The 55,010-nt window shown below is 46.6% G+C and carries 38 protein-coding genes and 1 pseudogene; 16 read left to right on the top strand and 23 right to left on the bottom strand.

Annotated elements, in window-relative coordinates; all coding sequences use genetic code 11:
- A partial coding sequence (locus QUB04_RS25055; RefSeq protein WP_333288539.1) for a dihydrofolate reductase family protein occupies positions 1-603 on the bottom strand: 603 nt, incomplete at its 3' end.
- Between the two features lie 137 nt (positions 604-740).
- Between QUB04_RS25055 and QUB04_RS25050 the strand changes: the two genes are divergently transcribed.
- A complete protein-coding gene (locus tag QUB04_RS25050; RefSeq protein WP_333288537.1) occupies positions 741-869 on the top strand; it encodes a hypothetical protein in 129 nt (42 codons plus the stop codon).
- A 10-nt stretch (positions 870-879) separates the two neighbouring features.
- On the opposite strand, the gene QUB04_RS25045 is transcribed toward QUB04_RS25050, so the two are convergent.
- From QUB04_RS25045 to QUB04_RS25030, 4 genes and pseudogenes are all read right to left on the bottom strand, one after another.
- Complete coding sequence (locus QUB04_RS25045) at positions 880-1,209, bottom strand: XisI protein (RefSeq protein WP_333142984.1); 330 nt, start codon at positions 1,207-1,209, stop codon at positions 880-882.
- Positions 1,197-1,619 (bottom strand): annotated as a pseudogene (locus QUB04_RS25040) (element excision factor XisH family protein). The gene QUB04_RS25045 and the pseudogene QUB04_RS25040 overlap by 13 nt, the downstream one beginning before the upstream one ends.
- 61 nt (positions 1,620-1,680) lie before the next feature.
- The gene (locus tag QUB04_RS25035) at positions 1,681-3,255 is read right to left on the bottom strand and encodes a WD40 repeat domain-containing protein (RefSeq protein WP_333288536.1); all 1,575 of its coding nucleotides are present in this window, start codon (positions 3,253-3,255) and stop codon (positions 1,681-1,683) included.
- Positions 3,252-5,300: an ATP-binding protein gene (locus QUB04_RS25030; protein WP_333142986.1), complete on the bottom strand. Its 2,049-nt coding sequence runs from the start codon at positions 5,298-5,300 to the stop codon at positions 3,252-3,254. Before QUB04_RS25030 ends, QUB04_RS25035 begins: the two co-directional genes overlap by 4 nt.
- A gap of 660 nt (positions 5,301-5,960) precedes the next feature.
- Here QUB04_RS25030 and QUB04_RS25025 point away from each other — a divergent pair.
- The 4 genes from QUB04_RS25025 to mdh all read left to right on the top strand — a co-directional run bounded on the left by QUB04_RS25025 (position 5,961) and on the right by mdh (position 8,786).
- Entirely contained in the window at positions 5,961-6,341 is a 381-nt protein-coding gene (locus QUB04_RS25025; protein ID WP_333053993.1) for a photosystem I reaction center subunit IV, read from the top strand.
- A gap of 2 nt (positions 6,342-6,343) precedes the next feature.
- Complete coding sequence (locus QUB04_RS25020) at positions 6,344-7,306, top strand: DNA-formamidopyrimidine glycosylase (RefSeq protein ID WP_333288534.1); 963 nt, start codon at positions 6,344-6,346, stop codon at positions 7,304-7,306.
- 187 nt (positions 7,307-7,493) lie between these two features.
- A complete protein-coding gene (locus QUB04_RS25015; RefSeq protein ID WP_015178120.1) occupies positions 7,494-7,709 on the top strand; it encodes an NAD(P)H-quinone oxidoreductase subunit O in 216 nt (71 codons plus the stop codon).
- 123 nt (positions 7,710-7,832) lie between these two features.
- The gene (gene mdh, locus QUB04_RS25010; protein ID WP_333142988.1) at positions 7,833-8,786 is read left to right on the top strand and encodes a malate dehydrogenase; all 954 of its coding nucleotides are present in this window, start codon (positions 7,833-7,835) and stop codon (positions 8,784-8,786) included.
- Between the two features lie 128 nt (positions 8,787-8,914).
- Here the strand turns inward: mdh and QUB04_RS25005 are convergent, their stop codons facing one another.
- Positions 8,915-9,235, bottom strand: a complete 321-nt coding sequence (locus tag QUB04_RS25005; protein ID WP_333142989.1) for a hypothetical protein — start codon at positions 9,233-9,235, stop codon at positions 8,915-8,917.
- Between the two features lie 1,078 nt (positions 9,236-10,313).
- Between QUB04_RS25005 and QUB04_RS25000 the strand changes: the two genes are divergently transcribed.
- Complete coding sequence (locus tag QUB04_RS25000) at positions 10,314-14,873, top strand: PAS domain S-box protein (RefSeq protein ID WP_333288532.1); 4,560 nt, start codon at positions 10,314-10,316, stop codon at positions 14,871-14,873.
- Positions 14,874-15,008: 135 nt separating this feature from the next.
- On the opposite strand, the gene QUB04_RS24995 is transcribed toward QUB04_RS25000, so the two are convergent.
- The 3 genes from QUB04_RS24995 to QUB04_RS24985 all read right to left on the bottom strand — a co-directional run bounded on the left by QUB04_RS24995 (position 15,009) and on the right by QUB04_RS24985 (position 19,784).
- Positions 15,009-15,212: a hypothetical protein gene (locus QUB04_RS24995; RefSeq protein ID WP_333288530.1), complete on the bottom strand. Its 204-nt coding sequence runs from the start codon at positions 15,210-15,212 to the stop codon at positions 15,009-15,011.
- A gap of 22 nt (positions 15,213-15,234) precedes the next feature.
- Positions 15,235-19,365, bottom strand: a complete 4,131-nt coding sequence (locus QUB04_RS24990; protein WP_333288528.1) for an EAL domain-containing protein — start codon at positions 19,363-19,365, stop codon at positions 15,235-15,237.
- Positions 19,366-19,466: 101 nt separating this feature from the next.
- Positions 19,467-19,784: a hypothetical protein gene (locus QUB04_RS24985; RefSeq protein WP_333288526.1), complete on the bottom strand. Its 318-nt coding sequence runs from the start codon at positions 19,782-19,784 to the stop codon at positions 19,467-19,469.
- 153 nt (positions 19,785-19,937) lie between these two features.
- On the opposite strand from QUB04_RS24985, the gene acnB reads away from it, so the two are divergent.
- From acnB to QUB04_RS24955, 6 genes are all read left to right on the top strand, one after another.
- Positions 19,938-22,553: a bifunctional aconitate hydratase 2/2-methylisocitrate dehydratase gene (gene acnB, locus QUB04_RS24980; protein ID WP_333288524.1), complete on the top strand. Its 2,616-nt coding sequence runs from the start codon at positions 19,938-19,940 to the stop codon at positions 22,551-22,553.
- Between the two features lie 70 nt (positions 22,554-22,623).
- Positions 22,624-23,037 (top strand): hypothetical protein, encoded by a 414-nt coding sequence (locus QUB04_RS24975; RefSeq protein ID WP_333288522.1) that lies wholly within the window; start codon positions 22,624-22,626, stop codon positions 23,035-23,037.
- Positions 23,034-23,447, top strand: coding sequence for a nucleic acid-binding protein (locus tag QUB04_RS24970; protein WP_333288520.1), 414 nt, complete (start codon positions 23,034-23,036; stop codon positions 23,445-23,447). The genes QUB04_RS24975 and QUB04_RS24970 overlap by 4 nt, the downstream gene beginning before the upstream one ends.
- Positions 23,448-23,492: 45 nt before the next feature.
- Positions 23,493-23,891, top strand: coding sequence for an IS200/IS605 family transposase (tnpA, locus tag QUB04_RS24965; RefSeq protein ID WP_333104972.1), 399 nt, complete (start codon positions 23,493-23,495; stop codon positions 23,889-23,891).
- A complete protein-coding gene (locus QUB04_RS24960; RefSeq protein ID WP_333288518.1) occupies positions 23,884-25,152 on the top strand; it encodes a transposase in 1,269 nt (422 codons plus the stop codon). Before tnpA ends, QUB04_RS24960 begins: the two co-directional genes overlap by 8 nt.
- Before the next feature lie 238 nt (positions 25,153-25,390).
- Positions 25,391-25,771, top strand: a complete 381-nt coding sequence (locus QUB04_RS24955; protein WP_445251431.1) for a cupin domain-containing protein — start codon at positions 25,391-25,393, stop codon at positions 25,769-25,771.
- 414 nt (positions 25,772-26,185) lie between these two features.
- On the opposite strand, the gene QUB04_RS24950 is transcribed toward QUB04_RS24955, so the two are convergent.
- The 8 genes from QUB04_RS24950 to QUB04_RS24915 form a co-directional block, all read right to left on the bottom strand.
- Positions 26,186-26,845 (bottom strand): pentapeptide repeat-containing protein, encoded by a 660-nt coding sequence (locus QUB04_RS24950; RefSeq protein WP_333288516.1) that lies wholly within the window; start codon positions 26,843-26,845, stop codon positions 26,186-26,188.
- Positions 26,846-27,006: 161 nt separating this feature from the next.
- On the bottom strand, positions 27,007-28,656 hold the full coding sequence (locus QUB04_RS24945) for an ABC transporter substrate-binding protein (RefSeq protein WP_333288513.1): 1,650 nt from the start codon (positions 28,654-28,656) through the stop codon (positions 27,007-27,009).
- Between the two features lie 165 nt (positions 28,657-28,821).
- The gene (locus QUB04_RS24940; protein WP_333288511.1) at positions 28,822-33,660 is read right to left on the bottom strand and encodes a PAS domain S-box protein; all 4,839 of its coding nucleotides are present in this window, start codon (positions 33,658-33,660) and stop codon (positions 28,822-28,824) included.
- Positions 33,661-33,876: 216 nt separating this feature from the next.
- Entirely contained in the window at positions 33,877-35,109 is a 1,233-nt protein-coding gene (locus tag QUB04_RS24935; protein ID WP_333288509.1) for an RNA-guided endonuclease TnpB family protein, read from the bottom strand.
- A 596-nt stretch (positions 35,110-35,705) separates the two neighbouring features.
- A complete protein-coding gene (locus QUB04_RS24930; protein WP_333288507.1) occupies positions 35,706-37,181 on the bottom strand; it encodes an adenylate/guanylate cyclase domain-containing protein in 1,476 nt (491 codons plus the stop codon).
- 70 nt (positions 37,182-37,251) lie between these two features.
- Positions 37,252-37,596 (bottom strand): slr1659 superfamily regulator, encoded by a 345-nt coding sequence (locus QUB04_RS24925; protein ID WP_333288505.1) that lies wholly within the window; start codon positions 37,594-37,596, stop codon positions 37,252-37,254.
- Between the two features lie 349 nt (positions 37,597-37,945).
- Positions 37,946-38,524 carry a DUF6272 family protein gene (locus tag QUB04_RS24920; RefSeq protein ID WP_333288503.1) on the bottom strand — a complete coding sequence of 193 codons (579 nt, stop codon included), beginning with the start codon at positions 38,522-38,524 and terminating at the stop codon, positions 37,946-37,948.
- A gap of 77 nt (positions 38,525-38,601) precedes the next feature.
- Entirely contained in the window at positions 38,602-40,575 is a 1,974-nt protein-coding gene (locus QUB04_RS24915) for a SpoIIE family protein phosphatase (protein WP_333288501.1), read from the bottom strand.
- A gap of 535 nt (positions 40,576-41,110) precedes the next feature.
- Here QUB04_RS24915 and QUB04_RS24910 point away from each other — a divergent pair.
- Positions 41,111-41,695: a hypothetical protein gene (locus QUB04_RS24910; protein WP_333288499.1), complete on the top strand. Its 585-nt coding sequence runs from the start codon at positions 41,111-41,113 to the stop codon at positions 41,693-41,695.
- Positions 41,696-41,948: 253 nt separating this feature from the next.
- On the opposite strand, the gene mnmA is transcribed toward QUB04_RS24910, so the two are convergent.
- Positions 41,949-43,040 (bottom strand): tRNA 2-thiouridine(34) synthase MnmA, encoded by a 1,092-nt coding sequence (gene mnmA, locus QUB04_RS24905; protein WP_333288497.1) that lies wholly within the window; start codon positions 43,038-43,040, stop codon positions 41,949-41,951.
- Positions 43,041-43,154: 114 nt separating this feature from the next.
- On the opposite strand from mnmA, the gene QUB04_RS24900 reads away from it, so the two are divergent.
- Together QUB04_RS24900 and QUB04_RS24895 are read left to right on the top strand one after the other, a co-directional pair.
- The gene (locus QUB04_RS24900; RefSeq protein ID WP_333288495.1) at positions 43,155-44,807 is read left to right on the top strand and encodes an NAD(P)H-hydrate dehydratase; all 1,653 of its coding nucleotides are present in this window, start codon (positions 43,155-43,157) and stop codon (positions 44,805-44,807) included.
- Between the two features lie 269 nt (positions 44,808-45,076).
- Complete coding sequence (locus QUB04_RS24895; RefSeq protein ID WP_333288493.1) at positions 45,077-45,607, top strand: peptidoglycan-binding protein; 531 nt, start codon at positions 45,077-45,079, stop codon at positions 45,605-45,607.
- A gap of 554 nt (positions 45,608-46,161) precedes the next feature.
- Here the strand turns inward: QUB04_RS24895 and QUB04_RS24890 are convergent.
- The 4 genes from QUB04_RS24890 to QUB04_RS24875 form a co-directional block, all read right to left on the bottom strand.
- Positions 46,162-46,635, bottom strand: coding sequence for a TerB family tellurite resistance protein (locus QUB04_RS24890; protein ID WP_333288491.1), 474 nt, complete (start codon positions 46,633-46,635; stop codon positions 46,162-46,164).
- 221 nt (positions 46,636-46,856) lie between these two features.
- A complete protein-coding gene (locus QUB04_RS24885; protein WP_333288489.1) occupies positions 46,857-48,758 on the bottom strand; it encodes a M61 family metallopeptidase in 1,902 nt (633 codons plus the stop codon).
- Positions 48,755-49,435, bottom strand: a complete 681-nt coding sequence (locus QUB04_RS24880; protein WP_333288543.1) for a Crp/Fnr family transcriptional regulator — start codon at positions 49,433-49,435, stop codon at positions 48,755-48,757. Before QUB04_RS24880 ends, QUB04_RS24885 begins: the two co-directional genes overlap by 4 nt.
- Before the next feature lie 567 nt (positions 49,436-50,002).
- A complete protein-coding gene (locus QUB04_RS24875) occupies positions 50,003-50,863 on the bottom strand; it encodes an inositol monophosphatase family protein (RefSeq protein WP_333288487.1) in 861 nt (286 codons plus the stop codon).
- 442 nt (positions 50,864-51,305) lie between these two features.
- On the opposite strand from QUB04_RS24875, the gene QUB04_RS24870 reads away from it, so the two are divergent.
- A complete protein-coding gene (locus QUB04_RS24870) occupies positions 51,306-52,349 on the top strand; it encodes a glycosyltransferase family 4 protein (RefSeq protein WP_333288485.1) in 1,044 nt (347 codons plus the stop codon).
- Between the two features lie 283 nt (positions 52,350-52,632).
- Here QUB04_RS24870 and QUB04_RS24865 read toward each other — a convergent pair whose 3' ends face one another.
- The gene (locus QUB04_RS24865) at positions 52,633-54,558 is read right to left on the bottom strand and encodes an alpha-amylase family glycosyl hydrolase (protein ID WP_333288483.1); all 1,926 of its coding nucleotides are present in this window, start codon (positions 54,556-54,558) and stop codon (positions 52,633-52,635) included.
- Between the last annotated feature and the right edge of the window lie 452 nt (positions 54,559-55,010).

Here is a 55,010-nt window from a genome sequence, read left to right as displayed (position 1 = left end):
GGAACGGGCATCTCTTGTGGAACGGGCATCTTGCCCGTTATTGAGAATGGTGCCAGATGTGCGATCGAACTTACTGTTCTCAATAAGGCTTTGATTAACAGGCAAGATGCCTGTTCCACAAGAAATTTCATCTCTTGTGGAACGGGCATCTCTTGTGGAACGGGCATCTTGCCCGTTATTGAGAATGGTGCCAGATGTGCGATCGAACTTACTGTCTTTCGTCGGAACAGGTGACGGCAATGCCGTTTCCCTACTGTCTTGCCCCGTCAGCAGCCACCGAGGCACCGGTTGCTGGAAAAATCGCAAGTTTGGGTCAAATTGGGGCGATCGCGAACACACTATTTGCACAGGTTGTGGGGGCTTCCCTTGCAGTTCCCTCTGTTTGACCAATTCCGGCGAAATTACTCTCATCGTCGTTCCATAAGCCTGTAAAGTGCCGTTGCCGAACAAAACGGCGTCACTTGCTGCTACTTGCTGTTCGAGGTGGGCTTTGTCGTTGGCAGAACCGAATCTCGCGGGCGATCGTACTGCATCGGCAATTTTACCGTCGGCACTGATCGCGAGTATTACTGTTGCGTAAGGTCGATCGATTTTATCTGTCATTAATTTATCAGTCCTGGACGCACCGGTGCTCAGAAACCGGGTTTTTTAGCAAAATCTTTCGTTGTCGCCCACATATCAGGTAAAAAACCCGGTTTCTTTGGGAAAAATGCGTGAGTCCTGTTTCTCAAATTTTCAACATGATAACGGCAAAAGAGGACGCGGCGGTGCCGTTTCCCTATCCCAAAAGTGCGATCGGCCGTTTGCCCAAAAGTGCGCGCGATCGTAGCTATCCCGTAGGGAATCGCCCGTTTACCAAAATTTGCTAAAAATCTCAAATCAATTGACTGCGTATTCTGTAAACTTTCGGGTAAAAGGCGACTTAAAAGCAAGTACGATATCGGTTTTTGGCACTCCGAATTCTACTAATTCTTGAGCAATTCCTGTATCTGTTCTATCCTGCTGAATCCAGATTTTATCATTTTTGAGTTCGATGTGAACTGAAATGCCGTAGACTCTCGATCCGTCGTTCCAGCCTGCGAGAATCACCAGGGAATTTCCGCTTTCTCGATCGCGAATAATTTTTACTTCTGTTCCTTCTCGTACCACCATGTCACAGAAGCTGTTGAGAATTTTTTCGATCGCTTCAGTATAGTTTAATCTCTCCATAGCACAAATTCCTCCAAATCGGGACGAAAAATAATTAGCTTGATATCGTATTCTTCTACTCGTCTTTGAATGAATCTCAATCTAAATAATTCCTCGTAGGTTTCTAAAGGAACTGCTAAATATACTATAAAATCTGGCATAATATCTCTCAATGCCGATCGACAGTTGAGAAATTGACCGAGAGCAGCATGAAATTGATAGAAGTCCGATCGGTCTTGAAAGCTCTTAACTTCCACAGCTATTTTGCGACCTTCTTTTTCTACAGTGATTAATTTTTATGCTGTCATATCGATAAACATGGCTAGACCTTCGTCATCGACTTGCACCCGAAAGTTTTCACGAATAACTATCGATCCATCTTTTTGTAAAGCAGCTTTGACAGTATCGTGAAAAATATCTTTAGCAGGCATTTAAAAACTCCATTGCTCTCATTCTCTATTTGAGAGCGCCCCTACAAACACAAAAATTCGATTATCGCCCGCCGCTAACTCCCTCCAATCGCAGGAAATGCACCCGACCTGACTTATCGCCCGCTACAACTATCACTCCATCAGGCGCAAAAGCACAGCAATTAAACTCAGTTTCTCCCCTGAAACTAGCAATTTCTTTACCTGTGAGCAAATCCCAGACTTTCAGGGTTTCATCCTTGGAAGCCGAAATCGCTGTTTTACCGTCGGGCGCGATCGCCACTGCACTTACCGCGTCACTATGACCCGTGAGAGTTTTCAGTTGTGAGCCTGTCTCGGTGTCCCAGATTTTCAGGGTTCGATCATCGGAAGCCGAAATCGCTGTTTTACCGTCGGGCGCGATCGCCACTGCTAGTACCGCGCTACTATGACCCGTGAGAGTTTTGAGTTCAGAGCCTGTCTCGGTGTCCCAGATTTGCAGGGTATCATCGGAAGCCGAAATCGCTGTTTTACCATCGGGTGCGATCGCCACTGCTGTTACCCCGGAACTATGACCCGTGAGAGTTTTCAGTTGTGAGCCTGTCTCGGTGTCCCAGATTTTCAGGGTTTGATCCCATGAAGCCGAAATCGCTGTTTTACCGTCGGGTGCGATCGCCACTGCTAGTACCGCGCTACTATGATCCGTGAGAGTTTTCAGTTCAGAGCCACTCTCGGTGTCCCAGATTTTCAGGGTTTGATCATCGGAAGCCGAAATCGCTGTTTTACCGTCTGGTGCGATCGCCACTGCTGTTACCCCGGAACTATGACCCGTGAGAGTTTTGAGTTCAGAGCCTGTCTCGGTGTCCCAGATTTTCAGGGTATCATCGGAAGCCGAAATCGCTGTTTTACCGTCTGGTGCGATCGCCACTGCTGTTACCCCGGAACTATGACCCATGAGAGTTTTCTGTTCAGAGCCACTCTCGGTGTCCCAGATTTTCAGGGTTGTATCCCATGAAGCCGAAATCGCTGTTTTACCGTCTGGTGCGATCGCCACTGCTGTTACCCTGGAACTATGACCCGTGAGAGTTTTCTGTTCAGAGCCACTCTCGGTGTCCCAGATTTTCAGGGTTTCATCCTTGGAAGCGGAAATCGCTGTTTTACCGTCTGGTGCGATCGCCACTGCTGTTACCCTGGAACTATGACCGGCAAGCGTCCGCAGCGCACCCTCATTTGCCCTTTCCAGATTAGGCTTCAAAGGCCACAGGCAGGAACTATTTCTCGACTGCTTAGCTTGTTTCACGACCCCCTGAATTTCAGGTGTTTCAAAATCCACCAACCGACTCCACAAATGCCCTGCAAGCTGCGTTTTATCCTTCTCCAAAACGTGCGCCGACTTGCGAATTGCCCCTTGAATCAATCTCAGAGTTTCACCTTGCCCATCCGACAGCAACACATCAGAAATTTTCGCCAAATCGTAATCATCAATTAGCGCTTGTACCCCCAACAATTCCAGTTTCATCTCAATAAAACCGAAATCCGTCAACCAAGCACAATAACGGTCAACCTTCCCCCGTTTCGCAAATCTCTTCGGTTGGTATTTCAACAGCAAATCTCGATCTTCCTGACACTGCTGCGCCAACCACACACCTAAATCGCTCATATCGGCGCTCCTCCTGCAAAGTTATCGCTAATATCATCGTTAATATCTTCCAGTGTTATACCCGCCGACTGCACAGTTTCATCTGCTTCGAGAAACTGCCGAAAACTGTTGTGATAGATAGTGTATCGAGTTTCCTTTCCTACTTTCTCCTGTCGCAAAAACGAATTCCATTTTCCGAGTACCTGCTGTACTTTCATAACATTATTTTCGCCGGCCGATTTAGCCAACCAGCGACCAGAAACTGGTTCCTCTGCTTGCGACAGAAAGTAGATAATTCTAACCTTCAATTCCAGCAGAAGATCGTCTTCCCTGCCCATCATCTGTCCCCAGTGTTTTTGATAATATTCCTGCAAGCCCGCTGGTAAATCATTTAAACTCACATCATTGTAAGTACCGCCTTCAATCTCATCGAGGATGTAGCGGAGGTAGATAAATTTCTTTTCGCTTTTCTGGGCTACCGCCGTCACAAACTCTTCCCGCTGCAAACTCTGACGCTCAATCCAATTCTGAATAGACTCGCTTTTCTCGGTACGTTTTGCCAGATAAGCCTTGACATCAGCAAAACTTTCGGCGCTGTACTCCATCAAATCAAAAACTTTGCGGTTTCCTGTCGGCATCGGCAGAAATTCCGGCCGCTTGGAGACAATAAAATAAACGTTATCCGGCAAATCATTGGGTAAATATAGAACATTGCTGCCGCTACTTTGCAAATTTAAATCGACTTCATCCAGCGCATCCACCACAAAAATTAACTTTTTTTCTCTGCTCGACTTAGCGCTAACTTCCCCCAACAACCTCCCTAGAAAATTGCCGTTTTCCAGCGCATTTTCCGGCAAATACGGGTACTTTTCTTTGAGGTTAAAGCCTTCTATTAACTGAGTGCAGGCATTTTCCAAAAAAGTTTTAGCGCTGATAATCCCATCCGATCGCGAATTGAAATGAGTAACGCAGCGTCGTTTCAGCATCTCCACGCATTTTGCCATAATTGCGCTTTTCCCGACACCAGGTTCCGCTTCTAAAACAAAATAGCCCTTCGGATTCTTATCCAAAAACTCATTAATTTTTTCAAACACAAATTTGCGGCCGGTAAAGTCTTTAATTCTGTCCTGAATAATCGTCTCGGACTTAAAAGAAATCGGCAAACTCGGCGCAGCAGGATCGATATATCTTTGCAGCAAGGCCCGCACCTGCGCCAAATCGGATCGGATCTCACTTTGCATAGATTCCAATTTTACCATCACTTGACAAATCTGCTGCTTAGTTGCTACCGCCTCCAACTTATCGATAATCTCCCGATTTTGCAGCTTCAAATCCTTGAGATCCGCCAAAGCAATTTGGTGCAGATTCAACAGCATCGCCGCAAACTTTTCTCCTCCCTTGGCTGCATCTTGTTTCAGCACTTCCCGGTACGCCTTCGGAAATGTTTCGTACAGTCTTTGCGCCACAAATTCCACGATTTCTGCATCAAAGGATTTCCCCTCACTGGCCGCGAATTCCCCGATGAATCTTGCCCAATCTTCCGGTGTCAATCCCGTAACTCGATCGAACTCCGCAGCATCCGCCGAAAAAATCAGAGTCAGTTGGTCTTCAGAAATATTTAAACCCCTTGACAAATCAACCCCTTCTGTGTTAATATTCAGCCAATATTCAGGAGTTTTTTCGGCTAATCGATCTAAATCCCTGGCAGACGAATTTTTACTAAGGGCGATCGCAATTAATTCATCTGACGAAGCAACATCTTTCAAAAGATAGGCGATCGCCTCACCCGCCGCCTCAATCAAATCGCGATTGTCAAGAATATTCGGATTTTTTCCCAACTTTTCGGCGATCAGATTTCCCAAGTCGTTAGCCGCCATATTCCCCGCTATACCGCCCGCGATCGTTGCTAATATCGAAATGCCCCCAACGGTTGGATTGGCCATCATACCCAATGCTGCTGTCACTCCCGGATTGGCGATCGCGCTGGCAATCATTGGCGCAACACCCATCACCGCACTCCATCCAAGAACCCTAACTTTAGTATTAGCTAAATCAACTAACGACATACTGTAAATATTCCCCGCGCTTTGCAATACTTTAGCGCGACAATATAATTAAATACAAGGTTAATTAATCTCACCTCTTGCACCATTCTTAGGAACAGGCAAGATGCCTGTTCCACAATGATTCTTAAGAACAGGCAAGATGCCTGTTCCACAAAAACTAAATTTTCTTGTGGGGTGGGCGTCTCGCCCGCCCCAAAATACAATCAGCCCGCCCCAAAATACAATCAGCCCGCCCCAAAATACAATCAGCCCGCCCCAAAATACAATCAGCCCGCCCCAAAAATACAATTGTATATTCAGTCGTCTTTAGACGACTTTAGCTATGAGACAGGGGTTTAAAACCCCTGGCGACCCCCGCAACAACCTAACGGGCCCGACAACCTCCTCACACCCCCGTAACAAACTCGCCACCCCACAACAATTTGTAAATTTTTTTATAGATCCGATCGCACAGCTTGTATTTAACGGATAATGTCTGTTTATTTATTTTGCAACCCCAGCGATCGCCCTAGCAAAGTATTTACTTTTCTTTACAAACAGCAGCTCAAAAAACGGCGCGACAGGTAAAAATTTCGTTGCAGACTTCAAATGCGTCGCGCGATCGACTAGAGTAAAAAAAATGGCTTTATCCGTTTATTCATCGCAAAGGAAACAAAGCTCATGGTTCAACGCGGTTCTACAGTTCGGATTCTCCGCAAAGAATCCTTCTGGTATCAAGAAGTGGGCACCGTTGCTACGGTAGACCAAAGCGGCATTAAATACCCAGTTATCGTTCGCTTTAACAGCGTAAATTATGCAGGCGTCAACACCAACAACTTCGCCCAAAGCGAATTAGTGGAAGTGTCAGCACCCAAAGCAAAAGCGAAAACAGGGACTCCAGTAGCTTCCGGCGGCAAACAAACCACGCTGGACGAGAAAACCCGGAAAACCGGCAGCGGAGGAGCCCCCCAGCAGCCGAAAACTTCGACGGACAGCAAACCGGGCGCCGAAGTGACCGGCAGCGTCGAAGGTTCGCCAAATCAAGGAACAGAACAACGCTAATTGTGCCAGAACTGCCAGAAGTTGAAACTATTTGCCGGGGATTGAATCAAGCAACCCTCGATCGAGAAATGTTGGGCGGGGACGTGTTGTTAAACAGCACGATCGCCCGCTCAATCTCTGCGACCGATTTTTTGACACAACTCAAAGGAAAGTCGATCGCCCGCTGGTACAGACGCGGCAAATATCTACTGGCAGAACTATCTCAATTCCCAGAAGGAGAAAGGGAAAGGGGGAGAGAGGGAGAGGGGGAGAGGGGGAGAGTGGGAGAATTTCTTGCCCAAACTCCAAACTCTTCCCGAACGCCTTCTTTCTCCCCCTCCCTTTTGCCTTCAAAAGCAGGCTGGTTGGGCGTTCACTTGCGGATGACGGGACAACTGCTGTGGGTGAACCGATCCGAACCCCTGCAAAAACACGCGCGAGTACGGCTGTTTTTTGAAGGAAACCAAGAATTGCGGTTTGTAGACCAGCGCACCTTCGGGCAAATGTGGTACGTGCCCGCAGAAACCGAGGTTTCGGGCACAGTCATCGGTTTGAAACTTTTAGGGCCAGAACCGTTTTCAGAGGAATTTACAACAGAATATTTGGCCCGCAAGCTGCAACGGCGGGCGCGACCCATAAAAACAGCTTTGCTAGACCAGGCACTGATAGCTGGTTTGGGCAATATTTACGCAGACGAAACTTTGTTTTTGTCGGGAGTGATGCCCACAACTCTGTGCGCGGATTTGACCGCAGAGCAAATTGGGCGCATCCATACAGCTATTATTCAAGTTTTACAGAAGGCGATCGCATCCGGTGGCACCACTTTTAGCAATTTTCTCAACGTCCAAGGTGTCAACGGCAACTACGGCGGCGTCGCTTGGGTGTACAATCGCGCCGGTCAACCCTGCCGCACTTGCTCGGCAACCATCGAACGTATAAAATTAGCAGGGCGATCGACTCATTTTTGCCCCATTTGTCAGACATAAAAAGCAGTCAATGGATTTTAGGCTTTAGATTTTAGATTTTAGATTTACCCCACGAATCGCACCCCTTTATTCCTTAGTCCGCGTAGGCGGACTTTGTTTGTTTAGTAGCGATTTCAATCGCCGAGTGACTTTGCAGCCAAATCTAGATTAAAATTTGTATAGTTTTTTAAACTAAACAAAGCAAGTTATGGCAATCAAGAAAGGCAGTATAGTTCGCGCTGTACGCGAAAAATTGGAAAACAGTCTAGAAGCCAAAGCCAGCGACCAGCGCTTTTCCTCCTATATATTTGAAACAAAGGGCGAAGTGATGGATGTTCGCGGCGACTATGCCTTCGTCAAATTTGGCAAAGTTCCCACCCCGAATATTTGGCTGCGGGTAGACCAACTCGAAGATTTTAAGTAACTCACCAAAACTCAACCTCACTGTTCTTAATGTAGCGAAGGGTGCACACCGCGCACCTTTCCCCAATTAAGCTGATTGCTAAAATCTAAAATCTAAAATCTAAAATCTAACATCTAAAATCAAATGAATTCTCCATCAACCCGCGTATCAATTATCGGTGCAGGCAAAGTCGGCAGCACCTTAGCCCAACGAATTGCCGAGAAAAATCTGGCAGATGTAGTATTGCTAGATATTGTGGAGGGTTGGCCGCAGGGCGTTGCTTTGGATTTGATGGAAGCTAGGGGAGTCGAACACCACGATCGCCAAATTGTCGGTACAAATGATTATACAGATACGGCAAACTCAAATATCATAGTAATTGCCGCCGGAGTGCCCCGCAAACCCGGTATCAATCGGGAAGATTTAATTAAAATCAATGCTGGAATTGTCACCGAAGCCACAAAACAGGCGATCGAGCATTCTCCAGAAGCAATCTTAATCACAGTCACAAATCCCCTAGATATCATGACTTATTTAGCGTGGGAAGCTGCAGATTTGCCCAAACACCGAGTCATGGGGATGGGGGGAGTTCTCGACTCCGCCCGCTTTCAAACTTTTATTGCAATGGAATTGGGCGTTTCAAATGCTCAAGTCAATGCCACTGTCATCGGTTCTCATGGCGATTTGATGGTTCCTTTGCCCCGCTATTCTACTGTCAACGGTATTCCCATCAATCAACTTATGGATGCTGGGGCGATCGATCGACTCGTACAGCGGACTCGCCACGGCGGCGCAGAAATTGTAGAATTGATGAAGACTGGTAGTGCTTATTTTGCACCCGCATCTGCTGTCTGTTTGATGGTAGAATCTATTTTATTTAATCAGTCGCGACTCTTGCCTTGCTGCGTTTATTTGCACGGCGAATACGGCGTGCAAGATATCTTTTTAGGAGCTCCCTGCCGCTTGGGATATCAGGGAGTGGAACAAATAGTGGAACTTGAACTCAGCGATACCGAAAGATCAGCCTTTATCAAGTCGGGCAAATTGGTTGCCCAAAATATTGAGGAAGCCAGGGCAATATTGAAAACGGCTTCTTAAGCTTGTAGCTGTTGGTTGAGCACAGCAGCCTGCTCGCCACTTCAATATAATAATTTATATTGAGTGTGACAGTGGGATAGCTCTTTCGGAAGTTGGCTTATCTGGTTTCAACCGCGCTTTGATAAATATCATTGATCGTGGTTGTTATGCTGTATTTCAAACGCCGAAAAATTGGTAGCAAGAAACCGATATATAAACATAAAATTTACTCTCAAAAACTTGCTAAAAACGCAAAAACTGGCAAAAGTAGTTGAACTTGGTTTGCGCGACAATACCATCAGAGTTTCTCTAGAAATTAAAGCCAAAATCTGCCATCTTCTTTTTACTACTATACCAACCGCATAAGCAGTCGGTTTTGGATTATCTCTCACTCGCGATCGGATTGCCCAACAACAAGGTGGCACTTTAAAGGTAGGAAGTGAAATGCGAGTTTCTACGGAATTTATCATTACTTCGCCCAAACTTTAATCCTCGCGATCGCCATTTCTATTGATCCAGCTTGAAATACCTTTACTTTCGCCAAAAATGTGATACCCTAAATATTTGTATTATCTAAAACTTTTACACTTCTCAAAAATGGCAAAAATCGGGCAAAAATTCTCCGCGCGTGCGAAGCTATCTCGAACGCGCGTGCCTTCGGTGAAGGGTAGGCAATAGCCCTTGAGTTGAGTCCATTTAACCATAGCCTGCAACTACCTCAACTGTTTGACCGAAAACTAACCTCTGATTCGGGGAATTTTAATCAGTTGAAAAGATTCAATCCCTCGCATGAAATAACGAGAAGGCAAGGAAAAATATCTAAAATTTCGGCTGACCCTAAAGATTGTAAAAAATCTAATTTAGGAGAGATAAATCGAGCATTACTTAAAACTCTAGAAAAGGCGATCGCCTCAATTTAAACAAATTTTAATAGATGCGATCCCAACAGGATATGCGATCGCCAAAACAAGGAAACCATTGAGGGAGTTTGGGGTAATAATAAAAAGGTGACAATTGCAACCGAAGGCGAGCCCAAAAAATGTCAAAATTAGTCAGAGACGCTCATCCCGATCTCGCAATGGAACCGGGTTTCTTGTTCCCACTTTCCGACATTCCCTGACCTAATTACGTTAATAAACCCGGTTTATGTGTAAGTTTTGTTAGCATTATTCTCAATAATTGAGAATAAAAGAAGTAGCAAATTCTGCCAATTTTTCAGTAAATATACGGGAGCTAAAATGGTCGATTGACCTCCAAATCTCGAAAAAATACGGAAATGCAGCGTAAGTAGCTGCTAAGTGCTAGCAGAAGGAGGAGAATAAGCTGTTACACATTTAAACCAATAACGATAGAGGTAGGGTGCGTCAGCTAGAACAGTGGCGGGATATGGGAAATACTTATGTACGCTCCGCACCCTACTATCCTCTTTTAAATGCCCAACAGCTTATGTTCTTTGCCTTTTTGAGTTACCAGGCTCAACTTGCAGAGCGCTATTGAGATGCCATCAACCTCGATAACAAACCGCAAAATAACTAAAGAAAAAGCATTATGTTTCAGGAATACCTGTATCACGAAGTAATCAACCTGCGCGAGAAACTAGCTCACCTAGAAAGAGAAACGCAGTCTCAAACCTGGTTCAAAAAGCTGCAAGCGCTGATGGGAGTTATTAGCAAAATTCGTGAATCCCTAGACTTAGAAACAATATTCAAAATCACAGCCACCGAAGTTCGGCAACTCCTAAATGCCGATCGAGTCGCCGTCTACCGCTTCTTTCCCGAATCCCAATTGAACGAGGGCGAAGTAGTGTCCGAAGACGTACTGCCCCAATACAGCCCATCTTTGGGAACCAAAATCCGCGACTACTGCTTCGGCGAACAATTTGCAGCCAAATACACCAAAGGATACGTTCAAGCAGTCACGGACATCTACAAAGCCCGCTTGAGCCCTTGTCACCTCAAAATCCTTAAGCGGTTTCAAATCCGAGCCAACTTAGTCGTACCGCTGCTGCAAGGGAAACATTTGTGGGGATTGCTGTGCATTCACTCCTGCGGTCAACCCCGCCAGTGGCAAGAAGACGAAATCGAATTTGCCAGACAAGTAGGCGACCATTTAGCAGTTGCCATCTACCAAGCCGAACTGCACTTGCAAACCCAGAGGCAAATAGCAGAAATCGAATCCGCCCAGCAGAAACTCCGCGACAGCGAGCAAAAATATCACCAAATTCTCGATTCGATCGCCGATATGGTATTAGTCAAAGGCCCCCAATCGAAAATCGTCTGGGCAAATCAAGCATTCCGCGATTATTACGGCATGACTCAAGAGGAACTTCAAGACATCGTAGACGCGCCTTTCGCCGATCCCGACAATACTCTCCAGTACGTCAGAGATGACGGCTTCGTATTTGACACCGGACAAACTCTGCAAATTTCTGAAGAACCGGTGACGCGGCACGACTCAGAAGTGCGGCTGTTCAGCACCGTCAAAACACCCATCCGCAGCGCAGACGGCCAAATCGTCATGACTGTCGGCGTCTCCCGCGACATGACGGAACGCAAAGAAGCAGAAGAAGCCGTTAAAGCCAGCGAAACAAAATACCGCAGCCTGGTAGAAACCTCCCAAGACATGATTTGGTCGGTCGATGCTTCAGGACGCTATACCTTCGTCAACCCAGCAGTTAAGTACATCTACGGTTACGAACCAGAAGAAATGATCGGTAGGCCATTCTCCGACTTTGCGACACCAGAACAAAGCCAGAAAGATTTAGAAGCTTTCGCCCGCCTGTTTGCGGGAGAATCAATTTTCCAGTACGAAAGCACTCAAATCGCCAAAGACGGCAGCATGAAACATTTGATGTTTAACGCGATCGCCCTCTACGACGAAACCGGAAACTTCCTCGGCACCACCGGTACAGCCACCGACATTACCGATCGCAAGCGAGCAGAAGCAGCCTTACAACACGCCAACGCAGAACTAGAGCGCAGAGTAGAAGCACGCACGGCCGAACTGCGCCAGACTTTTGCCGCCCTCAGTGCCAGTGAAGCCCGGTTCAGGACGATCGCGGCCACCATCCCCGGAGCTCTGTTCCAATTTTGCAGCAGCCAGGGAGTGTGGAGAGTTGACTACATGAGCGATCGCATCGAAGATATCACCGGCATCACAGCAGGAGAAATGATGCGAGACATTACCTGCTTCATTTCCCGCATCCACCCCGAAGACTTGGAAAGCCACAGGGCTTCCGTCAACGAAGCCGTAGAAAACCTATCCCCCTGGCACTACGAAGGGCGGTTAGTCAAGCCCGACGGTGAGATTCGCTGGTGGCAGGGCGACTCCATGCCCACCCGCAGCGAGAACGGCGAAATCGTATTTTGTGGCGTATTGTTCGACATTACCGATCGCAAAGTTGCCGAAACCGCCATCCGCGACAGCCAGCGGCAGCTCAAAGAAGCCCAGAGGCTCGCCCACGTCGGCAATTGGGAACTCGACGCCGCCACCGGAACCATCACTTGGTCGGAAGAACTTTTCCGCATCTTCGGGCTCGAACCGGCCGAAAGTGCGCCCAACCTAGCCCAACAGGTCGCTCTGATCCATCCAGAAGATTTGGAATTGTGGCAGACTCAAGTGCAGCGGGGACTCGAAGCGGGCATCCCCTTCGATTTTGACTTGCGCCTTTACCGTCCCGACGGCACTCTGCGGCATCTCAACGCCCTGGGCAAAGCCGAAACCGATGCCAGTGGCAAGGTGGTAAAAATGTTCGGTACGGCGCTCGACATTACCGATCGCAAAGTCGCCGAAGCAGCCCTGCGACAAGCAGCCGCCGAGTTAGAAGACCGAGTGAGCGATCGCACGGCCGAACTGTCCGAAGCAGTCACGCAATTAGAACAAGAAATTGGCGATCGAAAACTTGCAGAAGCAGCCCTGCAAGTTTCCGAGCAAAACCTGCGGACAATCTTTAACAATGTCTACGATGCTATCTTCATTCACGACTTAGAAGGCAACATTCTCGATGTCAATAATCGGATGTTAGAAATGTACGGAGTGAGCCAGGAACAAGCAACAAAATTATCATTTAAAAACGACTATTCAAGTGGCGACAATCCCATTGAACAAATGGAAGAACTTTGGGAAAGAGTATTAGCAGGCGAAACAGGTCGCGTGGAATGGAAAGCGAGGCGTCCCAACGACGGTTCAACCTTTGATGCAGAAATTGCCCTGTCCAGAATTCATCTCAACGGGAATCTCAGCGTCATTGCCAACGTCCGAGATATTAGCGATCGCAAACAGGCAGAAGCAGAACTGCAACACGCTCAAAATTTTATGGAATCCGTACTCAAAACCATACCCGTCGCAGTATTTGGCAAAGAAGCAGAAGAGTTGCGATTTGTACTGTGGAATCCAGTCGCCGAAGAGGTAATGGGTTTCCCCGCTGCTGAAGTTATGGGCAAAAATGATTACGACTTTTTCCCCAGAGAACAAGCCGACTTTTTCACCACCAAAGACCGGGAAGTGCTCGCCAGCGGGCAAATTTTAGACATTCCCGAAGAAGTGATTCAAACAAAAGAAGGCGAGAATCGCATATTTCATACCAAGAAAACCGCAATTCTCGATCGAGAAGGCAATCCCCAATATTTATTAGCAGTTACTGAAGACATTACTGAGCGCAAGCGGGGAGAAATTGCTTTGAAGCAATCGGAAGCCCGACTCAGACAGCAGGCCGAACGAGAAAAATTGCTCAACAACCTCACTACTCAAATCCGCAATTCCCTCGACTTCGACAGCATCGTTACAGTCGCAGTTAAGGAAATTCGCGCTTTCCTGCAGATCGATCGTTGCAATTTTGCCTGGTATCGCGACGACGGAGAGGAGCCTTTCTGGGAAATTATTAAAGAATCTCGCCTTCGGGAACTTCCCGATTTAACAGGTAGCTATCAAGCTTCCGACTTCGGTCCTGTGGGAGAAAAAGTATTGCAGATGGAAATGCTGCGGGTGGATGATGTCGAAACAGTCGCAGATCCTGTTTGGAAACAAATCGTTCGATCGATGGGCTACCAATCTGTATTAATCATTCCCATGCAGGCACTTTCTGGGGTAATAAGTGCAGTTAGCTGCTGCTCCTGCTGTTCTGTACGACCCTGGAGCGACAGCGAAGTAGAATTGTTGCAATCGATTACAGTTCAATTGGCGATCGCCCTCAACCAAGCCGATCTTTACGCCCAAACTCGCAATAAAGCTCTCGAATTAGAACAAACATTACAGAAATTAACTAGCACTCAATCACAGTTAATTCAAAATGAAAAAATGTCAAGTCTCGGTCAACTTGTGGCAGGAGTCGCCCACGAAATCAACAACCCAGTTAACTTTATTTACGGCAACCTCACCCACGCCAACGACTATACCCAAGACTTGCTACACCTGATCGAACTTTACCAAAATCACTATCCCGATCCAGTCCCGGAAATTCAAGAAGAAGTAGACCATATTGAACTAGACTTTCTGATGGAAGACTTGCCAAAGTTGCTTTCTTCAATGAAAGTCGGTGCAGACAGAATTCAACAAATTGTTGCTTCTCTCCGCACATTTTCCCGCATGGACGAAGCGGAAATGAAAGCAGTCAACATCCACGACGGCATAGATAGCACCCTGATGATTTTGCAGCACCGGCTCAAAGCTAAACACAATCATCCAGAAATTGAGGTGATTAAAGAATACGCTCAACTGCCCTTAGTAGAATGTTATGCCGGACAGTTAAATCAAGTATTTATGAACATCTTGAGCAATGCTTTGGATGCTTTGGAAGAACGGGATCTGCGCCGTTCCGCTGAGGAAATGCGGGAACAGCCCAGCAACATCCGCATCCGCACTGAAATATCGCCAGCGGGCAAAGTAATCATTCGGATTGCTGACAACGGGCCGGGAATACCGGAGACTGTCGGCACTCGTCTTTTTGACCCGTTTTTTACCACTAAACCTGTGGGTAAAGGCACTGGGATGGGCTTGTCAATTAGCTATCAAATTGTTACAGACAGACACAACGGGTCGCTGAAATGCACTTCTTCGCCCGGACAGGGTACAGAATTGGCGATCGAGATTCCCCTCAAAGCTAATTGTTAATAGGGAATTGGTAAGTTGTAATTGGCAATTGGCAATTGCGAAAGCGTTACTGTGCGTCAGTTTCATAATTTTCAACCATATCAAATCCGGTAGCATCGTCCTGATATAGCAACCGCGAAGACGGTTAGGACGTTGTTAATGGCTGAAACGATTGATTTTATTGCTTCTTCCTTCTTCCTTCTTCCTTCTTCCTTCTTCCTTCTTCCTTCTTCCTTCTTCCTTTGCTAACAGATTTGATATCATCACCAAAAATCTAATTTTGATGCACAATTTATTCCCTGGTGCATCAGTTTTGAGATTGTGAGTTGGTAGCAAAAATGTCTTCAGGATGTGACGCACTATTTACCAATCTCTACCTCACTCAGTCTCTAATTTCTATATTACCGAGATTTATCAGGATTTCTGTCACGGCAGAACTATCCAAAGGTTTAGAAAACCAATATCCCTGAGCTAATTCGCAGTCTAGTTCTCGAAGCTGTGATAACTGTTCGGCTGTCTCTACACCTTCGGCGATCGCATTTAATCCCAAATTGTGAGCCAAAGTTACGATCGCCCGCACAATCTGCAAAGGCTGACCCCCGTCGTCACCATTTTCCACAGCCCCCAAGCGACTTACAAAAGATCGATCGATCTTCAGTGTATCCAGCGGAAAACGGTGCAAGTAACTTAAAGACGAGTAGCCAGTACCGAAATCGTCGATCGACAATCGAATATTTCTACCTTTTAATTCGGCTAGCACAATATTGGCTTTCTTGACATTTTCTACGATCGCGCTTTCAGTAATCTCCAATTTTAAACAGCTCGGATTGCAGCCCGTTTCTGCTAAAATTTCATCAATTTCATCGATTAAATTCGGGAAACCTAACTGTTTAGGAGAGAGATTGACGCTCATTGTTAATTGCGAAGGAGCAATAATTGGTAATTTAAAATTCGGAATGGGTACCTGGGAAGTTGTACTTAACGTAGCCGAACTATTGGTAATTGGGAATTGGGAATTGGTAATAGATGAGTGGAAATCGCTAATCGGGAATTGGTAACTGGGAATTGGTAATTTTTTACCGATTATTTCTTCCCTGTGACCAATACTGGGGCTACGCTCAGTAAAAGTTGCGTGTTCCTCATTCCCTGTATCTGTTACATCAGTTAAATCCCCTACATTGCCCGTTGCCCTCTTCCCTGTTGTTACCCTGAGCGAAGTCGAAGCGCCTTCTTGCTTCTTGTTACCCTGAGCGACTTGCCCTGAGTGCAGCCGAAGGGAGTCGAAGGGCCTCGTTCCGACTTCCATTGGACTTCTTCTCTGTTCCTCTGTTAACATTTCTTGCCAAATCCGCAATTGCTGACAAGCTTCCCGCAACACCCAGGCTCCCAGAGGCACGATCAAACCTGTTTCTTCAGCTACAGGGATAAAAGTAGACGGCGGAACTAGACCCCGAACTGGGTGGTGCCAGCGCACCAAGGCCTCAAAACCTTCGAGCGCACCGCTGGCGAGCGAAACAATCGGTTGGTAGTGCACAATAAAGTGCGAACGTTGATCCTTGCTCTCTCCTAATTCCTCCTTGCCCAAAATAGCCAACCGCAGGTCAGTTTCTAACTGCAACAGCGACATTGTTTGGTCGTGCATCGCCAAATTAAACACTTCGTGGCGGGCCTTACCCAAAGCTTTAGCGCGGTACATAGCGATGTCAGCATCGCGTAGGAATTCTTCCGGGTGAGTGTACGAATTCGATTCGCCACTGTCGGTGGCTTCGCCTCGACTGAAAACAATGCCAATGCTAGCGGTGGTAAATACTTCGTGTCCTTCGAGATGAAACGGCTTCGTCAGTTCTGTTTGTATCTTTTTAGCTGCGAGGGTGGCGTCGCTGAGGCTCTGAATGTGGTCTAGCAGGATGGTGAATTCGTCTCCCCCCAGCCGGGCGACGGTATCAGAAACCCGGACGCAGGTTTGCAGTCGCTGCGCGAGGGCAATTAGCAGTTTGTCTCCTAAAACGTGTCCTAAAGAATCATTAACTACTTTGAAGCGGTCTAAATCTAGGAAAAGTAAACCAAATTTGTAATCGGGGGACTGATTGGATCGCCGGATGGCTTGTCCTAGCCTGTCTAGGAACAAAACGCGGTTGGGCAAACCTGTCAGCGCATCGTGAAAAGCGCCGTGCAGCAGTTCCCGTTCTACTCGCTTGCGCTCGGTGACATCTCGGATAATAATCTGGGCGGCCGTCGAGCCTTGATAAGTAGCGGGGATGCCGGCCATTTCAACGTCTATTATTTGTCCGTCAAGCCGCATCAGTTTTTGTTCGGCAAGGTCGAGCGGCTGATTTTCTGTCTCGACTAGCCGGATGCGCTCTCTGGCTGTTTCCACATAGTTTGGATGGACGAAATGCAATACGGGAAAGCCGATGAGCGCTTCGGGAGAACTCGCACCGAGGAGTTTCGCGCCTGCAGCATTGATGTAGGCGATTTTCCCTTGACTGTGAACGGCGATCGCTTCGGGAGATAGTTCTACTAAACGGCGATAGCGTTCTTCACTTTCTTTGAGAGATACTATCAACTCGCATCGCTCTTTTTCAGCCTGCTGGCGTTCGACTTCCATTTGGTGAACCGCCAGAATTTTGCCAATACTTTGAGCCATCAATTCTATAATTTCTATTTCCTCGTACTTGAATTTTCTTTTCTTTATTTCCGGCGAACTAAAACTCAACGTGCCGTAAGTTTTATTGTTAACAAATATCGGCGTTCCGATGTAAGATTCCGACTTGCAGTTCTGATAAGCAGGATGTTCGCGCATCTCAATATCTGCTCCTATATGAGAATACGCAACAGTTTTGTTAAGTTTAATGACTGCGGCGCAGTAAGTATCGCCGAGGTTCAATTCTAAGCCTCGCACGAAGTATTCTAAATCGCTTTTCGCTGCTCGAACAATAAAAGTCTCGTTGTCAACTTCAGCCATGATGCCCATAGAAAGTCCAAACATCAAACAGCCTGCTGTTAGATAATCGTCAACCAGTTCTTCAAAGTTTTGATAATGATAAGTTGTAATCCGGTGCAAGTGTTTAAGATTAGCGCTAAAAGCTGCTAAAGCTTGAGAATTTAAAAATAATTCTTCTTCCGATCGCTGGCGGTCGGTAATGTCTGTTTGTACTCCAATAAAGTGGGTTAAGTGTCGCCGCGAGTTGTAAACCGGAGCGATCGACAGTTCGTGCCAAAAAGGCGTGCCGTCTTTCCGAAAGTTGCGTAATATAACTTGAGATTCTCTGCCTTCTTCAATCGCAATTCGCAATTGTTGGGCAGCGGGGCCGTCAGTTTCTGTGCCCTGCAAAAATCGGCAATTTTTGCCCATTAACTCGTCTCTGCTATAACCAGTAATCCGCTCAAAACTCGGATTGACATAAATAATCGGATTATCTGCAACAGTCGCGTCGGTGATTGCAATGCCGTTGCTGCAACTTTCGATCGCCCGTTCCATCATTTGCAAACGCTCTTGCGATCGAATCCGCTCGATCGCCGCAGCTAACACGTTGGCGATCGCTTCTACAAAATAAACGTCATCTTGAGTGAAAACCCGCCCTTGGCAGGTATGAACCCCCAAAATGCCCCATGCCTGCGAGGAGGAACTGTTGGCTGGTTCTGCTTGTCCCCAGTTGCTCAAGAGCCCCCGATTGCCGGGAATAATTACAGTGACGCCGCTGACAGCCCGGTGGTTGTGCAGCAGCGGCAACTCGCTAAAGCGCGTTTCTACCCGCAAATCTTCGACGATAGTCGGTTCACCCACTAGCAATGTGTAACCTGCTTGCGATCGAGCAGAAGCGGCAACAGTAGCGCTGCCGACGAGGCCGGGCTGCCAGCCAACCCCCGCTCGCAGCATAAAAGCATGACCAGAGGGCAACAGTTCTAACACCTGGCAATAATCAACGTCCAGGGTTTGAGCAATTAAAACCGCAGCTTTGTCCATCAGTGCGGACAAATCTGTTTCGGCCAGGGCCTGCTGCCCCAAGTAAGCGACGGCCGCTTGCTGGCGAGCCCGCGAGTGGATTGACGTGAGCAATTCCTGCTCCTTGGCGGCCGCTCGCTTCCGATCCGTAATGTCGCTGAACACCGACAGAACAGCTTTCCCCGACACCAATGTCAGATACCGCATCGATACACTTGCCCAAAACAGTGTGCCGTCAGCTTTTTTAAGCCGGACTTCTGTCTCGCGGACGTGTCCGTTGCGGGCGAGCCGCAACAGCAATTCCTGGCGATCTGCAGGTTTGTGGTAGAGGATTTCGGCTTTTTGGCGGTCGATCGACTTGAATCCTGTGAACCCGAAAGCCTGACGGCATAAATCGTTACTATAAAGAATTGTGCCGTCCCCCAGACTGCTGACGATCAGGGGTATTGGCATCGAGTTGGCGATCGTCAGCAGTAATTCTTTGGTTCCTTGGATCTCTTTGTACAAGTCTGGCTTGGATGCCCAGCCCTGACAGTCTTCAGAGTTTTCAGGGATAAAACTTTCCATTGTTTAATCGATCCATTAGCAGGACAACTTTTTTAAACTTGTGGTAAATGACGATTTCAGATGCAGAGCATTGGTAACAACTGAAGACTTAATTTCATTTGTCAATCAGTAATATTACTCAAAAAAACTGCTTTTCTAGGAGTAGAAAATTCGCGATTTTGGAGTGGGTGGGCATAAATATGGCGCTCGGCATGATTCCTCGATCGCGCCGATCTGAGTTTTGTAGCCAAAATCCGAGTAAATTCTGAGCATAAGTGCTCAGTGACAAGTGCTTCCCTAGCTTTAGTTGTCAGGGATAGATGCTCTTGACGATCGACAGTAGCCCACAACACATTAATCTTAACCACAACAATGCAACTGAAGGCATCTAAACTGCTCGGCTGGGGTTGGATATCCTGCACTCCCGGTGGATAACACATCTGTCTTTGGTATGGCAATCTACTGTTTTTAAAGTTGCGTTAAGTTTTTATGTATAGCGAGGTACTTTACCCAATGTGCAGCGGAAGCTCCTAATCTAAAAAGTAAAGTCACCTACACACAACCACCGAATACTATCCGAGGAGAGAGGAGAAATGCTTGAATCTTACCGCCGTACCGCAGCCGTTCGGGCCGCTTTGGGAATTCCACCGCTGCCGCTAGACGCCCAGCAAACGTCGGAACTGTGTGAACTGCTGAAAAATCCGCCGGCACAAGAAGAAGAAACCTTAATAGAATTATTGCGCGATCGCGTCCCCCCAGGCGTAGACAGCGCCGCCTACGTCAAAGCTGGTTTTTTAACTGGCATTGCTAAAGGCGAAATCCACAGCCCCCTAATTGCTCCCAAATGGGCAGTTTACCTGCTGGGGACAATGATGGGCGGTTACAACGTCCAATCTTTAATCGATTTGCTCAATCCTACTGCCGAAATTGCCATTCCCGCCACCGCCGCCCGGGCACTGAGCAAAACGTTGTTAGTATTCGACGCTTTCCACGATATTCTGACTTTATCCGATACCAATCCCTACGCCAAGCAGGTAGTCGATTCTTGGGCGGATGCCGAGTGGTTTACCAGCCGCCCCCAACTGCCGGAAGTCATTACCGTTACAGTCTTCAAAGTTCCAGGAGAAACCAATACTGACGACTTGTCCCCCGCACCTCATGCTACCACGCGGCCGGACATTCCCCTACACGCTTTGGCGATGCTAGAAAGTAAGATGCCAGGAGGTTTGCAAACCATTGCAGACTTGAAGCAAAAAGGTCATCCCGTAGCCTATGTTGGTGATGTTGTCGGTACCGGTTCGTCGCGGAAATCGGCGATTAATTCCGTGCTCTGGCACATTGGCAATGATATTCCGTTTGTGCCGAACAAGCGCAGTGGCGGTTATATTTTAGGAAGTGCGATCGCCCCGATATTCTTCAATACCGCTGAAGATTCCGGCGCATTGCCGATCGAATGTGATGTCTCCAAAATGGAAACAGGAATGGTAATTACCATCCATCCATACAAAGGCGAAATCACCAACGAAGCCGGGGAAATCATCTCCACATTCACCCTCAAACCCGACACCATTTTAGACGAAGTTCGCGCCGGCGGCCGAATTCCACTATTAATCGGACGCACTTTAACCGACAAAACCCGCGCAGCTTTGGGACTAGAACCTAGCACTATTTTTACCCGCCCTACCATCCCAGTAGATACGGGCAAAGGCTTCACTTTAGCACAAAAAATGGTAGGCAAAGCTTGCGGTTTGTCCGGCGTTCGTCCCGGTACATCTTGCGAACCAGTCATGACAACAGTCGGCTCGCAAGATACCACCGGGCCGATGACGCGAGACGAATTGAAAGAACTTGCTTGTTTGGGATTTAGCGCCGATTTGGTGATTCAAAGTTTCTGTCACACCGCCGCTTATCCAAAACCAGTTGATGTCAAAACTCACCATGAATTGCCCGATTTCATGGCAGAGCGCGCCGGTATAGCTTTGCGCCCCGGAGACGGCATTATTCACTCTTGGCTGAATCGGATGTTATTGCCAGATACAGTGGGAACTGGCGGCGATTCTCACACTCGTTTTCCTTTGGGAATTTCCTTTCCTGCTGGTTCGGGATTGGTGGCATTTGCTGCCGCTTTGGGCGTCATGCCTTTGGATATGCCGGAATCAGTTTTAGTACGGTTCAAAGGTGAATTGCAGCCCGGAGTAACGCTGCGGGATGTTGTGAATGCAATTCCCTATGTGGCGATTCAAAAAGGTTTGCTAACCGTCGAGAAACAGAACAAGAAAAACATCTTTTCTGGGCGGATTATGGAGATTGAAGGTTTGCCCGATTTGAAGGTCGAGCAGGCTTTTGAATTGACCGATGCGACGGCCGAGCGTTCTTGCGCTGGATGCACCATTAAATTGAGCGTAGAGACTGTTTCCGAGTACATTCGTTCCAATGTCGCGCTGCTGAAAAACATGGTGGCGCGGGGCTATCAAGATGCGCGGACGATGATGCGCCGGGTGGCGAAGATGGAGGAATGGCTGGCAAATCCGGTGCTGCTGGAGGCGGATGCTGATGCGGAGTACGTTGAAATCATCGAAATCGATCTCAACGAGATTAAAGAGCCAATTGTGGCTGCTCCCAATGACCCGGATAATGTTAAGTTGTTGAGTGAGGTTGCGGGCGATCGGGTTGACGAAGTATTTGTCGGTTCTTGTATGACAAATATCGGTCACTACCGCGCCACTGCGAAGGTATTGGAAGGTGCAGGGGAAGTTAAAACTCGCCTGTGGATTTGTCCACCAACCCGCATGGACGAACAGCAACTCAAAGAAGAAGGTTACTACAGCATTTTTGGAGCCGCTGGAGCCCGTACAGAAATGCCCGGATGCAGTCTTTGTATGGGCAATCAAGCGCGGGTTAAAGATGCGACCACCGTGTTTTCAACTTCTACTCGCAACTTTAACAACCGCATGGGCAAAGATGCTCAAGTTTATCTCGGTTCGGCGGAATTGGCGGCCGTTTGTTCGCTGTTAGGTCGCATTCCTACAGTCCAAGAATACAACGACATTGTGTCGAAGAGAATCGATCCTTTTGCTGGTGATTTGTATCGGTATTTGAATTTCGATCAAATTGCTGGTTTTGAGGATGAAGGCCGAGTGATTGCTTTGGAAGATATGCCTCGCATTGAGGATATTTTGGGGATTCCCGATGGTGTATTGAGCAAGTAAAAAGTGGGGCGGGCAATTGCCCGCCCTTTGTTTATAATATGAGTAAATGAGAGAAAGGAAAAAAGTAATTATGTCCGAACAAGTTTTAAGCAGCGAAAGCCAAGGGACAGTAGAATCAGCGCCCGAAACTCCTACGGTGGAAGACAAAGAAAGCGATCGCCCCTTAAGCCAGCAGATCGCGGAATTTCTCCGCGTAATTCAGCAAACTCCCAGAGAATATTGGCCAAACTTACTTCAGATGATGCGCTTATTTCTGGAAACGGTGACAGTAAAGCCCGTATGGGCCGAGCCTCCCCAGACATCTGAGAAAATAGACATTACTAAACTGTCGCTGGAGGAACGGATACAAAGAAATAAAGGTGCAATTGAATTAATCAATTCATGGATTGAGGAGGGAGATGAACAAGAACAAACAGAAACCGCTGAATATCTCCGTAAAGCTTTAGATGAAGACCGCCTTTCTAATCGGCCATTATTCCCATGAGTAGAGTAATAATTCTCGACTCTGACCCATTAGGAATGGTAACAAACCCTAAAGCATCCTCTGCTGAAATTCAAGAGTGCAAAGTTTGGCTAAACTCTTTAATGCGGAGGGGCGAAATAATAATTCTGCCTGAAATTGCTGACTACGAAGTGCGACGGGAGTTGATCCGCGCAGGTAAATTAGCAGGTATTCAACGGCTTGATGAATTGAAATTACAACTTACATACCGTCCTTTGACTACAGAGGTAATGCTTTTAGCCGCTCAGTTGTGGGCTGATTCGAGAAGGAGAGGAAGACCAACAGCCGAACCTAATGCACTTGACCGAAGAACGAGACGCAAGCCCCTGGCTTTAGACACGGGGATAAGTCGGCAGCGGTTTCAACCGCCTCCAGCATTTAACAAATCTTAATGCAAAATTAGTGTAGTATGCAGGTTCGTGCTGTATAACTATAATATGAGCGTTAATTACAAATCAAACAAAAATGTTGTTTACTCGTGTAAATACCATATTGTGTGGTGTCCGAAATATCGCCGAAAGGTTTTAATTGAGGGTGTCGATACCCGATTAAAGGAAATACTGTTAGAGGTTGCGACCGAGTTTAACAGTGAATTAATCGAGATGGAAGTAATGCCAGATCACGTTCACCTTTTGATCGAGTGCGATCCTCAGTTTGGGATTGCCAAGCTGATTCGGTACATGAAGGGGCGTTCTTCTCGATATCTTCGCCAAGAATTTCCTTGGCTAAAAAGTCGATTGCCAACTCTATGGACGAATAGCTACTTTATTGCAACTGTTGGCGGTGCGCCAATTTCAGTAATTAAGCAGTACATTGAGAATCAGAAAAATGTCTAGTTATGGATGCCAGCAAAATCTAATCAGTCCAAGTCGAGAGCTAAGAAGCGTACTGGAATTTGTATGCGAAGAGTCGAACAAGTTAGCTAACTGCGGGACTTACTATTCTCGGCAGTTATATTTTAAAACCGGGAGAATTCCTAGCAAGTATGACTTACACAAGTTGTTCAAGGATAATCTTCACTTTAAAGCACTATATTCCCATGTTGCTCAACAAACGTTGACCAGCGTTGCGGAATCTTTTAAGTCGTACATTGGGCTGTTAAAAGGAATCAAGGGTGGTACGGTAACGCAACATCCTAAACTACCAAAATACCGCAAAAACAGCTTAAAACTTGTAACCTTCCCAAAGGCAGACGTAAAGCTAAAGAATGGACAATTGAGATTCCCGTTGGGAAGTAAGGTCAAACTCTGGTTTGGAATTGGTGAATTTTATTTGCCAATGCCATCTAACCTAGACTACAAGGCAATTAGAGAGATTCGCATTTTACCAAGAAATAAACAATTTTATGTCGAGTTTGTCTACCAACTTCAGTCAACAGCAGTTGAGCTGGATGTTAGTAAGGCTCTGGGTATCGATCCAGGATTGAATAATTGGTTAACTTGCGTTTCCAATGTAGGAACAAGTTTTATCGTAGATGGACGGCATCTAAAATCATTAAACCAATGGTATAACAAGCGGGTTGCGTCGCTCAAAGAGCATAGACCTCAAGGCTTTTGGTCTAAGCGATTGGCAAAAATCACGGAAAAACGAAACAGACAAACGAGAGATGCTGTTAACAAAGCAGCTAGATTAGTATTGAATCATTGCCTAGAAAACCAAATAGGTACAATTGTTTTTGGCTGGAACAAGGGAATGCGCCAAGAAATAAGTCTTGGTAACAAAACCAATCAAAATTTTGTGCAAATTCCTACCGCTCGATTGAAGGACAGGATTTCCCAGCTTTGTGAACAATATGGTATCCAGTTCATTGAAACTGAAGAGAGCTATACAAGTAAGGCGAGTTTTTTAGATTCGGATGAACTACCTAAGTTCGGTGAAAAAACTGAAGGGTGGAAAGAATCAGGAAAGCGCATCAATCGCGGACTGTATCGCTCAAAAGACGGAAGCAAAATTAACGCAGATTGTAATGCTGCTGGAAATATTTTGCGAAAAGTAGCGACAACTTTAGGGTTATGCCTTAAAAGAGTCAGTAGAGGCGCTTTGATTTCGCCTTTGAAAGTTCGTATTTGGACTCTTCAAGAATCCCCGTCCCTTTAGGGCTGGGGAGTATCAAGGGGATGTGATTTTGGCGGCTCAAGCAATATTGGAGGCAAGTGAAGGCAATGATGTGGTAATTGCTACAACAAATGTGGGGCATTTGTCGCAATTTGTTGATGCTCGCCAGTGGCGACTAATTCAGTAATCTTTAAATCGATCGCACTTACGCACTTAGCCAATCCCTGCTATACTTTCAAATACAGATATTTTTACAGACACCGTTAGCGAGATAAACAGGATGGTGGAAACAGTGGACACAATCGAAAAAATTGACGATCGTACACAAACCCGCTACTGGGGTCAAGTTACAGTCATAGACGCGGGCGATCGTTATAAGATCAATCGCATTGAAGTCAAGCCGGGGCATCACATCAGCACCCAAATGCACTATCACCGCAGCGAGCACTGGGTTGTCGTCTCCGGTACCGCTAAAGTTATCTGCGACGACAAAGAGACGATTCTCATGCAGAAACAGTCAACCTACGTTCCCATGAATACTGCTCACCGCGTAGAAAATCCCGGCGTTATTCCCCTGGTGATGATTGAAATCCAAAATGGTGAATACCTCGGCGATGATGACATTATCCGCTTCGCCCAAGATGCTCACGAGCAAGATTGATCCTAGAGCCCCAAATATGAAGCAATCGCAGACACCGGGGAAAAGCTTCACGCACCGAACAATCACCGAAAGCATCCAGGATACAAGCCCCCGGATTCATCTCGCGCAAGTCAATGCTTCAATTCTTTAATCTAAAATCTAAAATCTAAAATCTATTGACCTACGCAGCGACAGGAAACCAGATAATATCATGTCCGCTCGATTGACCATAATATCCCGGCCGGGCGGGTTTTTGAGATTGTCAATTATTGGCAGATATTGTTAGTGAACCCGCCCCTACCTGATGAAGGGTAATCGACCGGACATGATATAAATCCTACAATTAAAACTGTAGGGGCAATTTCAGAATTGCCCCTACCTTATTATATTAACTTTGTTAAGCACCAGAATTTGATATAGCAATTGGCGATCGTCCTACGGCAAAGAAGCGTTTTTCAAATCTACATTTGCCATATTGGCATTCTTTAAATTAGCACCTGTCAAGTCCGAACCGTTCAAATTTGCACCGTTCAAATTTGCATTGGTCAAATTTGCATCCCGCAAGTTGACTCCCTGTACGTCTATTCCCGACAAACTGCCACCTCTTAGGCTGATATTAGATAAATTCGCTAAAGACTGGCGAGCATTTCTCAAGTTTGCACCCGCCAAATTGGCGCTTTCTAAATTAGCGCCGATTAAATTAGCGCTGGTGAGGTTAGTATTTTTCAAACTCGCAATCACTAAACCAGCCAAACTCAGATTAGCGCGGCTCAAATCAGCACCCTCCAAATTAGCCCCGTGCATTTTAGCCGCAATTAAACTCGCACCTTGCAATTTAGCTTGTTTCAGATTTGCTTCATTCAGTTTGGCTTCGTTCAAATTTGCACCGTTCAAATTTGCACCGCTGAGATTCGCACCGCTCAAATCTGCGCCAGTTAAATCGATACCAGCAAGCTGTGCTCCTGTCAAGTCGCATTGGCTACATTTTTTAGTTTCTAATAATTGCTTGACGTGTGATACGTTTTCTGCCTTTACTCCCGATGCACAACCGATCGCAATCAGCAGCCCTGTTGTTGTTAAAATTCCAAGTTTCATATACCCACCCTCAGCAAAATCTCTCTCTTAATAATATCCCACATTATTAAGGAGGGTGGGGTGATCGGTCTCTTTGATAAACTGTGACAATCATCACCCTGTTGTGTACAAAATATGCAATAATTATTGACGTTTCAACTCCCCCCAATTATTGTAACGAATTATTGCTTTTTCAGGAACCAAAAAGGAAAAGATTGCGTCGGTTCGAGACGGACGCCGGTAATGCTGTTCTGAGCAAACGTATAGTCCTTATCCTGCCAAAGAGGGATGAAAGGTACATCTTTACCCAGTATGTCTTGAATTTCGGCAAATATGGCTTTGCGGGTTTCAGGGTTTGTTTCTTTGCGCTGCTTGTCGATCAGTTGATTTACTCGATCGCTATAATAAAACGATCCCTGACTTTGACTAGCACCCTTCGAGCAGCCCCCAGCCTCCGAACCTGTGGCACAATCTAAAAACGGCTGAATGTAATTGTCAGCGTCAAAAAAGTCGGCAGACCAATCCACTAAAACCGCTGGATAAATGCCCTTCTCTATGTTTTGAAACAAAGTCGGAGATTCCACGCTGTTAATTTCTACCTGCATTATCCCGTCCATTTTGAGTTTAGTTTGCGCCTCGATCGTACTCGCGACTAAAGCTCTTTTTCTTGAAGCCGAAGCATGCCAAATTTGCAGAACAAAAGGATTTGTGGCCGAGTATCCCGCTTTCGTTAAAAGTTCCTTGGCTTTGGCCGTGTTGGCGTCGCCGTACAGTTCTTTGAAAACCGGTTTTTGAACGTCCAAGGTTGTGGGAATCAGACTGTAAAGCGGTTGTGCTTGTCCCAGCAGTACGCGCTCGTTAATCAGCGGGCGATCCATCACTGCTGCGATGGCCTGTCTCACTTCTAACTTGTCCAGCGGTTTAGACTGCATATTCAGCGTCATGTAATTAACCGTACTGCTTTCCCCCGCGATTTCCTGCCATTTCCCTTTTTTTGCTCCCTCATCCAAGCTACGAACTTGGTCTGCATCCAGAGACAAATAAGCCACATCAACAGCACCAGTCTGAAAAGTATTGAACAAATTTGACGAACTAGAAAGCAGCAAAATGTCAATTCCTTGATTAACCGGCTTTTCCCCCCAATACTTGTCAAACACGTCAAACTTGAGAGAATCGCTGCCGTACTTCGCCAGCTTGTAACGTCCAGTTCCCACAAAGGTATCGGGTTTAAATTTACCCGGCCCAATCTCGTAAGCTTTTGGAGAAACTGCACACATACCCGAAAATGTCAACAGGGAAGGAAAAGCAGCAAAAGGCTTTTTGAGTTTAAAAGTTAATTCGTATTCGCCCGTCGCTTTCACGGATTCTACTGCATCGCTCAACAACAAAGCCGGACTGCCGCCATTTTGGATAAACCGTTGCAAGGAAAATTCCATTGCGGCGGCGTTAAACGGTGTGTCGTCGTGAAAAATAACGCCTTGACGCAAGGGGATTGTATATGTCAATCCGTCTTGGCTAACTTTTGGCATCGCTGTCGCTAAGTGGGGGATTAACTCTGTAGTTCCCGACTTGTAGGCGTAGAGAGTGTCGCCCAAATTGCGTAGCAATTGTCCAGATAAGGTTTCGTAACCGTCCGCAGGGTCGATCGTCCGCAATTTCAAAGTTGTGCCAATAGTAACGCGGTTATTAGCATTTTCGCCGCTCGCAGTGACCGATGGACGTGTTCTTTGTCCACAACTTGCAGTTAACAAGCAGCACAGAAAGAACAGAGCTATCGCTTTAATCACTGAAGGTTTTATATGTATTCTAGGCTGCTGCTTGTTAATTATCATCGTCTTTTTTTGACACTCCAAATTACTGATTATATTATCAGGACTTACGCACTGTTAGACTAGAAACCGGATTTATTGGTAGATTCTCCTCTAATACAAATATCCCTGCCTAACCTGAGCAACTTAAAAGCTTGGTGATGTTCGATCGGTTTGAACTCCTTCGGCTCAATTTTTATAGCTTGCTGGGCCATGAGTATTTTTGCTAAGAAGTGCGACGATCGTTTTAATTAATTTATCCGGTTCGATCGGCTTTGCCAGATGTCGGTGAAATCCAGCTTGCAAAGCTTGCTGTTGATTAACCTCGCCCGCATAGGCAGTCAGGGCGATCGCGGGAATCAGCCCTCCCCGTTCTGGCGGCAGGGATCGCACTTGCCGCAACAGCATATAGCCATCCATCCCCGGCATTCCAATGTCGCTCACCAGGACATCTGGGTGGAAATTAGTCAACGCTGTGAGGGCTTCTTGAGCGCCAGCAACAGTCAGTACCTCTGCACCTGAATCTTCTAGCAAAAAGGAAATCAACTCTCGCATATCCGGCTCATCATCTACCACAAGTATCCGCATCCCGGATAACGGTTCCTCCGCAGTCGATCGTTCCGAAAGTCCTGCCAGAGAGTTTTCTTGTCTTACCTTCGGTGATAGGGGCAGTCTTACGGTAAAGGTAGCTCCTAACCCTTCACCGGGACTCTCTGCCCCAACGGTGCCACCGTGCAGTTCGACTAGATGCCGCACGATCGCCAGCCCCAATCCCAAGCCACCAAACTTGCGGGTTGTAGCGCCATCTTTTTGGCGGAAGTAGTCAAACACGTAGGGTAAAAACTCCGGTGCGATGCCAATCCCTGTATCCGCCACCGTAATTTGAGCCTGATTGCCAACACGAGTCAAATTCACCTCAACGCGCCCCCCGGCTGAAGTAAATTTGACCGCATTGGAAACAAGATTCCAGACAATCTGCTGCAAACGGCCCGAATCCCCCAAAATTTGTCCAATCTGAGGCTCTAACACAGTCCGAATATCAATGGATTTGGCAACAGCCGCCAAATTGACAGTTTCGATCGCCGATTCCACAGTTAAAGCTAAATCGACTGGACGAATATTCAGACTAAGCTTGCCTTGGAGAATTTTCGAGACATCAAGCAAATCTTCAATCAATTCAGTTTGCAGCTTGGCATTGCGTTCGATCGTCGCTAACGCCTGTGCAGTTTTGGCCGCATCCAGCTTGCCAGTTTGCAGCAGCTTTGACCACCCCAGGATGGGATTGAGGGGCGATCGCAACTCATGGGATAGTACCGCTAAAAACTCATCCTTGATCCGATTTGCCTGTTTTAGCTGTTCCGCTTGCTGCTGGAGTGAATCGTTCAGGTTTGCCCGTTCCAGAGCGATCGCGATCTGGTCACAAGTAGATCCCAGCATCTCGATTTCTGCAGCCGTGAAGTCCGTCCGAGTCAGACTGGCAAAGGAGAGCGTCCCTAATAACCGCCCTTGAGCAATTAACGGTTGACCCACGTAAGCCGTCATGCCCAGTTCAGAGACGGCTTTAGCATTCGGATGAGTGGAAAGTTCGACTTGATTCAAGACAAGTTGCTGCTGCGTTTGGGCAACCAGTCCACAGAGATATTCCCCTAAATCGATCCATGCGATCGCCTGCGCCCTTTCTTCAGAGATGCCATCATAGTTTGTCAAATGCAGCATCCGGCGGTTGTCTTTTTCTTCCACCATGAAGTTGTAGTAAGAGTGCAGATCGAGTTGCACTGCAAGTTTGCGGAATAGCGTGTCCATCAAAGCCAGAGGCTGTTCTGTCTGCATCAGATCGCGGGTAGTTTCATACAGAAATTGCAGTCGCTCACTTGCTTGCCGTTGTGCAGTCTTGTCCTGCATGATTTTGACAAATCCCTGCGGACAATCCGCTTCATTAAGCAGGGGCATCATCAATCCACTGGCCCAAAAGCGATTCCCATCTTTGCGGACGTGCCAGCGTTCGTCTTCGGCCCGTCCTTGCAGTAGAGCCGTTTGCCTCTGGTACTCGGCTTGTCCTTGTTCGTTATCTTCGGGTGTGAAGATCATCCGACTCGGGCAACCAATTGCTTCTGTCTCGGTATAGCCCAACAACCTTTCTGCCCCTGAGTTCCAACTGGCAATGATGCCGTTAAGGTCGAGGGTGAAGATGGCATAATCTTTGGCGCTTTCAATGATCAGACGGAGGCGGGATTCACTCTCGCGCAGGGCTTCCTCAGCTTGTTTGTGGTCTTCAATATCAACACAGGAGCCGATGTAGCCCAAGAACTCACCGTCCAATCCGTAGCGAGGAACAGCTTCATCCATAATCCAACGGTATATGCCATCACAGCGTTTCAAGCGATAGTCCATCTTGAACGGTTGACGGGCATCAAAGGCAGTCACATAGGTGTCTAAACAGCGCTCAAAGTCGTCGGGGTGGACTCCTTCTGTCCAACCATTGCCCCTTTCTTGCTCGATCGTCCGTCCCGTAAAGTTTAGCCACGGGAGGTTGAAGTAATAACAGAGTTTATCGGTGTCCGACATCCAAATCAGCACAGGGGCGGCATCTGCCATCACCCGGAACCGTGCCTCACTCTCCCGTAGTGTGGCTTCGGCTTGTTTGCCATCGGTGATATCGTTGACCAGTGCTACAAACCCTTCAACTTTTCCCTGGCTATTGAAGCGGGGAACATAGGTCGCATTGATATAACGGGTTCCACCATCTTTGTAGGTAACTTGGGTTTCAAAGGTCACTTCTTCTCCTGCCAAGACTTGCTCAACATAAGGACGAATCGCTTCATACCCCGTTTCGCCTAAAACCTCTCGGAGATGCTTGCCGTAGATTTCTTTTGCCTCAGATCCAAACCATTCTTCATATGCTCGATTGTGGAAGCGGTAGCGTTGGTCTGAGTCTACAAAGCAAATCAAGGCAGGCACGGCATTGGTGACTAAACGAAGTTCTGCTTCTCGTTGTTGCAATACCTCCTCGGCGAGTTTTCGATCTGTGACATTTCGGAAATAAATCGTCATCCCGTTCGCGGCAGGGTAAGTGCGAACGTCATACCAACGATCGTGATCGGGATAAAACGCCGTGACTGACAAAGCCACGCGCTCGTTTGCCACTCGCCGATAAACCCGCTCAAACTCGCTGCCATTGAACCCAGGCAATTCTCCCCACAAATTCTTCCCAATCAGCTCGCCTGCCGTGCGGTCTAGCAGAATTTCCGCTGACCGATTCACGTAAGTGAAACGCCAATTCTCATCAAGGGAAAAGAATCCATCATCAATGCTCTCTAGAATGTTGCGACTCTGCTCTTCGCTTTGACGCAACGCTTCTTCGGCTTGTTTACGATCGCTGATGTCGATTAATACGCCGCGCGTCGAAATTATGATGCCATCAGCGTTATAGGCGCAATCGCCCTTTGCCAAAATCCAACGAACAGTGCCATCTGCCCACAGCGTCCGATACTCAATTTCAGTATGCGGTTGATTCGCTTTTAGCTGTGTGAGCGCGCTGTGAACGAATGGGCGATCGTCGTGATGCACGGCTGCTAAAAACACCTTCATGGACATTGCCTGATCCACGGGTAAACCAAACATCCCTTTGGCTATGTCCGTCAAACTCACCGTGTCAGTTTCCATATCCCAATACCACAAACCCAAATTGCCGCCTTCGGAAGCCAGTCGGAACTGTTCTTCGCTCTCGCGCAACGCCTGGAACGATCGATCGCGCTCGAAGACGATGCTGGCAACTTTGGTGCCGAACTCGGCGAGTTTCTGTTCCCAATCAGTCGGCATCCGCGCCTCGCTAAAGCACAGCATCAGCGACCCCAGAGGTAGATTGTCGTGACTGAACACGGGCTGAGAATGACACGCTAGAATGCCATGAGCCACGCATAAATTTCGCCATGCTTGCGACCAGCGATCGTCGTTGGCAATGTCGGCGCAGGTCACGGGCTGACCGCTATACACTGCTTCGCCGCAGGTTCCAATGCACAAATCGTTAATCGGAGCATCTTGGAGTCCTTCACCAAAAGACCCTGGAAAGTCTGGAGTAATGGATCTCTTAAACGTCAGCCGCTGAGCATCGGCTAGCAGGAAGCAGGCGCGGGTACCCGGATTCAGCCTGGATACTGAGTCACACACGGCTGCCAGACAGTCGTCTAGTGGCTGTCCGAATGCGATCGACTCCAGCAGCCGTTTCTGCTCGATTAGGATGAGTTCGGCCTGTTTGCGATCGGTAATGTCGGCAAGCAAAACGGTCAGTCCACTGGGCGAAGGGTAAATTCGATGGTCGTGCCAACCGTTCCAAGGTGAGTAGAGATAATCAAACTGGAGCGGCGTTTGTTCGCGCATTGCCCGATGAAACTGCACGTAAGCATCGGTGTCAACGGCAGCCGGAAATAGCTCCCAAACGTTCTGACCCAGAATCGCTGACCGCGGCATTCCAACCATTTCACAGTAGCGATCGTTGGCATAGGTGTAGCGCCAATCGCGATCGAGGATGTAAAACCCATCGTTGATGCTAGAAAGTACCGTTTCTAGCTGTTCTTTTGCCTCCGTCGCCGCAGTTTGTGCTACTTGGCCGCGAACTAGGGCTTTTTGTTCTAGCGACCTTGACTCCTGTAAAGTTTGCAAGGCTGCTTTCGCGTTTTTTATAGCAGTGCGCCACGATAGATTGAGTGAAGCGCTCAATCCTGCGGCGATCGAAAACATACCCAGCCGAACAATTGTCTCTACATTAACTATCTGTAAGGAATAGAACGGCTCAATAAAAAAATAGTTGATTGCCAGCGTGGATAAAATTGTTGCCAGAAACCCAGCCCCGAAACTTCCATACCAGGCACTCACCATCACCGCGATGAAAAACAGGGGCGTCGTGGTTGGGTAGAGCCACGGTAAAAGCGATCGGGTTAGCGCCAGTGCCACAGCCACGGAGAGGGTCGCCACACCATAGGGAAGTAGTCGAATATCTCTGAAAATGCTGTTGATTCCCTCTAAACTCACCGTTTGTACTCCTTATCCGAAAAATATCTTGCTCGCAGCGCCTTACTGCATTCGCGAAGCGTTGCATCTGGCGAATTATCAACTCATCCAGCAATATCTAAATTTGCTTGACTGCCAACCCAGAAGGCGTAGCGTGTCCATTTTCCCAACGATTAATCGTGGCAAAGGTCATCCGTTCTAAAAAACTTACCCATAGCTACCCAAATCTTGACATAGCTAGACATGAGTGCTTGTGGTGTTAACTTCCTGTTTCACAGTAGCGACAACATGACTGCTGTCGGGTTTGTCTACTCCGCAGGCTGACACGGTGGAACTCACCGCCAATTCTGAACGTTCTGGAATAAATATTCCTTCAAACCAACGTTCTATATTTTTCGACGCATTCAAGTCACGGTCTTGAATATTTCCACAACTGGGACATTCAAAGGCTCGGACTCTTAATGGCATTTTATGCCGATGATTACAGCAATTTGAACAGATTTGACTGCTAGGAAAGAATCGATCTATGAGCGTCAATTTTGAGTTAAACTTTTCGGTTTTATATTCAAGTTGACGCTTGAATTCGTACATGGCGCAGTCGGCGATTGCACCAGCTAACTTGTGGTTCTTCAAAAAGGCCTTAACATTCAAATCTTCAATCTTCACCTCACTGTGGTTTTTGGCGAGGTAAGTTGTTAGCTTATGAATAGCATCTTTTCGGATGTTTGACACTTTTAGGTGCAGCTTGGCTAGTTTAGCGATTGCCTTTTTGCGGTTGTTAGACCCTTTGACTCGCGCACAGACACGCCGTTGCAGACGTTTCATTTTACGGTTCATCCGACGATAGGCTTTAGGGTTGGCAAAGACTTCGCCGTTAGAACAAACAGCTAGCTGCTTGATGCCGATATCAACTCCGACAGTAGGACGGTCACGTAGAGTTGCGGGCTGCTCAATTTCGTATTTAAAAGCAATGAACCATCTGTCAGCTTTTCGACTGATTACGCAGTTGTGAACTGCCGTAATTGGTAATGGTTCGTGCAGCCTAACCCAGCCAATCTTAGGTAACTTGACACGCTTGCCGTCGTTATTAATTCCTGGCTTTGCTTTGGTTCCTTGTTCTAGGTAGAAGGAGTCCCCCGATACACCTTTCTTTTTGAATCTAGGTTGTTTAGATACCTTTTTGAAGCATCTATCCCAAGCTGTTATCAATTCAGTTAGAGCCTGTTGTGGGCTTGCTTTGGAAGATTCGTAATACCAGGGATGCTCATGTTTGACTTCTGCCACTAAACGCTTGTGTAGATCAATTGCAGAAGGGATCTTAATAGTTTTATCCGTCTTCCTGAGTGTCAATGTTTCAAGGATGATTGAATTTGCCCAGTTGTAAGCGTGTCTTGCTACTCCGCAATGCTGCCGAAATCTAGTCACCTGTTTGTTATTAGGTTTTAATTCCGTCTTGAAACTAAGTAACATTTGCTTTTACCTCATTTCTGCCTTACTCTTATTGTATGCGGAATTAATACGGAACAAGAAAATGCCTAGAAAAAAGATTTACAGCGAGCCTAAGCGTAAGGTCAACCTCAGCCTAACCGAGACTGCTACTAAGTGGCTAGAGGAAAAACGAGTTCAGCTTACCGCAAGCAGTCTTAGTGACGTTATCGAGAGACTTGCTAGAGAGTTACCCAACAATTCCATCAATGGGTAACTTTGTCCAAGAATCACGTTACAGCTTTAAACCCTAATTCATCCGCCAACTTTTTCTGATACAGCTTCAGCCCTTGCGGCCGTTCTCGCACCAAATTACCGATCGCTGGTTTTGGAGCCCTAAGCCGTTCTATTTTGAGAAGCCTCAGAAGTAACAGGTATAAAGCTATTTATATTTTACACCTTTGACAGATGCTAGGGGTCAGTCATCTCTCTCAAGATATATAGCCATCCTTACAGGAGTCGTAAATTTTTTACCCCACCCCAACCTTCCCCGAACCCGCTCTGAGAAAGTAAGAAATTCACAAATGATGCGAGGATGTCTATATGAAGTCAATCTTAAATCTAAAATAGACTAAGTTGCTTTAAATTCCTTTGAGGAGCGATCGCCAATCCCGACAGCGTTTCAGGTAAATGCGAGCTACCTGATCGCTCGGATTTGTTCGCAAACACTCTTCAAATAATTTTCCCGCTTCTCGGAAGTCCTTGCGATCGCACAGTAACATAGCTTCATTATATACAGACAAATTTGCTAGCTTTGCCGACAGAATTTCCGGCGGATCTGCATCAAATACCTCATAGACTACGACATATTGAGATTTTCCTTTAACCTGTACTTTATCCACAATCCTAATAGCATAATCGTTCGGATTTCGCAACCTTTCTAAAGTTTGCTGAGAAATTAACAGAGGTACGCCGTAATCTTTTGTCAATCCTTCAATGCGAGATGCTAAATTAACAGCATCGCTAATCACAGTGCTGTCCATTCGGCTTTTCCCCCCGACTGTCCCCAGCATCAAAGAACCCGAATTGATGCCAATGCCAATTCGGATCGGGACGTAGCCGACCTCTAGACGGTATTCGTTGTAATTTTTGAGGGTATTTAGCATTGCAATACCCGCTTTCACTGCATCATCTGCAAAGTCACTAAACAAAGCCATAATTGCATCGCCGATGTATTTGTCAATAAACCCGTTATTGCTAGTAATGGCAGGCTCCATCCGCGAAAGGTAAGCATTGATAAATTTAAAATTTTCTTGGGGAGTCATAGTTTCGGAAAGCGTCGTGAAATCGCGAATATCCGAAAATAGCACCGACATTTCCTGCTGTACTTGGTCGCCTAAATGGACATCTATAATACTTTCATATCCCAACAAATTGAGAAATTGGTGCGGCACAAATCTACCGTAGGCATCAGTTAAGTCTGATTCGGCATCCAGGGATTTTTCTAAATTTTTGTTGAGGTAAAATAATTCCTTAATAAATAACTGGCGATCGGCTTCAGCTTCTTTGCGTTCCGTGACATCTTGAAAAACTGCGATCGCAAAAGCAACTTTGCCACCATCGTCAAAAATTGGCCTTCCCCAAATTTCTAGGGGAACTTTCTTGTCGGTTCGATGAATTTCCAGATCGTCAGCAGTCGCGCTTTCGCCCCTCAAAGCTCGGACGAGCGGCAAATTCTCGAAAGGATAAATTGTCTCAGTTCCCGCCATATAAATTTGATAACTTTCTGACAAATCCTCAACTGAATTTAAGGGCAAAACTCCTTGACCGAGCAACTCGTGTCCGGCGTGATTTACGTAGTAAGGTTTGCCTTGAGAATCGAGCACTACCACGCCTACCGGAATCGCTTCTAGAAATTGAGCCAGCTTGATTTCGCCTTCGCGCACGGCCTCGAATGCGCGATATCGCAACTCAGTTTCTACCGTATCGGAATGTTCAGCAGTAGTTTCCAGCAAGATTTCCAGATCGGCTTTTTCCTCCTTCAAGTCTTCCACTTGCTGGCGCAATCTTTCTATCTCTAAAAGTAGCTGTTCTCTAGATGGTTGTTCTTGCAGCATAACTCTAGAATTTGCGCCTCGACTAACAAAAAATTGCTCAATAGCTCGCACCCAAAAAGTAAGCGTGTTTCTATAGAAATTCCAACTCTAAACCAGGCATCAGGCGCTGGAAATTCCTCAAAGATTTACCTTGCCAAGCTATGCTTTGAGAGCCTTGCACCGCCATTTGCACCCTGGCTGTTTTGCGGATCTCGATAATAAACTTCGATAGCATATTGATGCCAGAACTGTTCAAAAATTCTAACTGCTGCAAATTGAGGGTAATTTTCGTCGGTTCCAAGTCGGCAACCTGGGCCAGCAACTGCGCTATCGGCGCGTACTCTGCAGGCCCGCTCAGCCTTAGAGATCCAATCAAACTCACGGTTGCCGTTGCTGGATCGTAACAGATCTGGTAATCTTCTGTATTAATTTCCATAGCCACAAAAAAAAGTCCCTTAAATATTATCGATCGCTAGCGTTGCTTATCAAAGAAATGGGTCTAAAATCCCGTCGTTCTACGAGGGCTTTGAGCTATAATAGAGAACTCTACAGGCTCAAGACGCGTTGAAATAGCGACGATGAGAGCGCACCTAGACAGTTTGGAGGGGCAATGCTTAACTGCAACCCTGAAGACACCAAGCTTTTTGCTTGAGTAAAACGAAACATAGTCGCCTAGCGGGCATTGGGAGACTCTAAACGGACGTGGAGCGACGGTAAGACTACTTTGGTAGCGCGTTGCTGTGAAGCGTTAAGGAATCCTCGCTCCTTTAGCACGAGGAGGTATGTCAAACTGTTAATTGCACCATCGTTGTCACCGCAATTACTTCCGGGTCTTTGTGCACGGTCTGGAATTTCCAGCCAAGTTTGGCGGTATAATCGGTGAGCATGGTCAACAAACCCAATCCAGAATTGGTACAGTTGTCGTCAGCAGCATTTTTTTCCAACCGCTGAAGGTAAAGTTCGCTTGGCTCCGAGGCCAGCAACTCCTGAATATAAGCCTGAAACTTGTCCACAGCTTGCGGAGAGATGCTGTTAGCCACTGAGACAATCACTCCGTCGCTCTCTAATTGCAGTTTAATATCGATCGGGTAGTCCGAGGTTTCATCATTAAACTTCATGGCATTTTCCAATAACTCGTTGGCAATGTAACTAACAGCACTTTTTATTTCAGCTTGTCTTTCAATTGTCGAGGGTTCATCTTGGTTGCCCGGAAAAAAAGTCGTCAGGTAGTCAGCCAGAAAATCCGCCGACAAACCGTTGTTCCGCCACCGCTGCTTGAGAGGAACCGAACTCGGAGAAAATCCAATTATTAAGTATTCTTGGCTACCTGCCTGCTCGATAAAATCGCCTAAAATCTGAATCATATCAATGTGAGAGCTAAAGTTTGAGATGAGGGGCATCACTGAATATATTTTAAACTTTAGAAGGGATATCCAAGTAGTTATTTTTGTTTGAGTACCAGCAATGTGATGTCATCAAAAACTTTTTGTTCGCCGATGTGCGATCGCACGTCCTTAATTACAGCGTGCCTGATTTCGGCAGCCGAACGCTGCCAATTAATCTCTATTACCTCAATTAGCCTATCTAAACCATAAAGCACTTTATCCATATTTTTAGCTTCCGTAATCCCGTCAGTGTACAGCACAACCACATCTCCTGAATGCAAATGCACAATTTTCTCAGCAACAAATTCAGCAATATCTACATCCAGCCCGATCGGGAAACCCAAATCGATTGTATCAAACCGCTCGACAGAACCGTTACACCGCACAACAATCATTTCTTCGTGCTGGCCGCTCAGCTTCAGCATCCCCTCCTCATAGTCTAGCAAAGCAAGGCTGGCGTTTTTATCGCATTTCATCCGCTGCACGTTATCGTAAATTACACTGTTAATAGCACTTAAAAATCTTACTGGGTCTGGTTCATTGTAGGCGAGCAAGGTTCGCACTGCCGTTTGAACCATAATCATTAAAACGCCGCTCTCCAATCCGTGTCCCGTCACATCCCCAATGCCGATTTTTACTCTACCTTTGTGCTGGAGTACGTCGTAATAGTCGCCGCCTACTTCCTCAGCAGCTTCCATAAAGCCCGCAATATCTAAGCCGATAACTTCGTTGAGCTCTCGGTCTTTGGGCAGCAGCATCTGCTGAATCTTGCGAGTAACGTCTAGTTCGGCGCTCATTCGCATATTTTCAGCTTTTAGGCGATCGTTGAGAACAGTAATTTTGTGATTTGCACCAACTAGGGCATCGGCAATCTTGTTAAACGCACCCACAACTTGCCCGAGTTCATCTCTGTTATCCAAAATAATTTTGTGGTCAAGATTGCCGCTTGCCATCTTTTTTGCAGCTTCGTCAAGGACAAATACAGTTTGCATAACGCTTCGGTAAAAACTTACAAATAAATAAATAACTATGGCTAAGGTTATTAACACAACAATAGAAATTATGCGTTTCTTGGCAACAAAACTATCAATGCGTTTTTGCAGGAGAAAGTCTAATTCCTTGATAGTTTCGTCCCACAGTTCAAAACTCGAATTCATAACTCTATCGCTGCCATCGAGATAGACATAATATTCCACTAAGGCGGTGGGATAAATCAGTTTATCTATTTGCCCAGTTAGCTGCTCTACTACGGAGTTGAATTTGGTCACATCCTCGCTTAATTTCGGTCGCAGATTCCCCTGAGGATTATTGCTAGCTCCTACCTCCATATTGATTGCTAAATCCTGATTAAGTTCTCTCAACTTGCCTGCCCAAGTAATCAGTTTCGCTCTTTCTTTAGGTGTGGCATAGGAACGCAAGCTGTTTTTTTGAGAAATAAGCCTAATCTCTGACAAGATTTTTTGGATTTCTGGAATCTTCAGTAAGGTAGCATCCATCAGATAATAGGTATCTAGATCGGGGTCTAAAATTAGATTAGAAGTATCGCCGACGTGAGCGCTCAGTCTATTAATGTCGGCAGCTAAACGTTGATATACCAAATCGCAAGTTTCTACACTCCACTGGCTGCGGCGAAGTTTGAAGTTTTGCCAATCTTGATAAAGATTATTAAATTTTTCACTGGACATTAATATGTTTCCAAGCTGGCGATCTGTATTAGCCAGGGATTGAAAGTTCGCGTCCATCTTAGCTTCTAAATCGGCTCTCGTATCTGGCAGGCTTAAATTTGTATTTAAAGGCTGATAATTTAAGAGTTGCAGTTGAGGTATGTATTCCCTCAACTGGCGCAGTGGGCGCAGGTATTGATTACCGTAGATTTCTTTTTGGGAAAAATCAACCCTGCTGTTAATTTCGGAAATCAGCAGGTACATGACCAAGGTTAACGGTATTGCAAATAGAAAACCGATTAAGGTAAATTTTTGAGGATAGCTCAGCCGATTCATTAAATGGATTCCCAGAGATTTTCTGTTCATAATCGATAGATTTCAACAATATTCTACTAAAAAAGTAGCGATCGCTACTTTTTTAGTAGTTTCGGGGACGATCGCTCTAGAAAACCACAACGCTAATATAATTAATCAGCGATAGCTGATTTAATTTCTAATGCGTTTTCGTCCTGTTGCAACCCAATTTGAGGCATCCCTGTGATATCCTTGGCTCAGCTCGCTTCCCCCAGTCTAAAACACGTTTAGCAGTTTTGGGACGCAGAATAGTAATTTGTACTGAGATTCGGGCGCAAGATGAGAGGCTTTTAAGAATATTTACTTAAGCATAAATTTTTCTTAATACCCGGAGACAAAAAGTAAAAATTAAGTAATAACTGGGTAGTGCAAGTTTCCTGAAACACAACAGCCGGCAGCGAGTAGGAAATACTTGCGCCGCACGCACCAGCAGTCAAGTCGGTTCTGCACAAAGGAACCAATAGCACCAGCAATAGTGTCTAAATCAGTATCTGCAGTTGAGTGTTCAGGAGCGATCGCGCATTGTGTAAAGTGAGGCAGAGGGCGTATGATGAAAAGAATCTCCACAAATAAATTTCAAAAAAATAAAAACCGAGACCAAAAGCAGCCCAATCCTGTAATCTTGGCTTTGGTGCTGACAGGAATTCTGGTATGGGAAATGTATCCGGCGCTAAGACACACCGCAGCAGCTAACGCGGGCGCTCTCAAAGATTCCCTTGCCCAGTTGGAAAGGCAACCGCCGCAAACCGCGCAGCAATTTTCCTCAGCCGCGGTGCCCCAAAAAATCAGCTATTCGGTATTGGCACTAAATACTCTAATTTCCGAACCGGGAAATTTGGCGGAGACGACTCCCCCAAATCCCCCGAACAAATTGCCCGCAACCGTAGCAGCAGCAGTTCGCCGAGAGTTGTCGGACTCCACTGGCATTGCTGCTGACAAGTTGAAAGTAACGGAATCGAGCGGACAAAGTTGGCCGAATACTTGTTTAGGACTCTCGAAAGCGGATGAAATTTGCGGTCAAATGATTGTCGAAGGTTGGCGGGTTGTGGTTTCTGATGGTAGGCAAACTTGGGTTTACCGTACTAATGCTAGGGGAAATATCTTGCGTTTGGAAAAAAAGTTAGCTAGGTAAATGTACCCTGTGAAATGAAATATAAGTTTCCTTTTGGAACAGGCAAGATGCCTGTTCCACAAAGAGTGAATTTTTTTGGGGGTGGGGATCACAAACAGGTAAGATGCCTGTTCCACACAGAGTGAATTTTCTTGTGGGAGGTTTCTTGTCGGCTTCTGGGAACAGGCAAGATGCCTGTTCCACAAAGAGTGAGTTTTTTTGTGGGTGGTTTGTTGTGGGGAGTAGGGGTTGGGCTTCTAGCCCGCCCCTTGCTTTAATTTGGGAGTTGGTTTCTTTCTATGATGCCGCCGCCCAATAGCACATCGCCGTCATACCAGACAGCCGCTTGTCCGGGAGTAATACTCAACTGCGGTTCGTCAAAAATTAACTTAACTCTCGTACCGCCGGCTTTTTCCTCTGCTTGGGAGGATTCTACAGGAATAATTGTAGCCGGGACGGGTTGCGATCGATATCGAATCTGTACCTGAGCCCGAATCGGAGCCATTGGTGCAGCCACAGAAACCCAATTCACTTTCTGGACTGTACATTCAGATTCTACTGCCAACTGTCGATCGCCCACAACTACCCGATTGCCAGCAGCATCGAGTTCAATCACGTACAGCGGTTCCGGTGCAGCAATCCCCAGTCCCTTCCGCTGGCCGATGGTGTAGTGGTGAACGCCGTCGTGCTGTCCGAGCACCCGCCCTGACTTGTCCACAATGTCACCCTTTTGCGGCGCAATGTACTTATCCAGAAAAGCCCGCATCGAACCGTTACTTTCCACCAAGCACAAATCCTGACTTTCCGGCTTATCAGCAGTTGTCAAGCCAAATTCCGCCGCAATTCTGCGAGTTTCTGTCTTGGTAATTTCCCCCAAAGGAAACTCCGTACCTGCCAACAAATCCTGTGTTAAATCATACAGGAAATAAGACTGATCTTTTGCAGGGTCGATCGCCCGCAGCAACTGATAGCGACCAGTAGCAGCATCGTAAGTAATCCGAGCGTAGTGGCCTGTAGCGATTTTTTCAATTCCGAGTTCTTCGCGAGCATACTTAAGCATTGGCCCGAACTTCACAGTTTTATTGCACTGCGAACAAGGCAGAGGCGTAATTCCTGCACTGTAACCCTCCACCAAATAATCCACAATACTTGCCTGAAAGACCTCGCGGCTGTCAACAATGTGGTGGGGAACGCCCAAATCTTCGCAAATTTTAGCGGCATCGACCATTCCCTCAGAGCAGCACTGGCCTTTGCCCTTCATCAACCACAGCGTTAAACCCACCACTTCATATCCTTGATGGTGTAAAATTGCGGCTGCTGCGGAACTATCGACCCCGCCGGAGAGGCCTACAACAATCTTGTTCATGGTTGGGGAGAAATTGCTATTTTACTGTTACTTTGTTCGATCGAGCTAATTTATTATACCACAAGTATACTACAACTTGCCACTGCTGCTGTTAGCTGAAATTTTAGCACTAATATGACTATTCAAAAATTTGTTGTCACCGCCGACCAAATGCGGCAAATAGAAACGAGAATCTTTGCTGCTGGAATGCCAGTCGCAGCTTTAATGGAAAAAGTCGCGGGACTGATTGCTAGACGCATTCAGGAGCTTTTGAAAGCGGAAGGAAGTTTGGCAACTAGCAGTGTACGGGATTTAACGGATAGAAGGAAAAGGGAAGAAGGGAAAAATCTTGTTAATTCTCAATTGCCAGTTATCGGCGTATTGGTTGGGCCGGGACACAACGGCGGCGATGCTTTGGTTGTTGCCCGCGAATTGCACTTTCAAGGGTTCCAAGTAGTTATTTACTGCCCGTTTTCTAAACTTAAAGAACTCACGACAAGTCACGCTGATTATGCGCGTTCTTTAAATATTCCATTTGTTGATAAAATTGAACTGCTGACAAACTGCGACTTGCTCGTAGATGGTTTATTTGGATTTGGATTAGAACGAGAAATTACTAATTCCACAGCCGCCGCTATTGACGAAATAAATAATTTAAATATCCCCCTTTTAAGTATAGACATTCCATCGGGAATTCATACTGATACCGGAGAAGTTTTGGGAACGGCAATTAGGGCAAAACATACATTATGTTTGGGTTTGTGGAAAAGGGCATTTCTGCAAGATAGAGCGTTAGAATATATCGGAAGTTCCGAATTAATTGATTTTGATATTCCCGCACCAGATATTGCAGCAATATTGGGCGAAACGCCAGCAATACAACGCATTACAAAAGCATCGGCAACTCAGAATTTGCCGTTACCCCGATCGCCAATTTCGCACAAATACACCAATGGTCACTTACTAATTATTGCAGGTTCCCGCCGCTACAGCGGAGCCGCAATTTTGGCAGCATTGGGAGCAAGAGCTAGCGGCATCGGAATGCTGTCAATTGCTGTTCCTGAGTCGATTAAATCCATGTTGAGCAGCCAGTTACCAGAGGCATTAGTTATAGGATGTCCCGAAACCCAAAGCGGTGCAATTAGCCAATTGCCAATAGCAATTGATTTGGACACCTATGATGCGATCGCCGCAGGGCCAGGTCTGACATTGGAAGCGGCAATAGCTGTAGAATCTGTACTGGAGAGCGATCGACCTCTGGTGTTAGATGCTGACGGTTTAAATATCCTCGCTCAACTCGGCACAGTCCCGATTTTGTCCGAACGCTCAGCCCTCACAATTATCACGCCTCATCCGGGGGAATTCAAGCGTTTATTTCCCGAATTAGCCGAGCAAACCGGCGACGATCGAATTGCCGCAACTCAAGCAGCGGCTCAGCTTTGCGGCGCAACAATATTGCTCAAAGGAGCCAGAGTTTGCATAAGTTGGAAGGATGAGGGCGATTCCCTACCGGATAGCTACGCTTCACGTACCATCACCTACCTCAATCCCGAAAGCACCCCAGCCCTCGCCAGAGGCGGCAGCGGCGACGTTCTCACAGGCTTGTTAGGGGGACTATTAGCAAGTGCGATCGCCCACAAATCCCCCCCCCAATCAGTTGCTGCAACAGCAGCTTGGTGGCACGCTCAAGCCGGAATCATGGCCGCCAAAGAACGGACGGAATTAGGAGTAGATGCCTTTACTTTGACACAGTATTTAATTCCAGCTTTGCGAGAGTTTGCTGAGTAAACAATCAACATCAGTTGGTAGGGTGTGTACCGCGCACCTTTGCATTTTGTAGGGTGTGCACCGCGCACCTTAGCCCTTGGTTTGTATTGACAACGGAAGTCCTCATAAAAACATTACAACTTGCATTCCTTACGACAAACCAACGGGTAACTCAAACGAGTGACACTCACAGGAGTGACACTCCAAAAAGTGACTGTGCATCCACAAATCCCACCAGTTATACCTGAAATATCAAAGACAAAAACTTAAATGTTGAGAGGAACCACATTATGTACACCGAAGAAAGAAGCTTGAACAATGAAACTATGGCTCTCGTCGCCGATACTACTGCTCAATCAACTCTTGCATTTGCTGCAACCACTGGAGTAAACAAACCGACTTTGCAAAGGGGTTCAACAGGTCAAGCTGTCAAGGAACTACAACAGCTTCTATATCATTGGGGTTATTATTTCGGCGCCATTGACGGTATCTTCGGCGTCCAAGTTCAAAACGGGGTCATAGGCTATCAACACCGCGTCTTTTTAAAAGAAGATGGGATTGTCGGCCCTATCACTTGGGAAGCACTATACTCTGGTGCACCTGTGAATATGCCGATCGTCATGAAGGGCAGTTCTGGTAATGCTGTTAAAATTGTTCAGAATGTCTTGAAAATCAATGGATACTATTTCGGCTTCATTGACGGATTATTCGGGCCGATGACAGATGTAGCAGTGCGACAATTGCAAATTAGCAAGGCTTTGCCGCAAGATGGAATTGTCGGCTACAGAACTTGGCACGCCCTCAGCAAGTTACCGCACTAATGATTGGTTGGATTAATATCAATTCCCGTTGCACTCCTGATAATTGTTGACTGTTGACTGTTGACTGTTTACTCGGTGTTGAAAAGCTGAATGGTTGAGTGTTGACTGTTTACTCGATTTTATTATTCGGATGCAACCGGAAACGATACCACTTTCAGTTATGGCAAAAAATCGGTAGCTCAATTAGGGATTTAGGCTTTGCCTAAGTCCCTAATTCTCGTTAAGCGGAATGCTGCGCGCGGGAAGGGCGATTCCCTGCGGGATAGCTTCGCTTCACGCAAATTCTGTTACCGTTCTCGGCGATGAAAAATATTCTCGACTTTTCCGTGTTTATTTGTTACTATATCTTAGGAAATTGGGAGTCACAATCCGGTTGATTTCCCTTCAGCTTTAGTTGTAAAGAGTTGCACTCAGAAAATTATTATTCCGATACTTACCTCAGAAGACTTACGCATGGGGGGCTTATTCCCGGTTTCTAGGAAAAATTCCAGGTTTAGTAACGAGAAATCTAGCAAGAAACCGGGTTTCTAAGCAAAGCGCGCACAAGTCCTAAATTAACCTTTGATGAACTTTTCTAATTTTTTAGCCATCTTCTCGACAATTCCCTCCGAAGTATCTCCCGCCGATGATTCAGCTTCAATACGCTTGACCACATCCTCTGGAAGATTGAGCAACTGTACTAATTTTTGATAAGCTGCGGCTTCCTCAGCGTTAATTTTTGGTTCATCGGGAGTGCGAGAACTAGATGAAATCACTTCATAGCCGAGTTGCAGGACTAATTCCTTTTCATCTTGAGTTTCTAGTTGGCCGATCAACTCGTCAAGGGGGATATTTTGCATGACGTAATCCCGCAGTTCTTGTTGCATTTGTTGTCCGTCGGTATCTGGGGAAAACAAACCGCAAAAGCGATCGAGCATTAAATTAACTTCTTCTGTCGCGAGTTGGCCGTCAGCCCATGCCATAGAGGCAACTATTCTCAGCAGATTCATTTGGCGGGGCGTAATTGATGGAGGAGGAGGGGTTTGCATAATCAAAATTGGTAATTGGGAGTATTAATTCCGGTGCAACCGGAATTATTGTTGACTGTTGACTGTTGACTGTTAGTCGAAAAACTGAATGATAGTTGAGTATTTACGGGTGATTCAATTTTACCAGGAGGATGCTAGCGGAATTGGGAATTGGGAATTGGGAATTGGGAATTGAGCTTAATTTCTTCTTGTCTTTTCTTTCCGGTTCCCCTTCCTTTATCTTACAATTTCGATAGAGGAACTCCCAGCCATCCAGTAAAGTTTTGTTTCTGAATAGCGGTGGGCTGTTCCACCGGCACGATCGAGTAACGCATCGGGCGCGGCGGGGCGAGAGTAACAGGACAAGTCCGCAGTTCGTCTTGGTGAAAAACTGTCACCGAGACGATATCCCCAGGCTTGAAATCTTTTAGTCTCTCGCCCGCTTGTTCTGAATTTACCCGAAAACCTTCGATCGCCAGCAACTCGTCTCCAGCATCAATTCCGGCCAATTGTGCCGGAGATCCTACTTCGACAAATTTAACCATTTCCCGCCCGTTTTCCGTTCCCAACGTCCAACCGATGCGAGGTGTTTCGCTAGTTTCACTTGCGGTGAGTTCCAGCCCGAAAGGTTGCAGATACTTGTTGTAAGGCAACTCTTCTGTGCCGTCTATATAGCGCGCAAAAAAGTCGCTCAAATCGATGCCGGCGACGGACTCGATCGCACTTTGCAACTCTTCGGGAGTAAAGCCTATTTCTGCTGGCAGCGAAGCAGAATTTAACTCTCCGTTTGAGGTTAAATGCGCCGATTTGCCGTCTGTTGCCGACTTCAGGTCAAAATCGTCGTTTTGGGCAAAATTAGCATTGCCAAACTGCTGCCACATCAAACGCATCACATCGTCGAGCGATCGCTCATTGCCGTGTTTGGCTCGAATCAACAAATCCAGCAAAAACGACACAACTTCCCCTTTCAAATAATAGGAAATCTGCGAGTTGTCGCTGTTAGCATCCCGGCGATAAAGTTTAATCCAAGCATCCCAGCTCGACTCGCTGAGAGGCTGCACGCTCCGCCCCGGAGTCGTCTGCAAGCGAGTAATTTCCTTAGCCATACCTTGGAAAAAACCTTTCACGCTGTAGATACCCGCTCGAAAAGGAATCACCAAATCGTAATAACTGGTAGTGCCTTCAGAGAACCATAAAGAAGGAGTGTAATTTTCTTTTTCGTAGTCAAATACTTCGAGAGCTTTCGGTCGAATGCGCTTGACATTCCACAGGTGAAAAAACTCGTGAGCTACCAACTGAATAAAGCGTTCATACTTTTCCTTAGCCCGAAAACCAAAACGCGGATAGTTGAGAGTGCAACTCTCCTTGTGCTCCAAACCACCAAAACCAGAGCCGGACAAATGCAGGAAAAACACATAGCGTTCGTAAGGCAAACCGCCGAACATTTTTGCCTCGACTTCGATCACTTTTTGGATATCTCGAATCGTGCGATCTGGTTCTAAATTGCCTTTTCCCCAAACAACTAGCTGGTGGGGTTTTCCCATCACTTCAAAATCGTATACTTCGTGACAGCCAATCTCAAAAGGACTGTCTGCGAGAGTGTCAAAATCCGCAGCAGCGAAAGTAAGATTTTGGTCAGAAACGGGTGGCAAAGTCGTAACGGTGCGCCATTCGGGCTGCGGCGGCACAACGGTCACGGTGTAGCAGTTGCTTTCAAAACCGGGCAAGAAAAAGCACAAAGCCGCCGGATTGAAATAACCGTGAGTCGAGTCTAAATGATTGGTTCGCACAGTCAGTTCGTTGGCAAAAATGCGGTAGAAAACCGTGACATCTGACACCGAATCGGTGTCGATTTGCCAGTGATTTTTGCTGAGCTTGCGCCAAGGTAAAGCACGCGCGCCCGCATGGGAGCTAAAATCTTGCAGGTGGCGGGCGTATTCTCGAACCAAGTAAGAACCGGGAGTCCAGACAGGCATTTTTAAATCCAGAACCGGCTCCGACCAACCTTGCACGCGCAAAGTTACTTCAAAGAGGTGGGATTCAGGATTCGGCATCGCCACCGAATATTGAATTGTCGGTGCTGTTAGTTGCCCCTGACGGTTGTCGGCAGCCGACGAGGTATCCAAAGAAGTAACATCAGTCATTGACTTGCCAAATTAATCAAGTGCTTGAGGTTGATCAAATGGATAGTTTCGCGGTCTGGATCTATTTTGATCCAACCTTTACTATCGAGTTTTTCCATAATTTTGCTGGTTTCATCTAGGGTGATATCTGTGACATCAGCTAAGTCTTCATAAGGAATATTGAAGATCTCTTTGCCCTCAGCAGTTTTCTGACCGTAGTTTTCTGCCAGCTCGACTAAAGTATTTGCTAGTTTAACCGCTGGCTGGCGGTTGCGGAGTTGATAGCGGTGATTGGTTTGGCGGAGCCGCCGCACCATCAGTTGCAGCATCCGGTGGTGCAATTGCGGGTCTTTAAACAGGGTTTGGATAAATCGCTGAGCTGTGACGCTGAGAAGTCGCACGGGCGATAGAGCAAGTACGTCATTCGATCGAGGAGATTCGTCCAGAATGGCCATTTCGCCGAAGAAGGCACCCCGTCCTAAAATAGCCATTGATACAGCTCGATCGTTTGACAAGCGGCGGACTTTTACCCAGCCAGACACGACAAAGTAAATCGCGTTGCCCCAAGAATCCTCCATCACCACAGCTCGGCCCGGGGGATACTCATGCTTGACGGCATTTGATAGCAGCCCTCCCAAGGTTTCTGGGTTAGCACCCTTAAATAGAGGGAATAGCTCACTGAAAGCTTCTGTCTTCATCAAAAAAATGGGTAGAAACTCCGTCCTTCTAGGACGGCTTTATATTGTCTTTTTTTGATTACTACCGCCTTGGGACTGGTTGGCTCGGTGTGCTTTTGTGTTGCACTTTCAGCGGGACAATTACCGCCTCAAACTTCCCGGCCCTGTACGCATAGTGTTTTGCTCTTTCGAGCCTCCCTTTCGGGGTGATGTTAGCCTGCGCCTTGGTTTAGTGAGCTTGTTGGGCCCAAAGCACTGCCCCAGTGACATTAGGGCTGTTTAACCTTCAGCGACAGAGCCCAAAACTGGCTTCGCATTCAAGGAGTGTCGTGACTCAAAAAACGTAGTCAGTTAAGACGATGGCCCGTCAGAATGGCTTGTCAGATTACTCTTCCAAGCCTCACGCCGTCAGGGCTGAGGTTCCTGACGCAAACTCGCGGAGGTGGGAAATATGATTAGGCGACACCCAACAGCTAGGGAACGATCGATGTTTGGGAACACAAACAATCCGTTGCTCCTTTAATTGATGATAAGGGTGCAGAGGCCCGGTTCACGTAAAATTGACAGATTCTTTAATCTTAAACGGGTTTACAAGCCGGCCACTGCCTGTTGAACTTTGCCCAACAGAGGTTCTATGTATTCTGGCCAGCCGATCGCGATTGACTGGGTGTGGGCCAGAGTCTCCGGCTCGATCGCATCTTTAGTCCACCTCAGTGGTTGACCTTGCAAGTCGCAACAAACCAATCCGGCTGCTTTTGCTAGAGCCAGAGGACCGGCGGTATCCCACACTTTAACTCTGCCGTTGAGATACAGGTACAAACCAGCTCGACCGAAGATAACTTCCATCACTTTTAAGCCAAAGCTGCCCAGCGAGTAAAATTCTGCTCCGGGGATGCTTTGGGCGATCGCCCGGGCGTAGTTTTTTTGATCTTTGTCTCCGAGAACAATTTTACAATTTTCCGGTGTCGGAGCCGGGGGTTTGCACAGGGCGATCGGCTGTGGCGCTTCGGTTCCCACACTTTGGAACAATCCCCAATCTTTGCCGCCAAAATACATTTGGTCAAAAGCCGGGGCATAGAGCCAGCCGGCCACCGGTTCCCCCTCAAGCAGCAGCCCCACCATCGAAGCGTAGTGCAGTTTTCCCCGAATAAATTCTTCAGTCCCGTCGAGGGGATCGATGCACCAGAGGCGCTGGTAATTGGCCCCGTAAGCTGCTCTGGATGCGACGTTTTCCTCGGTGATCCTGCCGTCTTCAGGAAACAAAGCGCTAAATGCTGCCGATAGTTGTCGGTCTAGGTATTGATCTATACTCGTCACGTAGTCGTTGGGCCCTTTCTCGGAAACTTCAAAAGGTTGGGCTGCGAGCTTGTAAGCTTCTTGACCGCACTCGCGCAGGGTGTAGCGAATTTTTTGGTCTTGCTCTGGAGAAATATACATGAGGTTAAACATAAATTTTTTAGCTAACTTCAGCATAAAAGCTTAAGTCCTTGGAATCGATCGGCGCGTTTCACTGTTTTTGACTCGTACAGGATTTGCGCGCGGGTGTCGAGAAACCCGGTTTCCTAACCATCAGGGTCGTTGCTATAATACAAGCCCCACACAGGATTAGTGGAACTCAAAAAAATTTTAGACACTAAGCAGATACTAAGCTGTCCCGTATCTAAATTGTATTTTTGGGGCGGGCGAGACACCCACCCACAAAAATTTCATCAAACTTGACTATAAAATCTAGATGCGCCTTAGCTTACTAAATTTATCTGTTTTAAAATCTAAAATCTAAAATCCCGTGACCGATCACACCAGCACTTTCAACAGTAGAGGATAGAATTTTATGAGGTTAGATAATTTGTACCAGCACCACAATTATAAGGAGAATACTTTGAAATACCATATGGCATTAGGTCGCAAAATAGACCTAGATGGGATTGACCGCGATGCACAACTCGGCAAATGCCCTCGCCACGTCCTGCGGGCTCTCAGAGAACGCTTAAATGCTACCGTCCACGCCCCGGATGGCGAAGCGATATCGTTGAGTGACAAGCTGCGAGCAAAAATTTCTTCTAAACCCGAACATTGGGCCGCCGCGCGCAAATTGTCCGAGCAAGTCAGCAGCGACGACGTGATATTTTGTACGGGCGAGGACATTGGGATTCCAGTAGCGGCGGTGTGTGGCCAATTGCCTAATCGCCCGAAAATTGTTGTATTTTTCCACAATATCGATCGGCTGCGCGGCCGCGTCGCCCTGAAACTATTCGGTTTGGCTGACAAAATTGACGTATTCATTGTCAACGCCCGCCCTCAAATAAACTTCCTCCGCAGCTATTTAGCTATACCTGAATCGCGCATTTTAGTGCTTCTAGAACAGACAGACACCCAATTTTTCACACCTGGCCCAGCTTCTGGCGAGAAAAAGCGGCAAACAGTTGTTAGCGTCGGATTAGAAAAGCGCGACTACCGACTCTTAGCAGCAGCAACGGCTGACTTAGATGTTGACGTAAAAATTAGCGGTTTTTCTAAAGATGCCAAAGCTTTATCGCAAGCTTTCCCCGATACTATGCCAGAAAATATGTCGCGCAAATTCTACGAATGGCCGGATTTAGTGCAGCTTTACCGCGATGCAGACGTAATTGCAGTGTGTTTGGTAGACAATAAATATGCTGCTGGAGGTACGGCTTTACTGGAAGCAATGGCCTGCAAGCGGCCCGTTGCCATTACTCGGACTCAAGGTCTCGTCGATTATTTAACGGCCCCGGATATTGCTAAAGTGGTAGATGTGGGAGATGCAGCAGGTTTGCGCGAGGCGATCGTCCATTTGCTAAAAAATCCTCAAGAAGCTGAATCTCAAGCGCAGCGGGGCTACGAAATGGTTGTGAACCAGCACAGCAGCGAACCTTATGTCGATATTTTAGCCCAGAAGCTGCGATCGCTTTCATAATAATGTATGGTGCGCCTCGGCGCACCCTAACTCACGCCCAGAGAATGCACAATGCACACCTTACTGCTATAGATAAAAAGCCAAACTATTTATTACCTAAGTCATCTTTAAAAAGTAATTAATTATGAGTTGCAGTTACTAATTAAATTTCACAGCAGTTACTTACCTACTAAATAAACCGGGTTTGAAAATATAATCGAAAGCCTTAAGGAAGTATTTTCGTTCATCAAACCCGGTTGCTGTGCCCCTGACTATCTCACTCAAAACTCACAAATCAAAACTATTAAGACTCCCGTCCACTCGCCCATTTATCCCGCCATTTCACAGTCCCTTCCGAAACTAAAACCCAGCGGCGACAAACCAGATTTTCTCGCAGCGGCGACAGTCCTTCCCGTAGCAGCGCATACTTATAAGAAATCAACTTCCCCGCACTTTCATTAAAAGGAATTTCCCCAAACCAAGTATTAGTATTGATATACTCCAACGGGTAGCCCTTACTAATATCCCAATTCCCCAATTCAGGACAATCTCCAATTACCACAATTCTTTCCCCAGGCTGAGTTTGAACGCTGTTAAGCTGCGCCCGCACAATAGTTTTCGCCTTAACTCGCTCTCCGACGCGGCTAAAAATCATTACTTCCCGCGAACCCAACTCTAAGTTGTACAGCATCCCATCTTTAACTTCAAACTTGCGGCGCGATAAAACCTCCGTATGCTCTCCATCAGGCAGCTCAGTATCAACCTCTTCAACTGTAACAGAATTGCCACGATTCATCGCTACAAACACCACAGAATCGCGATAGCGGCGCACGTAACAATAAACATCAGGAGTTAGATATTTTTGCCACTGACTCCCCATCGAAATAGCTGGATTCAGCCGCCGCAATCCCGACAGCAAACGCACAGCTCGGTAAATCGGCGAATCACTATCCCACTTTTCCATCATCGGGCGGTTGTAGGGGTCATTTCCCCCATCTGTATCATCATGCAGATACTGTTCGGTGCCGTAATAAATGCAGGGAATGCCGCGAGTGGTCATAATTAAACCTATCGCCAACAGCAGCATTTCTGGATCGGGATTCAACGACTGAAACCTCGGCATATCGTGGTTGTCAATAAAAGTAATCAACTCCGTCGCCCCGTAGTAGCGGTGATCCAAATTCAGGACATCTTGGACTAACTGAAATCCCGCCTCCGCACCCTTCCCCAATACTTCTCGAATTGCCACGCACAGACCAAAATCTAAAATAGTCATCCCCGACTCGTTGACAAATTCCACAGAACGATCGTTTCTAGGGTCGCTGTAAATCCATTCGCCAAAAATGAAAACATCAGGTCTGTGTGTTAAAATGTCAGCATTAAATTCCTGCCAAAACCAAATAGGCATATGCTTGACTGTATCAACCCGCAAAGCATCAACACCTCTGTCCAGCCATTGTTTAATTGCTGACTTAATGTAATTGCGGTATGCAATATTGTTTTCGTTGAAAGTTGCTAAACCCGACAGTTCGCAGTTTTGAACTTGCCATTCATCTTCCCAGTTTTTGACTTCGCCGTAGTGGTGATACCAGTCATCTTCATCGTCGTTAAAGTCAGCTATTTTTACGCCGTCGTCGTAGAGTTCCCCTTTTTTGCCGCTAAAATCAGGGTTGCTGTGATTGCAGACAATATCGAGCACGAGTTTCATGTTTCGCTGGTGCAACTCGTGTACTAATTTGTCAAATACCGTATCTTTACTTTCTTGTGTTTGGTTAATAGAAGGATTGTCGCCTGTGGCAATAAAGCGGGGATTTAGTCGCTTGAAATCTTTAGTCCAGTAGCCGTGAATTGCAGCTTGTTCGACAAATAATGCTTCAACTTGCTCGAACAGTGGAGTCAGCCAAACGGCGGTAACTCCCATATCTTTTAAGTAATCGAGTTTGTCGATAACTCCCTGCAAGTCGCCACCCCAATATTTGCCCCAATCTTTCCCTTCTGGATCGTAAAGTTCTGGGTTGGGGCCTTCGTTATTTGTGGGGTCGCCGTCGTAAAAGCGATCGACTACAATAAAATAAATTGTTTCTTGGCGGAATTCAATGTCTCTGGTGTAGAGGAATTCTAAATCGAGTTCGCTTTCTGGCTTAACTTCTTCTACCAGAGACTCAATTTTGTCTTCGGGTTGGCTAACTTCGTATTGAGAGGAAGTTTGATTGGGAGTGACTGATGTCATGAGATGTATTTTTTTATATTGTAAGATTGGTCAGTTATTCGGAGCTAGAGTCGGAGATAGCTTTCCCCTGTGACTGACTTTTACAGCATCATACGGAATTTACTGGTTTAATGAAATCTTCCTTTAGACAGAGGGCAGACTCATCCTTGAGCATTAAGTGGATGAGAGTTAATATTTAGCGTAATTCTTAATCCAAGAGGCAAAGCCTCAAAAACCTACGCTACCAGGCTGAGCCTGGTAACGAGAAAAGGTGCACTACTTGTGCGATCGCACTTTTTCCCTTCCTTCTATTCCTCCCGCAAGTTTTGGATATCTTCAACGCTCAAACCAGTAGTTTGACTAATGGTTTGATTGTCAAGGACATTGAGAAGTTGCCTAGGGCGTCGGTTCATTATTAGGAGTTGACAAAAAAAGGAATTTATGAAATTAGCCAGTGCATGAGTTCGACTCTA

The organism is Microcoleus sp. D2_18a_B4 (genome assembly GCF_036702475.1).
Classification (GTDB): domain Bacteria; phylum Cyanobacteriota; class Cyanobacteriia; order Cyanobacteriales; family Microcoleaceae; genus Microcoleus.
Note: the sequence above shows the minus strand (reverse complement) of the source record. Positions and strands in the feature narration are given on the sequence as shown.

Coding starts and splice junctions, on each gene's coding strand:
- QUB04_RS25005 (WP_333142989.1), bottom strand. CDS start 9,235: ATGATAAATTCCGTAGAAACTCGCATTTCACTTCCTACCTTTAAAGTG.
- QUB04_RS24885 (WP_333288489.1), bottom strand. CDS start 48,758: ATGACTGATGTTACTTCTTTGGATACCTCGTCGGCTGCCGACAACCGT.
- acnB (WP_333288524.1), top strand. CDS start 19,938: ATGCTTGAATCTTACCGCCGTACCGCAGCCGTTCGGGCCGCTTTGGGA.
- QUB04_RS24945 (WP_333288513.1), bottom strand. CDS start 28,656: ATGATAATTAACAAGCAGCAGCCTAGAATACATATAAAACCTTCAGTG.
- mdh (WP_333142988.1), top strand. CDS start 7,833: ATGAATTCTCCATCAACCCGCGTATCAATTATCGGTGCAGGCAAAGTC.
- QUB04_RS25000 (WP_333288532.1), top strand. CDS start 10,314: ATGTTTCAGGAATACCTGTATCACGAAGTAATCAACCTGCGCGAGAAA.
- QUB04_RS25025 (WP_333053993.1), top strand. CDS start 5,961: ATGGTTCAACGCGGTTCTACAGTTCGGATTCTCCGCAAAGAATCCTTC.
- QUB04_RS24890 (WP_333288491.1), bottom strand. CDS start 46,635: ATGCAAACCCCTCCTCCTCCATCAATTACGCCCCGCCAAATGAATCTG.
- QUB04_RS25045 (WP_333142984.1), bottom strand. CDS start 1,209: ATGGAGAGATTAAACTATACTGAAGCGATCGAAAAAATTCTCAACAGC.
- QUB04_RS24955 (WP_445251431.1), top strand. CDS start 25,391: ATGGTGGAAACAGTGGACACAATCGAAAAAATTGACGATCGTACACAA.
- QUB04_RS25030 (WP_333142986.1), bottom strand. CDS start 5,300: ATGTCGTTAGTTGATTTAGCTAATACTAAAGTTAGGGTTCTTGGATGG.
- tnpA (WP_333104972.1), top strand. CDS start 23,493: ATGAGCGTTAATTACAAATCAAACAAAAATGTTGTTTACTCGTGTAAA.
- QUB04_RS24875 (WP_333288487.1), bottom strand. CDS start 50,863: ATGTTTAACCTCATGTATATTTCTCCAGAGCAAGACCAAAAAATTCGC.
- QUB04_RS24950 (WP_333288516.1), bottom strand. CDS start 26,845: ATGAAACTTGGAATTTTAACAACAACAGGGCTGCTGATTGCGATCGGT.
- QUB04_RS24990 (WP_333288528.1), bottom strand. CDS start 19,365: ATGGAAAGTTTTATCCCTGAAAACTCTGAAGACTGTCAGGGCTGGGCA.
- QUB04_RS24865 (WP_333288483.1), bottom strand. CDS start 54,558: ATGACATCAGTCACTCCCAATCAAACTTCCTCTCAATACGAAGTTAGC.
- QUB04_RS24935 (WP_333288509.1), bottom strand. CDS start 35,109: ATGTTACTTAGTTTCAAGACGGAATTAAAACCTAATAACAAACAGGTG.
- QUB04_RS24970 (WP_333288520.1), top strand. CDS start 23,034: ATGAGTAGAGTAATAATTCTCGACTCTGACCCATTAGGAATGGTAACA.
- QUB04_RS24915 (WP_333288501.1), bottom strand. CDS start 40,575: ATGAACAGAAAATCTCTGGGAATCCATTTAATGAATCGGCTGAGCTAT.
- QUB04_RS24930 (WP_333288507.1), bottom strand. CDS start 37,181: ATGCTGCAAGAACAACCATCTAGAGAACAGCTACTTTTAGAGATAGAA.
- QUB04_RS24960 (WP_333288518.1), top strand. CDS start 23,884: ATGTCTAGTTATGGATGCCAGCAAAATCTAATCAGTCCAAGTCGAGAG.
- QUB04_RS24895 (WP_333288493.1), top strand. CDS start 45,077: ATGTACACCGAAGAAAGAAGCTTGAACAATGAAACTATGGCTCTCGTC.
- QUB04_RS24880 (WP_333288543.1), bottom strand. CDS start 49,435: ATGAAGACAGAAGCTTTCAGTGAGCTATTCCCTCTATTTAAGGGTGCT.
- QUB04_RS24925 (WP_333288505.1), bottom strand. CDS start 37,596: ATGGAAATTAATACAGAAGATTACCAGATCTGTTACGATCCAGCAACG.
- QUB04_RS24870 (WP_333288485.1), top strand. CDS start 51,306: ATGGCATTAGGTCGCAAAATAGACCTAGATGGGATTGACCGCGATGCA.
- mnmA (WP_333288497.1), bottom strand. CDS start 43,040: ATGAACAAGATTGTTGTAGGCCTCTCCGGCGGGGTCGATAGTTCCGCA.
- QUB04_RS24920 (WP_333288503.1), bottom strand. CDS start 38,524: ATGATTCAGATTTTAGGCGATTTTATCGAGCAGGCAGGTAGCCAAGAA.
- QUB04_RS25035 (WP_333288536.1), bottom strand. CDS start 3,255: ATGAGCGATTTAGGTGTGTGGTTGGCGCAGCAGTGTCAGGAAGATCGA.
- QUB04_RS24900 (WP_333288495.1), top strand. CDS start 43,155: ATGACTATTCAAAAATTTGTTGTCACCGCCGACCAAATGCGGCAAATA.
- QUB04_RS25050 (WP_333288537.1), top strand. CDS start 741: ATGATAACGGCAAAAGAGGACGCGGCGGTGCCGTTTCCCTATCCCAAA.
- QUB04_RS24985 (WP_333288526.1), bottom strand. CDS start 19,784: ATGTGTTATCCACCGGGAGTGCAGGATATCCAACCCCAGCCGAGCAGT.
- QUB04_RS24975 (WP_333288522.1), top strand. CDS start 22,624: ATGTCCGAACAAGTTTTAAGCAGCGAAAGCCAAGGGACAGTAGAATCA.
- QUB04_RS25015 (WP_015178120.1), top strand. CDS start 7,494: ATGGCAATCAAGAAAGGCAGTATAGTTCGCGCTGTACGCGAAAAATTG.
- QUB04_RS24910 (WP_333288499.1), top strand. CDS start 41,111: ATGATGAAAAGAATCTCCACAAATAAATTTCAAAAAAATAAAAACCGA.